Annotated in this window: 50 protein-coding genes (2 of these 50 cut by a window edge); 19 read left to right on the forward strand and 31 right to left on the reverse strand. The window is 32.4% G+C overall.

The window, feature by feature from the left end; translation table 11 throughout:
• The 4 genes from BFJ87_RS15830 to BFJ87_RS15845 all read right to left on the reverse strand — a co-directional run.
• A protein-coding gene (locus BFJ87_RS15830) for a hypothetical protein (RefSeq protein WP_077406875.1) crosses the window boundary here: on the reverse strand, positions 1–26 show its start. Its footprint begins 493 nt before the window's first position; 26 of the gene's 519 nt are visible here — the first part of the coding sequence; its start codon is at positions 24–26; its stop codon lies beyond the left edge, outside the window.
• Positions 27–41: 15 nt separating this feature from the next.
• Positions 42–563 carry a hypothetical protein gene (locus BFJ87_RS15835; protein ID WP_077406878.1) on the reverse strand — a complete coding sequence of 174 codons (522 nt, stop codon included), beginning with the start codon at positions 561–563 and terminating at the stop codon, positions 42–44.
• Positions 564–925: 362 nt separating this feature from the next.
• A complete protein-coding gene (locus tag BFJ87_RS15840; protein WP_077406881.1) occupies positions 926–1,342 on the reverse strand; it encodes a hypothetical protein in 417 nt (138 codons plus the stop codon).
• Positions 1,343–1,464: 122 nt separating this feature from the next.
• Positions 1,465–6,456, reverse strand: coding sequence for a DUF4132 domain-containing protein (locus BFJ87_RS15845; protein WP_077406884.1), 4,992 nt, complete (start codon positions 6,454–6,456; stop codon positions 1,465–1,467).
• A 225-nt stretch (positions 6,457–6,681) separates the two neighbouring features.
• On the opposite strand from BFJ87_RS15845, the gene BFJ87_RS15850 reads away from it, so the two are divergent.
• The 7 genes from BFJ87_RS15850 (at position 6,682) to BFJ87_RS15880 (ending at position 13,046) form a co-directional block, all read left to right on the forward strand.
• Positions 6,682–9,198, forward strand: coding sequence for a leucine-rich repeat domain-containing protein (locus tag BFJ87_RS15850; protein ID WP_077406887.1), 2,517 nt, complete (start codon positions 6,682–6,684; stop codon positions 9,196–9,198).
• A 175-nt stretch (positions 9,199–9,373) separates the two neighbouring features.
• Positions 9,374–9,877, forward strand: coding sequence for a GbsR/MarR family transcriptional regulator (locus tag BFJ87_RS15855; RefSeq protein ID WP_077406890.1), 504 nt, complete (start codon positions 9,374–9,376; stop codon positions 9,875–9,877).
• A 7-nt stretch (positions 9,878–9,884) separates the two neighbouring features.
• A complete protein-coding gene (locus BFJ87_RS15860; protein WP_077406893.1) occupies positions 9,885–10,262 on the forward strand; it encodes a DoxX-like family protein in 378 nt (125 codons plus the stop codon).
• Between the two features lies 1 nt (position 10,263).
• Complete coding sequence (locus BFJ87_RS15865; RefSeq protein ID WP_077406896.1) at positions 10,264–10,998, forward strand: DUF2071 domain-containing protein; 735 nt, start codon at positions 10,264–10,266, stop codon at positions 10,996–10,998.
• Entirely contained in the window at positions 10,992–11,744 is a 753-nt protein-coding gene (locus BFJ87_RS15870; RefSeq protein WP_077406899.1) for a methyltransferase domain-containing protein, read from the forward strand. The genes BFJ87_RS15865 and BFJ87_RS15870 overlap by 7 nt, the downstream gene beginning before the upstream one ends.
• 11 nt (positions 11,745–11,755) lie before the next feature.
• Entirely contained in the window at positions 11,756–12,154 is a 399-nt protein-coding gene (locus BFJ87_RS15875) for a hypothetical protein (RefSeq protein ID WP_077406902.1), read from the forward strand.
• A gap of 4 nt (positions 12,155–12,158) precedes the next feature.
• Entirely contained in the window at positions 12,159–13,046 is an 888-nt protein-coding gene (locus BFJ87_RS15880; protein WP_077406905.1) for a TIGR01777 family oxidoreductase, read from the forward strand.
• A 4-nt stretch (positions 13,047–13,050) separates the two neighbouring features.
• Here the strand turns inward: BFJ87_RS15880 and BFJ87_RS15885 are convergent, their stop codons facing one another.
• Positions 13,051–13,410 (reverse strand): rhodanese-like domain-containing protein, encoded by a 360-nt coding sequence (locus tag BFJ87_RS15885; RefSeq protein WP_077406908.1) that lies wholly within the window; start codon positions 13,408–13,410, stop codon positions 13,051–13,053.
• A 71-nt stretch (positions 13,411–13,481) separates the two neighbouring features.
• Between BFJ87_RS15885 and BFJ87_RS15890 the strand changes: the two genes are divergently transcribed.
• Both BFJ87_RS15890 and BFJ87_RS15895 read left to right on the forward strand, forming a co-directional pair.
• A complete protein-coding gene (locus BFJ87_RS15890; RefSeq protein ID WP_077407158.1) occupies positions 13,482–14,030 on the forward strand; it encodes a sigma-70 family RNA polymerase sigma factor in 549 nt (182 codons plus the stop codon).
• A 2-nt stretch (positions 14,031–14,032) separates the two neighbouring features.
• Positions 14,033–14,266: a hypothetical protein gene (locus BFJ87_RS15895; protein WP_077406911.1), complete on the forward strand. Its 234-nt coding sequence runs from the start codon at positions 14,033–14,035 to the stop codon at positions 14,264–14,266.
• Here BFJ87_RS15895 and BFJ87_RS15900 read toward each other — a convergent pair.
• On the reverse strand, positions 14,259–15,083 hold the full coding sequence (locus tag BFJ87_RS15900; RefSeq protein WP_077406914.1) for a UbiA prenyltransferase family protein: 825 nt from the start codon (positions 15,081–15,083) through the stop codon (positions 14,259–14,261). The two genes, BFJ87_RS15895 and BFJ87_RS15900, sit on opposite strands and share 8 nt — an antisense overlap.
• Before the next feature lie 135 nt (positions 15,084–15,218).
• Here BFJ87_RS15900 and gcvP point away from each other — a divergent pair, with 135 nt between their 5' ends.
• The 4 genes from gcvP (at position 15,219) to BFJ87_RS15920 (ending at position 20,685) form a co-directional block, all read left to right on the forward strand.
• On the forward strand, positions 15,219–18,071 hold the full coding sequence (gcvP, locus tag BFJ87_RS15905; protein WP_077406917.1) for an aminomethyl-transferring glycine dehydrogenase: 2,853 nt from the start codon (positions 15,219–15,221) through the stop codon (positions 18,069–18,071).
• Between the two features lie 157 nt (positions 18,072–18,228).
• Positions 18,229–19,287: a 3-oxoacyl-ACP synthase III family protein gene (locus tag BFJ87_RS15910; RefSeq protein ID WP_077406920.1), complete on the forward strand. Its 1,059-nt coding sequence runs from the start codon at positions 18,229–18,231 to the stop codon at positions 19,285–19,287.
• Position 19,288: 1 nt separating this feature from the next.
• Complete coding sequence (locus BFJ87_RS15915; protein WP_077406923.1) at positions 19,289–19,813, forward strand: class I SAM-dependent methyltransferase; 525 nt, start codon at positions 19,289–19,291, stop codon at positions 19,811–19,813.
• 20 nt (positions 19,814–19,833) lie between these two features.
• Complete coding sequence (locus BFJ87_RS15920; RefSeq protein ID WP_077406926.1) at positions 19,834–20,685, forward strand: glycosyltransferase family 2 protein; 852 nt, start codon at positions 19,834–19,836, stop codon at positions 20,683–20,685.
• Here the strand turns inward: BFJ87_RS15920 and pafA are convergent.
• Positions 20,682–22,376 (reverse strand): alkaline phosphatase PafA, encoded by a 1,695-nt coding sequence (gene pafA / locus BFJ87_RS15925; protein ID WP_077406929.1) that lies wholly within the window; start codon positions 22,374–22,376, stop codon positions 20,682–20,684. The genes BFJ87_RS15920 and pafA overlap by 4 nt on opposite strands.
• 113 nt (positions 22,377–22,489) lie before the next feature.
• On the opposite strand from pafA, the gene BFJ87_RS15930 reads away from it, so the two are divergent.
• Together BFJ87_RS15930 and BFJ87_RS15935 are read left to right on the forward strand one after the other, a co-directional pair.
• Positions 22,490–23,227 carry an MlaE family ABC transporter permease gene (locus tag BFJ87_RS15930; RefSeq protein WP_077406932.1) on the forward strand — a complete coding sequence of 246 codons (738 nt, stop codon included), beginning with the start codon at positions 22,490–22,492 and terminating at the stop codon, positions 23,225–23,227.
• Complete coding sequence (locus BFJ87_RS15935; RefSeq protein ID WP_077406935.1) at positions 23,227–23,994, forward strand: ABC transporter ATP-binding protein; 768 nt, start codon at positions 23,227–23,229, stop codon at positions 23,992–23,994. The genes BFJ87_RS15930 and BFJ87_RS15935 overlap by 1 nt, the downstream gene beginning before the upstream one ends.
• On the opposite strand, the gene BFJ87_RS15940 is transcribed toward BFJ87_RS15935, so the two are convergent.
• The 9 genes from BFJ87_RS15940 to porV form a co-directional block, all read right to left on the reverse strand.
• Positions 23,991–25,496, reverse strand: a complete 1,506-nt coding sequence (locus BFJ87_RS15940) for a DUF389 domain-containing protein (RefSeq protein ID WP_077406938.1) — start codon at positions 25,494–25,496, stop codon at positions 23,991–23,993. The two genes, BFJ87_RS15935 and BFJ87_RS15940, sit on opposite strands and share 4 nt — an antisense overlap.
• Before the next feature lie 11 nt (positions 25,497–25,507).
• Positions 25,508–26,578, reverse strand: coding sequence for a mannose-1-phosphate guanylyltransferase (locus BFJ87_RS15945; RefSeq protein WP_077406941.1), 1,071 nt, complete (start codon positions 26,576–26,578; stop codon positions 25,508–25,510).
• Between the two features lie 5 nt (positions 26,579–26,583).
• Positions 26,584–27,183: a SprT-like domain-containing protein gene (locus BFJ87_RS15950; RefSeq protein WP_077406944.1), complete on the reverse strand. Its 600-nt coding sequence runs from the start codon at positions 27,181–27,183 to the stop codon at positions 26,584–26,586.
• A 179-nt stretch (positions 27,184–27,362) separates the two neighbouring features.
• Positions 27,363–28,043: an SDR family NAD(P)-dependent oxidoreductase gene (locus tag BFJ87_RS15955; protein WP_077406946.1), complete on the reverse strand. Its 681-nt coding sequence runs from the start codon at positions 28,041–28,043 to the stop codon at positions 27,363–27,365.
• Complete coding sequence (locus BFJ87_RS15960) at positions 28,043–29,005, reverse strand: M28 family metallopeptidase (protein ID WP_077406949.1); 963 nt, start codon at positions 29,003–29,005, stop codon at positions 28,043–28,045. Before BFJ87_RS15960 ends, BFJ87_RS15955 begins: the two co-directional genes overlap by 1 nt.
• Positions 29,006–29,090: 85 nt before the next feature.
• A complete protein-coding gene (locus BFJ87_RS15965; RefSeq protein WP_077406951.1) occupies positions 29,091–30,716 on the reverse strand; it encodes a pyruvate dehydrogenase complex dihydrolipoamide acetyltransferase in 1,626 nt (541 codons plus the stop codon).
• A gap of 3 nt (positions 30,717–30,719) precedes the next feature.
• Positions 30,720–31,718 (reverse strand): pyruvate dehydrogenase (acetyl-transferring) E1 component subunit alpha, encoded by a 999-nt coding sequence (gene pdhA, locus BFJ87_RS15970; protein ID WP_077406954.1) that lies wholly within the window; start codon positions 31,716–31,718, stop codon positions 30,720–30,722.
• Positions 31,719–31,886: 168 nt separating this feature from the next.
• Positions 31,887–32,369: a cytidine deaminase gene (locus tag BFJ87_RS15975; protein ID WP_077406957.1), complete on the reverse strand. Its 483-nt coding sequence runs from the start codon at positions 32,367–32,369 to the stop codon at positions 31,887–31,889.
• Positions 32,370–33,521: a type IX secretion system outer membrane channel protein PorV gene (gene porV, locus BFJ87_RS15980; protein ID WP_077406961.1), complete on the reverse strand. Its 1,152-nt coding sequence runs from the start codon at positions 33,519–33,521 to the stop codon at positions 32,370–32,372. It abuts the gene before it with no gap.
• Positions 33,522–33,926: 405 nt separating this feature from the next.
• Here porV and gldJ point away from each other — a divergent pair, with 405 nt between their 5' ends.
• Positions 33,927–35,594 (forward strand): gliding motility lipoprotein GldJ, encoded by a 1,668-nt coding sequence (gene gldJ / locus BFJ87_RS15985; protein WP_077406964.1) that lies wholly within the window; start codon positions 33,927–33,929, stop codon positions 35,592–35,594.
• Between the two features lie 65 nt (positions 35,595–35,659).
• Positions 35,660–36,937, forward strand: coding sequence for a UDP-N-acetylmuramoyl-tripeptide--D-alanyl-D-alanine ligase (locus BFJ87_RS15990; RefSeq protein ID WP_077406967.1), 1,278 nt, complete (start codon positions 35,660–35,662; stop codon positions 36,935–36,937).
• Between the two features lie 35 nt (positions 36,938–36,972).
• On the opposite strand, the gene BFJ87_RS15995 is transcribed toward BFJ87_RS15990, so the two are convergent.
• From BFJ87_RS15995 to BFJ87_RS16015, 5 genes are read right to left on the reverse strand one after another with little or no spacing between them, the layout of a single operon-like run.
• A complete protein-coding gene (locus tag BFJ87_RS15995) occupies positions 36,973–37,749 on the reverse strand; it encodes an RMD1 family protein (RefSeq protein WP_077406970.1) in 777 nt (258 codons plus the stop codon).
• 2 nt (positions 37,750–37,751) lie between these two features.
• Positions 37,752–38,051, reverse strand: coding sequence for a hypothetical protein (locus BFJ87_RS16000; RefSeq protein ID WP_077406973.1), 300 nt, complete (start codon positions 38,049–38,051; stop codon positions 37,752–37,754).
• A 2-nt stretch (positions 38,052–38,053) separates the two neighbouring features.
• On the reverse strand, positions 38,054–39,028 hold the full coding sequence (locus BFJ87_RS16005; protein ID WP_077406976.1) for a deoxyhypusine synthase family protein: 975 nt from the start codon (positions 39,026–39,028) through the stop codon (positions 38,054–38,056).
• Positions 39,018–39,962, reverse strand: coding sequence for an agmatinase (gene speB / locus BFJ87_RS16010; protein ID WP_077406979.1), 945 nt, complete (start codon positions 39,960–39,962; stop codon positions 39,018–39,020). Before speB ends, BFJ87_RS16005 begins: the two co-directional genes overlap by 11 nt.
• Positions 39,946–41,349: an arginine decarboxylase gene (locus BFJ87_RS16015; protein WP_077406982.1), complete on the reverse strand. Its 1,404-nt coding sequence runs from the start codon at positions 41,347–41,349 to the stop codon at positions 39,946–39,948. Before BFJ87_RS16015 ends, speB begins: the two co-directional genes overlap by 17 nt.
• A gap of 589 nt (positions 41,350–41,938) precedes the next feature.
• On the opposite strand from BFJ87_RS16015, the gene BFJ87_RS16020 reads away from it, so the two are divergent.
• Both BFJ87_RS16020 and BFJ87_RS16025 read left to right on the forward strand, forming a co-directional pair.
• Entirely contained in the window at positions 41,939–43,861 is a 1,923-nt protein-coding gene (locus tag BFJ87_RS16020) for a DUF294 nucleotidyltransferase-like domain-containing protein (protein WP_077406985.1), read from the forward strand.
• On the forward strand, positions 43,858–44,523 hold the full coding sequence (locus tag BFJ87_RS16025) for a 3'-5' exonuclease (RefSeq protein WP_077406987.1): 666 nt from the start codon (positions 43,858–43,860) through the stop codon (positions 44,521–44,523). Before BFJ87_RS16020 ends, BFJ87_RS16025 begins: the two co-directional genes overlap by 4 nt.
• A 63-nt stretch (positions 44,524–44,586) precedes the next feature.
• On the opposite strand, the gene BFJ87_RS16030 is transcribed toward BFJ87_RS16025, so the two are convergent.
• The 10 genes from BFJ87_RS16030 to BFJ87_RS16075 all read right to left on the reverse strand — a co-directional run.
• Positions 44,587–45,000 carry a heavy-metal-associated domain-containing protein gene (locus BFJ87_RS16030; protein WP_077406990.1) on the reverse strand — a complete coding sequence of 138 codons (414 nt, stop codon included), beginning with the start codon at positions 44,998–45,000 and terminating at the stop codon, positions 44,587–44,589.
• Between the two features lie 39 nt (positions 45,001–45,039).
• The gene (locus tag BFJ87_RS16035; protein WP_077407161.1) at positions 45,040–46,803 is read right to left on the reverse strand and encodes an efflux RND transporter periplasmic adaptor subunit; all 1,764 of its coding nucleotides are present in this window, start codon (positions 46,801–46,803) and stop codon (positions 45,040–45,042) included.
• A 3-nt stretch (positions 46,804–46,806) separates the two neighbouring features.
• Positions 46,807–49,302 (reverse strand): heavy metal translocating P-type ATPase, encoded by a 2,496-nt coding sequence (locus tag BFJ87_RS16040; RefSeq protein WP_077406994.1) that lies wholly within the window; start codon positions 49,300–49,302, stop codon positions 46,807–46,809.
• A 70-nt stretch (positions 49,303–49,372) separates the two neighbouring features.
• The gene (locus BFJ87_RS16045; protein ID WP_077406997.1) at positions 49,373–49,927 is read right to left on the reverse strand and encodes a helix-turn-helix domain-containing protein; all 555 of its coding nucleotides are present in this window, start codon (positions 49,925–49,927) and stop codon (positions 49,373–49,375) included.
• Positions 49,928–49,930: 3 nt separating this feature from the next.
• The gene (locus tag BFJ87_RS16050; protein WP_077407000.1) at positions 49,931–51,172 is read right to left on the reverse strand and encodes a TolC family protein; all 1,242 of its coding nucleotides are present in this window, start codon (positions 51,170–51,172) and stop codon (positions 49,931–49,933) included.
• Between the two features lie 22 nt (positions 51,173–51,194).
• Entirely contained in the window at positions 51,195–54,977 is a 3,783-nt protein-coding gene (locus tag BFJ87_RS16055; protein WP_077407003.1) for an efflux RND transporter permease subunit, read from the reverse strand.
• A 125-nt stretch (positions 54,978–55,102) separates the two neighbouring features.
• On the reverse strand, positions 55,103–55,516 hold the full coding sequence (locus BFJ87_RS16060) for an HYC_CC_PP family protein (protein WP_077407006.1): 414 nt from the start codon (positions 55,514–55,516) through the stop codon (positions 55,103–55,105).
• Positions 55,517–55,592: 76 nt separating this feature from the next.
• A complete protein-coding gene (locus BFJ87_RS16065) occupies positions 55,593–56,861 on the reverse strand; it encodes an acetyl-CoA hydrolase/transferase family protein (RefSeq protein ID WP_077407009.1) in 1,269 nt (422 codons plus the stop codon).
• 19 nt (positions 56,862–56,880) lie between these two features.
• Entirely contained in the window at positions 56,881–57,582 is a 702-nt protein-coding gene (locus BFJ87_RS16070; RefSeq protein ID WP_077407012.1) for a sulfite exporter TauE/SafE family protein, read from the reverse strand.
• 2 nt (positions 57,583–57,584) lie between these two features.
• On the reverse strand, positions 57,585–57,671 hold the 3' end of the coding sequence (locus BFJ87_RS16075) for a FixH family protein (protein WP_077407014.1). It continues 360 nt past the right edge of the window; 87 of the gene's 447 nt are visible here — the last part of the coding sequence; its start codon lies beyond the right edge, outside the window; the stop codon is at positions 57,585–57,587.

Consider the following 57,671-nt stretch of genomic DNA (forward strand, 5'->3'; position numbering starts at 1 on the left):
ATCACTAAAGATTTTACTTCTACCATATTTTATTTCTATTTTTAAGGAATTGTACTTAGTTCATCTAAAACCCAAATTTTATTTTGTTTTACAAATCTAAATGTATGTTGGCCACCTTCATGAAACTTAGTTGGTTTTGTGGTAGTTACTAAAACCTCTATATAATTAACGCCATCTATTGCGTGGTTTACATATATAGTTTCGCTTTCTACTAAAAGTCCAATAAAGTTATGTGTAAAAATTAGGTTGTAATCTTCTGCTATAAAAGTATCTACAGGGATGTAAATTTTAGTAGTGTAAAGTGCACTGTACCAATCCTCCTCTGTATCTCTAAAAGTAGTTAGTTCTTTTTCTTCTTCTGGAGTATTCTCTAAACAGGCATAACATCTAATTTTTAAAGCAGACAACCGTTTAAATTTTACAGTGTCTTTTGTTTTTAAGGTTGATAAAAAAGTAGCCCACACTTGTTTCATTTCTTTTAAAGAAACGTCTTCTGTTTTTTGCTGTGCACAAACTATGCTAACAACAAACAAAAACATTAAAACAACTATATTTTTTACCATAACAATTGTACACCAATTAATTTACCGCAATTTACAGCAATACATTGTTAAATACCTCCCTTTTTATAGGGATATTTGTAATACATTAGTTTATATAACTACTTAATTATAAGCATACAAAATTCTTCTATTTTAAAAAGAACAATCATTATCCTTCATTTGTAAATACGATGCTACTTTGTTAGCGCAATTTGTATTATTAGGACTTATTTTTTCATCTAAAACCCTATATTTTACTGTAATTCTAGCAGATTTAGGTACCCTAGCTATGTTTTTAGCACACCCAAAGTTTAATATAAGAAGAAAAAGAAGAGTTTTTTATTCTACTTTTTATAATTAAATACATTAACTTTTATGGTAAACTACCAGTAAGTGCCTACTAAAAACGTCATACGTATAAAGGCTACAACACTGTCTTTAGTTAATTGTAAAGGAGTTTCTAAACTGGTAACCTCATCACCATCTACAAAAACTACAAATAAACCATCTTTAAAAGCTAGTAATACATTATCTATAGCTTCTTGTTCTACAGCTAAATCTTTATTTGCTAAATCTCCAAAATCTACTTTACCCCTTTGGGCTTGGTCTTGTATTTCTGCTGGACTTAAAAAGCCAACCACATTAACCTCTACCCTTTTTTTATTAAAAGCTTCTACTTGGTTTTTAACACAACCTACCAGTAACTGTTGCAAGTTATTAGGAGTTGCATCTAAGGTTAATGGTATTTGTTTTACCTTTTTTTTACCTAGTCTTTTAAGTTGTAGTGTTAGTTGTGGCATATGTGTATTTTGTTTTTTGGCGCGTTAGGGATTGGCGTGTAAAGCCCACAGTGCGTTAGCACGAGGACTTGCAACAAAAGCCCGCCCCACCTTAAGTGGGGAACGCCCTTATTATTTAAAAATTAGCTATTTATTTGAGCTAAAATGGTTGGATCTTGTATTTTGTTGTCTTCGGACAAAAGTTTCATTTTAGAGATAATTTCTGCCGATTTAGGATCATCATCTACAAAGGGTAAAAACATACGTCCTCTGTGCTGACTATGTACAGGAATTATAGATAATTGTATGCCATTTTTACTTACTTGTCCGCTTCCTAAATGTATGCTATATTCACCCAAAGTACCTGCAACCAGAATGTGGCGCTCTTTAACTGTAATGTTTTTAAGTTTAAACAGCTGTGCAGACTCTGTTGCTAATGCAGCACGCATTTGCATAGTGCTATGGCTAGCTTCTGGGTCTACACCACCAACGTGGGCAACACTTACCACAAGGTCTATGTCTCTCATAATTTCGCTAAAAACTACTGCCGGCACATCTTTTAAAGGAATTGGCTTGTAATTTTCTAAGGAATAAAATACAATGTGCTCTAAAGTTGGCGCCTCTATATCTGCTGGCGAAAACCAGTCTGCCATGGCATACATTGTTGCCATAAATCCTTTTTTATGATATACTTTTTGTAACCCGTCTTCATGACTAACCGTCCAACCACGACCACGTAATAATGCCACGGTTTTTTGTGGTTGAATTTGGTGCCCTTGGTAACGTTCTGATTTTGACCCTAGCTCCAGCTCGTCTTTAGTAACCAAATATAGCTCTCTAAATACTTGCTTAAACGGCTGCACCAAACGCTCTGCAAAAAGGTGTTTTTGGTACAAATCCCACTGTACGGCTTTGTATAGGTGAGATGGATGTGCAATTACCAAGACATCATCTTCATTTAAAATATGCCTTTTACCTTCTGTATCTGTTAGCACTCCGTCTGCATAAAAACCAGAGATTTGCTTATCTGGAGCAAACAATACCAATTTGCTAAGCATAACTTTAACTATTGGGTGTTGCATTATTTTGTGTATCTCTGCTGCGGTAAACTTGTCTTCATTTACCATTGCATTTTCTAGAGACAAACGAGTTCTACTATATTGTTTAGACAAGTAAGACTTGCCTTCTTTTAAGGCCAATACTTGCTTGTCTTTTTTATACTTAGCTGGTATAGACTTTTGTTTTTTATTGCCTTTAGTAACTATAATGTCTGTTTTACCATTGTCTGTAATTACTAGTTCTATAACGGCATCATCAAACTTTAAAACAGCATTTTCCATTATTGCTAAAGTTGCTTTACTCTCCATAGCCCAACTGAAACGTACACGATCTTGAAAACCTGCGTTTCTAGACAGGTTGTCTAATGCAATTTCTACAGCATTTTTCTCGCTCTCTTGACGCTGAGCACCAAATTGCTTACTTTCTTTTAAAAACTCTTGCAATAGGTTGTATCGTTTTAATAAATCTTTTTCTGGAATGGTTTTACTAAGCGGAATTAAACCTAATGCACGCACATAGTCCTTATCTCTTTTTTCTTTAATTTTCTTTAGTGTTTCAGTAATTTTAACCTCACCAAGCATTACACTAGAGTATAGTTTTACTTGTCTGTGCCCATTACCATCTGTAATATACTTGGCAGCATCATGCAGAATTTTCCAATTGGCTTTTCCTATACTTTTGTATACTTTATTAAACCAGTCTATATCTATGGCACCAATTGCAAAGTCGGACTTTGGAATGTTAGAATACCTAGAAATAATGGTTTCTTTTTCGCTACTCATATAATCTGATGCATGTGCTTGAAACCACCAGACAGCATCTTCTAGTTTTTCTAGTCCAAGATACTCACCAACAAAACCTGCCCATTGCGTTGCATAGCAAGCAAGCTCTACTAATCTTTTCTTAGGAATTTTAGCTTCATCTGCAAGTGCTACAAAGTCTGCATAACTTTCTGTTTCTTTTAAGGCACTCTTTTTTAATATAGAACTAAAAGTAGATTTTTTGGTGTCTCCATAATAGCTATAACCACGCTCAAAAGTATCTTTACCCATACGCTGTAGCACCTTAAAAACATAGTCTACACCTTCTATTTTTGAAAAACTAGAAATATAAGCTGTAGCATCTGTTGCTAAATCTCCACGCTCTAACTCTGTAGAAAGTATGTTTGTTTTTAAAGCATTTAAAACTCCGTACGGAACCAAGTCTACATCTAAATTACCATTACGTATTCTGTAGTTTTGTACGCCATCTAAAATAGACATTAACTCATTTGAGTTTAAAGCCTGAAAAAGTAAATCGTCTTTAGTAATTAGGCCTTTTTGATACAAAACCAATGAAACATCTAAAAGCGGTAACTGTAAACCTCTATCGGTTTTTCTTTTTTCTGTAATTGCAGCAATATTTGCAACTGAATTTGGATAACCAATATACTGAGCCATAATGTACATTTTTATATCCCAGTATTTTTTTAGTTGCTTTAAATCTCCAAATTTTATAAGTTCTTCTTCATTTATAACAACCACTAAACCATTTATAACATCTACCCAATTATAATTGTTATACCTATAACCTTCACCATAAGTGAATTTTTCTTTTTTTAGCCTCTCTGGAAAGTTTGCAATGGCGTCTTCCCACATACTTAATTTAAAGCTCAATACGGCAGGCCTATCTGCAAAAGCCCTAAACAAGCGTCTTAAAATTTTAGTATACCTAGCGTTTGTACTGTAATAACTACGGTCTGCAGGGTCTAATTTTATACCCTCTAAGTTAGGAGTGTATTGTTTTACATAGTCTTGAAGCTTTTTGTAATTGCTATAGGGAGCAGTAAATGTATTTATGTACTTAATAGCTGCATACATTTCAAAATCGTTTAACTTACTATCATTATACCATTTTATCCAAACATCTGCTAAGGGTATATTATGTAGATGTTCCTCTGCAGACATCTCTGCTCTAAACTTTTTAATTTCATGAATTGTGTTGGCTATTAAAGTTGTTGTTATACTACCATCATAAGCCTCTAATTTGTATTCGTAATTTCTATGTTCATAAACCAATGCTATTAAATTATTTATAGCACTTATTATTTTACGCTCATTTATAAAATTACTAAACTTAAATTTTGCTGTAGAAATACCAAGTTTACCAAGAAAACCTTTACTGTTATTAAACTGAGCTTGTGGTGTATATAATGGTGTTAGGTTATTATAATCTACAACACCAAACCCATTACTATAGGTGTATCCTATTTTAGTTTTAGAAAACTTATCTAAAAATACACTTTCGTTTTTAGTAAATTTAGGTCGCTCTTTATACAAGCTAATTTGTTCTTCTACAAATTCTGGATATTGCTCTTCTTCCTCTATTAAGGTTAGTATTTCTAAAGCAGCCAAACGTTTATCTACTGCTTTAGCTGTAATTAAATTTTGTGTGCTATTTTTAAAAACACCCTCTGGTTGTTTAATTAAAAGTTTTATTAAGCCAGAACGTAACGTTTTGTTTTTACGACCAAATAAATCTTCCACTACATCTAAATCTTTTTGGTATAAAGGCATATGATGAAAAACGGTTAAACCGGTAGACATTACAGACTCGTTTCTATCCTTAATTGCTTGGTGTGCCAATTGTCTACGCCACGCATCTTTAGATAAAATAAGTGTACCTGGCTTTTTACTTCCGTAATTATAACCAAAAGAATATGTATAGTGATTTGGAAATACTTTTCTAATGTAACTTTCTCTAATTTCTGATGGTAGCTTATCTAAATCATTAGATAATAATTGTAATTGCTCCTCTGATGCATTATTTACTATAAGCGTGTAAAAATAATTTGGTGTTACAGTAAAATTGTTCCAAGAGAATACCATACCTTGGTAACTTTTGCCATCTTTAGGTAAAGACTGCGCCACAGTTTGTATTCTTGCAAAAAGTTCGTTGTTTATTTCTATTGCTGGTAAATTTAAGCTTAACCAGTAATCTAAAGCTGGGTTATTACCCAACTCTTTTTTGTAATATTCTACTATAGATTTATTTGTACGTTCTGTTTGTTTTACAAAATATAGGGCTAGTAATTTTTTATCTAGTTTGTCTGAGGTATATACAATATCTAAAGCCTTTTTATTAGCAACATCTACATCTACTAAACCAATTACCCAAAGACCAACGTATACCTCTAAATTATCATTGCTTTTTAATAAGTTTTCTACATTTTTAAGATTTAAAATATGAGCCTCACTTAGTTCTAAAATTCTTTTTATAGTAGATTTTTTAGGTGCTTCCCAACCAAAACCAAACCAAGTATCTACTGCTCTTACTACACTACTAAAGCGCATTAAATCGTTATCTAAAATTACTTTAATCATATATTTTAGAGCCCCAACACTGGTTTCATCTAGAGATTCTAAAATAGTTTGTCTTAAACCTTCTTGGCGTTGTGCTGCCAATAGCAACTTAGAAACTAGCTCCCAATTTTCTTCCTTCTGGGTTAATAATAATCCCTTTATTATATCTCTACTAACTCCACCTATTTCATCTTCTGCCTGAAAAACATCTTTAACAACATTAATAACCAGCTCTGGCTTGTGCTGTAAAACTGTTGCAAAAAAGTAACTGTTCTTATAATCAAAATAAGTACTGTACTGGAACTGTTCTACCAAGGATAAATTACCAAAACCACGGCGACTTAATTTTAAAAAATTTCTAAAAAAATTAAGTTTATTGTACAAATGTTCTGTATTAGGCTTAACTCTAAAAGCCCTTCTATTATAACCCGTTTGGTACGGTAAATAATCAAATAAGCTCCACATAGCTGCTAAATATGGTGCTTGTACTTCTCCGTAAAGCAAAATACCCAAGCGCAAACCTTCTTTTGTTGTCCATGGATTTACAGTTGTAGGATCATCAAAAACATTAGAAAATATGGTTAATGTCTCATGTCTTTGTTTAGGGTTAAGCAAATCTGCAAGTAACAATCCTAATACCTCATACTTGTAACTAAATTGTTGAAAATCGTTCTCTGTTAAAGCCTCTTTTTTATGCTTTTTTACGTATTCTTCTGCTTTTTCAAATGGAATCATAATAGGTTTTATTCTTTTCTAAATTTAGGCTTTGTTTACAATGGTTTAAATATAAACTAAGTCTTTAAGTTCTTATTTTGTTTCATCTTAAAACTTTTGCAAATTATTAAGACTAAAAACATTTTTTATCCCTGAATTATGGGATATTTTAGCTCCACTGAATACCGTTAGAAAACCTATTTACTTATATTCTAAGTTTGTAAGTCTAAAAATTTAATTATTGCAATGCCAAAAACAACAAATACCCCTGTTTTTAATTTTTTTGAAATTGAAAAGTCTTATAAAACTATTAAAACCCACAACAACTATCCTGAGGATTTTTATTATGAAATTTTTGTAATTGCAAAGACTACAGCAGACAAGCAAATTAGAACCGAATGTGCCAATATCATAAAAAAACAGGCACCAGAAGCTTTACAACTCGCTTTTAAGAGTCGAAAAAAACTCACCCAAAAAGGAGGGATAAAATCTGTAAACGCAAGACTAATTAGCATTTTAGAATATGGATTGCTTTCAGAAGACTTAGACCTGTTTAAACTCTATAGCCTTATTAGTAGAGCGCCAGAATTGGGATTATACAGTTTCTCGAAAGAGTTTTTGGTTCAGTTGTTAGAACATCCTGAAATTTTAGGACGCTTTAATGGGATTGAAAGTCTAGAGATTCATTTAAAAGGCGAAGGCAATACCTATGATAATATCCTTAATGAAATACCAAAACTAACAGCTTTAAAAACATTGGATTTAGAAGGTGAGTTTGAACAATTACCTGAGGCTATTGGTAATTTACCCAATTTAAAAAAATTAAAGCTTGTAGTGCCTTGTTTAAAAAGGTTCCCCAGTACAATGTCGCAATTAACTTCTTTGAAAAAATTAGGTATTGAAGGGGCTTACTGGTCTAGAAACTCTACTGACAACCTGAATTTAAATGACTTTAATTGGCTTACAGCGCTAACTAAATTAAAAGCGTTGAAACTACAATATGTTGGTGTTCAAGATTTGTCTAAAGTCGTGTTTCCAGAATCCTTAAAACGTATGGATTTATTTAGCCTGGATGAATTAACAGCATTACCTAAAGATGTTAGTCATTTAAAGCAACTAGAATGGTTTATGTTGCTGTCCAAAAGCATAACAAGCCTACCAAATGGTTTTGAAGATTTACCCAAATTAGAACATTTTGAGCTGATAGCACCGAAGATAGATACCATATCAGCGGCCTTGTTTTTTGGAGATGCGTCCAAACCTAAATTGGTCACTAAAATAGGTAATAGCAATATTAACATTGCACCTATGACTAGGGAAACCCAACAAAAAACAATAGAATTAAACACGCCTAAATTGTTGAATTACGTTTTAGATAATGCCTCGTTTTTTACTAATTTAGAAACTATAATTGTAAACTGTGAAGCTCCTAAAATAGAAAACACAACAACATTAGCTGCATTTAAAAACCTAAAACACCTTACTTACAGGCTAGAGCATAAATTAGATTGGTTATTTAAAGGCATAGAGCAATGTTTAAAATTAGAATCTTTAGAAGTGTATCGTTCTAAAGAATGGCACCATAAAGATGAGGAAGCACCAGTAACAATCTTCCCCAAAGTATTTTTAACAATAAAACAGCTAGAGAAACTTGTTGTAAAAAATGCAAGTGCACTGGTTTTAAATACTGATTGCTTACCTAAGCATATTACCAATTTAACTATTTCTGAAATTAAAGGTATAGAAGCGGGATCACAACCGTTTAATGTGTTTAGTATGGAAGTTAAAGCAACTCAAATACTCAATTTACAGCAATTTCACACTATAATTAGTGCTGCTAAATTTAATCTTGGACATAGAAATAATGATGTAGAAAATGTTTTAAATTTTGAAACTTTTAGGCATCCAGAAAAAATTGAATCTTATGAATTTACAAGTGATGCAAGTAAGCTTGACAGCTTACTTAAAACTTTAGTAAATTTAAAAAGTCTTAGCATCACATTTAATAAAGATAACCCTGAACAAAACAATGCTTTAACTGCCTTTAAACACCCAAATCTAAAAGTATTAAGAATAGATGATTATAACGGAACTACCCATGCCTTAGAGCGTTTATTAATACACACACCAAACCTTGAGTTTTTAGGGATATTTGAAGCCAAAGGTTTTGATACTTTTCCTGCTGTAAATTTGCCTCAGCTTAAAAAGTTAAGAATGCAGAGTGTAGCTCTTAAAACCATAGACAACCTAAACGTTGATACTATAGAAGCTGTAAAACTGATACATTGTGATCATATTAACGATGAAAGTATTGAAGTGATATCGTGTTGGAATACTTTAAAACACCTTTGGTTAGAAGGTTTAGATGAAAATGGAGGTATATATCCTGAATCAATTTCTGAATTAAATTTAGAAACACTTTTTATTAGAGCACACAATAGAGAAGAAAAAATTCCAACCTGGATTTCGAATCTAAAAAATCTACGTGTTTTAGGAATAAATAACTTTAAACAAGTTGTTTTACCGGTAGAATTAGCCACATTAACACAGCTTGAAGTATTAAGTATTAGTGGTTGTGAATTTTCAGAAAAAGTATCTGACGATTTTAAAAATCTTAACCTACTAAAATTAGTGTATTGGACCTCTAAATTTAATGGAAGTAATATGAAATCTGAACTTTACGAGCCATTAGAACATAAATTAGTGTCTCAACGTAATTTTGATGAGGAAGATAGTGAAGTGCCTTTTAAAATAGAACTATAATCATATTGTTAATATTTTTAATCTTATTTAAAAGCACATAATAACCTAGTATTGTACCAAAAATAACAGTACTAGGTTAGTTATTTTACATTGTAAGATAATTAAAGTTTCAATAATTACTGAAACTTTAAAATATTTAATATATATTTGTGATGAATTTAAGTTTTTTTAAAAGATGAACTACACAGAAGCTAAATCTAAATTTATAAACACTTGGGGTAGTTTAGGTACGCTTTGGGGTATAAACAAAGCAATGGCACAAATACAGTCGCTCTTATTTATTTCTGCAGAACCACTTTCTATGGAAGAAATAATGGAGGAATTAAAAATCTCTAGAGGTAACACAAGTATGAACTTAAGACAACTTATAGACTGGGGAATTGTAAGTAAGGAGTTTAAAGCTGGCGAACGTAAAGAATATTTTACAACTGAAAAAGATGTGCAAGAATTAGCACGCATTATTGCTAAAGAACGTAGCCGAAGGGAGCTACAACCAACCATAAAAGTATTAAAAGAAGTTAGCAACATAACTCCTGATGGCACAAATGAAACAGATGAGTTTATTAAACAAACTAAAGCTATGTGCGAGTTAACAGAGACTGCAGATAGTCTTTTAAATAAAATGGCTAATCAACAGCAAAACTGGATTACAAAATCCATTTTAAAAATATTTAGCTAATCCAACAATGCAAAAAAACATCTTAAATAAAATAGTAACTATTGATATTGGGCTTATTTGGCTTGCTAATGGTTTGTTTTGTAAAGTATTAAACCTAGTACCTAGACACAAGGAAATTGTGGGTAGTATTTTAGGAAATACTTACGCTAGTGAACTTACAATTAGCATTGGAATTGCAGAAATAATTATGGCAGTTTGGATTTTTAGCGGATATAAATCTAGAATAAACGCAATGCTACAAATGCTAATAATAGTAGTAATGAATATTTTAGAATTTGCTCTAGTGCCAGAGTTATTGCTTTGGGGTAAAAACAATATAGTCTTTGCTTTACTTTTAATTTGTGTGATATTTTACAATGAATTTCATTTAAAAAAAACAAACTAGTATGGTAGCATCATTAAAAAATCATCCGTTTGCGGTTGAAGCGTTTTTTACAAACTCTACTGTACTTACTTTTGCATTACCTAAAGAAGAATTACAAGGCAAAATACCCAAACACTTACAGCTAGACACCTTTAAAGACAAATGGGCTTTTGTAGCTGTTGCAATGGTACAAACAAAAGATTTACGACCTAAAGGGTTGCCTAAATTTATGGGTAATAACTTTTTTTTAATAGGCTATAGAGTTTTTGTTACCTACACTAATAAAGCAGGCAAACGCTTAAGAGGATTGTACATTTTAAAGTCTGAAACCAATAAAAAGAAAATGGAGTTTATGGGTAACATTTTTACACATTACAACTACACCACAACAGACATTGCAATTAAAAAAGGAGATAAAAAAACAGAAATAACCTCTTTAAAATCTAACTTTAAAATTGATTATAATAATAATTTAACCAATGTTAATCTGCCTAAAAACTCACCTTTTAACACCTACAAAGAAGCACGTAGGTTTGCAGGTCCATTACCATTTACTTTTACATACAGTAAAGAAAAAAATAGCATTTTAATTATTGAAGGTGTACGACAAAATTGGAAACCCATTCCTATACACATAAATAAATATCACTTTAATTTTTTAAAAGAAGCCGGATTTAAAAATCCAGTTTTAGCCAATGCATTTAGTATAAAAAATATTCCGTATTACTGGAAAAAAGGAAAACTAGAATTATGGTAGCAAACAGAAAAAAGTTTCAAGGAGTTCTAAACATTTTAAGCTTTAACAGGCATTTTTATGTAATTGGGTTTTTAATATTAGTAACCTTAATTACTATTATTACTAATTTAAAACTACCAAACTTGTTTTTATGGTTTGTAATAGGGGTATTTGCGTATGGCTTAGTAACTCCTCTCCTAGTTTCTGCATATGTTTACGATTTTTCCGGCTACTACAGTTTTAAATGGTTGCAACCACATATAAATAACAATGCTAGCGTAAAAAAAATTGTAAATATTAATGCTGGTTTTGATGAGACAAGTTTTATTATAAAAAACAAATTTCCAACATCTGAAATAAAAGTATTCGATTTTTACGATAAAAAACAGCATACAGAACCTGCCATAGTACGCGCACGGAAGGTTACCACAACATACCCAAATACACAGCAAATTACAACAAATAAAATTCCGCTTAAAGACAAAAGCACAGACCTTGTATTTTTATTATCTGCCGCGCATGAAATAAGATGTAATAAAGAAAAACAAGTATTTTTAACAGAATGCAAAAGAATTTGTAAAGAAGATGGAAAAATAATAATGGTAGAGCATTTAAGAGATATACCCAACTTTTTAGCATTCTCCGTAGGATTTACCCATTTTTTTAGTAAAAAAACGTGGAAGAATACATTACTAAAATCTGGGTTTACTAAAATTGAAGAAGTAAAATTTACACCATTTATGTCGGTTTTTACCTGTAATAATTAAACACACAAGCTATGCAAACACATTTACATATTATTGGCTCATTATTAATGTTATTAGCTTTTATTCATATAATTTTTCCAAAATACTTTAACTGGAAAATAGAACTGCAACCCCTTAGCTTAATTAATCGCCAAATGATGTCTACCCATACCTTTTTTATAGCGTTAACCGTTTTTTTAATGGGCTTATTATGTGTAACATCTGCAACACAATTAATACAAACCGGTTTAGGAAATAAAATTACACTAGGCTTAGCTATATTTTGGACATTTAGGTTATTTTTTCAATTTTTTGTGTATTCTAAAAAACTATGGAAAGGCAAAAAATTTGAGACAATAATTCATATTATATTCAGTGTATTTTGGGTATATTTAACAACAGTATTTTTCACCATTTATTTTAACAATTAAATTTATGAATAAACTAGTAATTGCAGGTGGCACAGGTTTTTTAGGTAATGAATTACTAGATTTCTATACTAGTAAATTTACTGAAATTATAGTGCTAACACGTAGCAAACCTTACCAAGCAAAAAATATTAATTATGTACAATGGGATGCTAAAACTATTGGTACATGGCACTCTTGTTTAAATAATGCAGATGTGCTAATAAATTTAACAGGCAAATCTGTAGACTGTAGATTTACAAAAAAAAATAAAGCTCTTATTTTAAATTCCAGAATAGACTCTACTCTGGCACTTGGCAAAGCCATAAACTTAGTAGATAACCCTCCAAAGGTTTGGCTAAATGCTTCGTCTGCTGCTATATCTCACCCAAATAAAGAAGAAAATGGAGAAGATTTTATGTTAGATGTTGGTATAGCTTGGGAAAAGGCTTTTGAAAGTATAAAAAATGTAAATACAAGAAAAATAGCCCTACGCATATCATTGGTTTTTGGAAAAAACGGAGGTGCATTAGTTCCTTTAAAAAAAATATCACAATTAGGCTTAGGAGGCAAACAAGGTTCTGGAAAACAAATGGTAAGCTGGGTACACATTAAAGATTTTGTAGCAATAACAAACTTTGCTATCGAGAATACTAAAATAACAGGACCAATTGTAGTTGCTGCTCCAGATGCAAAGTCTAATAAAAAATTAATGGCTACCATTAGAAAAGCACTTAAAGTACCTTTTGGATTACCTGCTTATAGTTGGATGTTAAAAATAGGCGGTTTTATAATTGGTACAGAGCCAAGTTTAATTTTAAATAGTATGGATGTTTACCCAGAAAAATTAATTAAAAACGGATTTAAATTTAAATACGCAACGTTAGAAATGGCATTAAAAAACTTGCTAAAATAAATTTTTATTTTGTAGCATTTTCCTTTTTTACAGCGTCATAACCTCCTTCTAAATTTATAGCGTTGTACCCCATCTCTGTTAATTTTGCTGCAGCTTTGGCACTTCTGCCTCCGCTTTTGCAGTATACATATATTGTTTTGGTTTTTGGTATACTATCAAAATAACTTGCAAATGTATTTTGCAACACATCTACATTTTTAGCATTGCTTAAATGACCCAAACCGTATTCATCAGAAGTTCGTACATCTATTAAAAGAGCGTTTTTTATATCATTTTGTGAAAATTCTGTGATATGTTTTGATTTACTTTGTGAACAAGCAGTTAAAAACAGGAGTATAAACAGTGAATTAAAAAAAGGTTTCATAGAATTTTGTTTTATTCAAAACTAAACAAATTAATTAAAATCCCCTACATTTGAAAAATCAACAAGAACTAATGCACCACCTTAATCCAGATACTTGGGTAGATAATTACGCAGATTATTTATTTAATTATGCCGTAGCTAGAGTAAGCGATTCTGAAATTGCTAAAGATCTAGTACAAGAAACTTTTTTTGCAGGATTAAAATCTGCTAAAAATTACAAAGGAGATGCCGCTGAACGTACGTGGCTTATTGCTATTTTAAAAAGAAAAGTAATAGACCATTACCGTAAAATAAATTCTAACAAGGGCAAAGCAGAGGTTAGAATGTCTTACAACTCTAATATAGACTCAGAAGGTGACTGGTTAGAGGAGCAAGTAGCAGATCCATACAGTAAATTAGATAATAGTGATTTAGAAAATGCAGAATTAGGCCTTGCAATTCAAGATTGTATTGCTAAATTGCCTAAGAAACAAGCATTGGTTTTTAAAATGAAAACAATACAAGGTATAAGTACAGAAGATATTTGTAATGAACTTGGCATTAACTCGTCTAACCTATGGGTAATAATCCATAGAGCCAGAACAACATTAATGGGATGCTTAAATACTAATTGGTTTTAATTATGATTTCTTGCGAAAAAGCAGCTAAAATCTGCAACAAACTACAATACAATGAAGCTTCTTTCTTTGAAAAGATTAATCTTAAGTTTCACTTATTAATATGTAAAACTTGTCCTCAGTTTTCTAAAAGAAATTCTGAATTTACGTCCCTTTGCCAAAAAGCTCATTTACAATCTTTAACCGAACAAGAAAAGATTAAAATGAAAGAAAAGCTACAAAAAGAAGTTACTAAATAAACAAACTAGTTATATAAACAATAACAAACCAAAATATAGGAAAAGCTTCTACCCAAAAAGAAGCAAAATATTTTCCTTGTTTACCTTGTGTATAAAGAACCAAAAAACCAAAACTTATAAATAAAACACCCTTTACTACTAGGTCTAAAAGTGTTATTTTGTTCTTTAAATAGGTTACAAAAAAGAAAGCTAAAACTACAATACCAGTCGCTATTTTAGTGTGTATTACTCCAAACCTTTGTGGTATCGTTTTAAGAGCAGGAGAATCGTACTTCAAATCCCTAATTTCAAAAGGCATTAATAGCACTAGAACTATTAAAAAACGCTGAAAAGTTTCTATCCAAACATCTTTAGTTATACCCATATTAGCAGACAAAACAGGTAACAACACAGTAACACCTGCCCAAACTAAGGCTACCATAAAAACCTTTAACGCACCAAAACTTCTTAAATTTTTAGCTTTGGGCAAAACAGGTAGCGCATACAAACCAGTAAACACAGCTAAAGCACCCATACAGTACCATACATGTTTATGTAAGTAAAACGAAAAATAGACGGCAAACCCTAGTGCAATTAAACTAAATACCTGTATATTTTTATGATACTTATTAGCTACCAAAATATATTTTTTGGCTTCTACCCCGTATTTTATAAAATTATAACAAGCAATGGTGCTAAAAAAACAGAAATAAGCTAGATTTTGGTTTATGGTTATGTTTAAAATTATGGCTGTAATTTCTAGCAAACAAAATACAGAAGCAGCTACATGAATGCTGGCATCTAAATAAAAATTAAAAAATCGTTTAACTAGTTTCATTACACAAATGTAAGTAAAGTGTTCATAACATTAATTAATCGTTAAAAACTTTAGATGATGTAGCTTCTAATTTAGCAATTTTGAAAAAAATTATCATTAATTTTGCGCATCTTTTTATAAAAAACACTCTAGAATATGAGAACAGATTTGTTTGCCCTAAGACACATTGGTATAAATGAAAATAATTACCAGCAGATGTTTAAAACTGTTGGAGTTAAAAATTTAGATCAGCTTATATATGAAACTATCCCAGACGATATTAAGCTTAAAAACAATTTAAATTTACCTGAAGCTTTAAGTGAAAATGAATATTTAGAGCACTTACAAGAACTTGCAGACAAAAATAAAGTTTTTAAATCTTACATAGGTTTAGGATATAATGAAGGGCTATTACCTTCTCCTATTAAAAGAAATATTCTAGAAAACCCAGGTTGGTATACTGCATATACTCCTTATCAAGCAGAAATTGCTCAAGGTCGTTTAGAAGCTTTATTAAACTTTCAGACTATGGTTTGCGATTTAACAGGTATGGAGTTAGCTAACGCATCTTTACTAGATGAAAGTACTGCTGCTGCAGAAGCTATGGCAATGCTTTTTGATGTACGTAGCAGGCCACAAAAAAAAGAAAACGTAATTAAGTTTTTTGTTTCTGAAGAAATACTACCACAAACTTTATCTTTATTACAAACGCGTGCTACACCAATAGGTATAGAACTTGTAATTGGTAATCATGAAGACTTTAGGTTTGGAGCAGATTATTTTGGTGCGTTATTGCAATACCCTGGTAAATACGGACAAGTAAATGATTATGCTAGTTTTGTAGATAATTGCAACCAAAACAACATAAAAGTTGCCGTTGCTGCAGATATACTAAGCTTAGTAAAGCTTAAAGCTCCTGCAGAATTTGGAGTAGATGTTGTTGTTGGCACCACACAACGTTTTGGTATTCCATTAGGTTATGGCGGCCCACACGCTGCTTTTTTTGCTACAAAAGAAGCCTACAAAAGAAATATTCCTGGCAGAATTATTGGTGTTACTAAAGATACAGATGGTAAACCTGCTTTACGTATGGCTTTACAAACCAGAGAGCAACATATTAAAAGAGACAAGGCTACATCTAATATTTGCACAGCACAAGTTTTACTAGCTGTTATGGCTGGTATGTATGCAGTATATCACGGTCCAAAAGGATTAGAGTATATTGCTAACAAAGTACACAACACTGCAATAAATACTGCAACAGCAATTGAAAAGTTAGGTTTTAAACAACTTAATACTGTTTATTTTGATACTATTAAGGTAGAAGTTAAGGATGCTAATGCTCTAAAAACAATTGCCGAAAGCAAAAAAATAAACTTTAACTATATTAATGATACTACTGTATCTATCTCTATAAACGAAGCAACATCTAAAAAAGATTTTGCTACAATAGTTGCTTGTTTTGCTGAACTTAATAAAGTTGAAAATTCAGCTTCATTTACAAAAGATGTACAAACTGTTATTCCTGCTACTTTACAACGTAACACTCCATTTTTAGAAAACGTAGTTTTTAATTCTTATCACTCAGAAACAGAATTAATGCGTTACATAAAAAAATTAGAACGTAAAGATTTAGCACTAAACCATTCTATGATTTCTTTAGGATCATGTACTATGAAACTAAATGCGGCATCAGAAATGCTTCCTCTAAGTTCTGCACAATGGGGTAATATTCATCCATTTGCTCCTGTAGACCAAGCAGAAGGATATCAAATTTTATTAAAAAGATTAGAAGATCATTTAAGTGAAATTACAGGTTTTGCAGCAACATCTTTACAACCAAATTCTGGTGCACAAGGAGAGTATGCTGGTCTAATGGTTATTAGAGCTTACCACGAGTCTAGAAACGAAGCGCACAGAAACATTTGTTTAATTCCTGCATCTGCACACGGTACAAACCCTGCATCTGCTGTTATGGCTGGTATGAAAGTGGTTGTTACCAAAACAGATGAGCACGGAAATATTGATGTAAATGATTTAAGAGAAAAAGCAGAATTACATAAAGATAATTTAGCGGCCTTAATGGTAACCTACCCATCTACACACGGGGTTTTTGAGTCTTCTATTAAAGAAGTTACACAACTTATACATGATAACGGCGGACAAGTTTATATGGATGGTGCTAACATGAACGCACAAGTTGGTTTAACAAACCCTGGTAATATTGGAGCAGATGTTTGTCACCTTAACTTACACAAAACCTTTGCTATACCACATGGTGGTGGTGGTCCTGGTGTTGGCCCTATTTGTGTAGCTCCTCAATTGGTACCGTTTTTACCGGGCAACCCAGTTATTAAAACCGGAGGAGAAAAAGCTATTACAGCAATATCTTCTGCTCCATGGGGCAGCTCATTAGTTTGTCTTATATCTTACGGTTATATTGTAATGCTAGGAGAAGAAGGCTTAAGACAGTCTACATCAATAGCAATTTTAAATGCTAACTACATTAAAGAAAGATTAAGTGGTAAGTTTGATGTCTTATATACAGGAGAAAAAGGAAGAGCAGCTCATGAAATGATTATTGACTGTAGACCATTTAAACAAAACGGAATAGAAGTTACAGATATTGCTAAGCGTTTAATGGATTACGGCTTTCACGCACCAACAGTATCTTTCCCTGTAGCTGGCACATTAATGATAGAGCCTACAGAAAGTGAAAGTTTAGCTGAGTTAGATCGTTTTTGTGACACTATGCTGTCTATTAGAGCAGAAATTGATGAAGCTACAATAGACAATCCAAATAATGTATTAAAAAACTCTCCACATACATTAGATATGGTTACTAATGATGTTTGGGATTTTCCTTATAGCAGACAAAAAGCAGCATTTCCGTTAGAGCACATTGCAGATAATAAATTTTGGCCTGTAGTTAGACGTGTAGACGAAGCGTATGGAGACCGTAATTTAATTTGTACTTGCGCCCCTATTGAAGCTTATATGGAAGCGTAAAAACACTGCAAATACAATACTTAACAACCGCCTAGAGATTTTTAGGCGGTTTTTTTATTTTCTATTATTACGCTTGAACATCATACAATTTATTATGCATGCATAGTTTTTTAAAAGTGTTTTTTGTAACTTCAACCTGTTAAATTAAAATCTAAATATGCATATCGGAATTACAGGAACAGGTAGCTACATACCTACCATAACTACCTTAAATACAGACTTTATTAACCATACTTTTTTAAATACAGATGGGTCTCCTATTCCTAATTCTAATGAGGTTATTATTCAAAAATTTAAAAAAATAACAGGAATAGCAGAAAGAAGGTATGCAAAAAAAGAATTAAACACTTCTGATATTGCCTATTTAGCTGCAGAAAGAGCTATTAACGATGCCAAAATAGACAAAGAAACTATAGACTATATTATAGTTGCTCATAACTTTGGTGATGTGAACTATGGGCAAACACAAACAGACACTTTACCTAGTTTAGCCTCTAGAGTAAAACATTTATTACAAATTAAAAATCCTAAATGCATAGCGTATGATATATTATTTGGTTGTCCTGGATGGATACAAGGAATGATACAAGCATATGCATTTATAAAAGCAGGACTTGCCAACAGATGTTTAATTATTGGAGCAGAAACATTGTCTAGAGTAATAGACCCATATGACAGAGATTCTATGATTTATTCTGATGGTGCCGGAGCAACAATTATAGAAAACACTAAAAATACTGGTAATATTTTAGCTCATAACGCAGCAACGTATGCACTTACCGAAGCTAACTATTTATTTTTTGGAGAATCTTACAACAAGGAAGAAAACAACAATACTAGGTACATAAAAATGCATGGGCGCAAAATATATGAGTTTGCCGTTACCCACGTACCAAAAGCTATGAAGGATTGTTTGGACCAAAGTGGTGTAGATATAAATGATGTAAAAAAAATATTTATACACCAAGCCAATGAAAAAATGGATGAAGCAATTGTGCAACGGTTTTATAAACTTTACAACAAACCAATGCCTGAAGATATTATGCCTATGAATATCTACAAGCTTGGTAACAGCTCTGTTGCTACCGTGCCTACCTTGTTTGATTTGGTTAAGAGAGGAAAATTAGAAAATCACGCTGTAAAAAAAGGAGATGTTGTTATATTTGCGAGTGTTGGCGCTGGTATGAACATCAATGCCATAGTTTACAGATATTAAAATGTACGAAAAAACATATCCTAGCAAACGTTTTAAGCATACGCTAGAGTTTCTTAATAAACACATTAATACCACAGAGAGTATATTAGATTTAGGAGTTACAAACCCTTTATCTAAACTAATGACCTCGCAGGGTTTTAACGTAACAAATACTAACGGAGAAGATTTAGACGTAGATTTTTCTTCTGTAACTACTTCTAAAACAGAAGTTGTAACTGCATTTGAAATTTTTGAGCATTTATTAGCTCCACTTAATATTTTAAAAGAAATAAAGAGTGATAAACTTGTTGCTAGCATTCCGCTTAACTTATGGTTTGCTCCTGCCTATAGAAGTAAAACTGATAAATGGGATAGACACTACCACGAGTTTGAAGATTGGCAGTTTGACTGGTTATTGGAAAAAGCTGGCTGGGAGATAAAAGATTCTGCCAAATGGACTAATCCTATAAATAAAATTGGCATTAGACCAATTCTACGTAGTTTTACACCTAGATATTATATTGTATATGCAGAAAGAAAAAAATAATATCTTTTATCTTTTTAAATATGATGTACTACATTATAATTCCCGCTCATAATGAAGAGGCCTTTATTGCAAAAACACTAAATTCTATTCTTCATCAGACCAAAAAACCAAAACAGGTAATTATTGTAAATGACAACTCTACAGATACTACAGAAGTTATCATAGACCAGTATGTAAAAAAACATTCAATTTTTAAAAAGATAAACACTACTTCGTCTACAAAGCATATGCCTGGTAGTAAGGTTGTAAATGCTTTTAATAAGGGCTTGGCTGCAACAGATAACGACTATGATTTTATTGTAAAATTAGATGCAGACATAATTTTACCTGAAAATTATTTTGAGAAAATTATTTCTATTTTTAAGTCTGATGAAAAAATTGGTATAGCTGGCGGTTTTGCTTACGAAGAAGACAAGGATGGCAAATGGAAACTAAACCACCCAATGAACAAGGACCACGTACGTGGTGCATTTAAAGCTTACCGTAAATCTTGTTTTATACAAATTAATGGTTTACGTAGTGCTATGGGTTGGGACACCGTAGATGAGCTATTAGCACTATACCATAATTTTACAATTTTTACAGACAATAATTTACGAGTTAAACATCTTAGACCTACAGGAAATGCATACAACAAGCAAGCTAAACTATTACAAGGCCAAGCAATGTACCGTATGCGTTATGGTTTTACAATTAGCTGTATTGCATCTTTAAAAATGGCTTTAAAACAGAAAAAGGCAGCTGTTTTTTTTGATAATTTAACAGGCTATACAAATGCTAAAAAAGAAAAATTGCCCTTTTTGGTAACACCAAAAGAAGGCAATTTTATTCGTGATCTTCGTTGGAAGAATATAAAGCATAAGTTATTTTAGTTTTCTAAAACAGCCTCAATAGGTTTGCCAGTAGTACCGTTTGGCGCAGCAATACCCAGCAATGCAGAAATTGTTGGTGCAATATCAGGTATTTCTGTAAGTTTAACTGTGCTTCCTTTTTTAATTCCTTTTCCAAAAAATAATAAAGGCGCATGAGTATCATAAACCCTAGGAGAGCCGTGTGTAGAACCTGTTCTAGAATAGCTTATAATTCCTGGTTTTAAAACCACGATTACATCTCCAGAGCGTTTTTGATTGTATCCGTTTTGTAAAATGTATGGTAGGCCTTTAGTATATTCATTTTGCCACATTTGGTATGCTGTATATGCTTTATCTACATCATTAAAAGTTAGTAATTCTTGCGCAAAAGCTTCTTGCACTGTTTGCAGGTCTAAATCAAGATTAGCAATAACCTTATGGTCTAAAAATACCTGATCATTAGAAACGTTTTTAATTAAATCCTCAGATCCAAATTTAAATTTAGCCCATTCATTTAATTTAGTAGTTATTTCTTTATAGTTAACATAACCAGCCGGTATTTTACTGTCTTTTAAATAAGTAGGCACATGCACTGCTGCATGGTCTGCACTTAAAAAAACAGTATATTCTCCTTTACCTACTTCTGTATCTAACTGGTTAAATAATCTTTCTAAATCTTGATCTAAACGTATATAAGTATCTTCAATTTCTTTAGAGTTTACACCAAATTGGTGTCCTACATAATCTGTAGAAGAAAAACTAACGGCTAAAAAGTCTGTTATATTATCTTTTCCTAAATTTTCACCTTTTAGGGCAGCTATAGCAAAATCTGCTGTTAAACTGTTACCGTAAGGAGTTGCTTTTATAATATCAAAACCTCTGTTTTGATCCCAAATTGCTGGTAAGTTATGAGGAAAAGAAGTTGTTGTTTCTCCTTTAAACTTACCTTCATAGTTATTTTCATCTGTACCACTCTCCTGGTAAGTAGAAATATCTCTTAATGCATTCCATGTTTTTTTATATTTCTCCGCAGCATCAGAAGCATTAAAATTATTAACCCAAGCAGGTAAACTATTCATATAATAAGAGCTAGTTATAAAGTTAGCCTCATCTTTACCAACAAACCAATACGCAGCATTTGCCGCGTGGCCACCTGGTAATACAGCTCCTCTATCTTTAATTGCTACAGCTATTACTTTACCTTTTTTTTGAGTATGTAAACGTAATTGATCTGTAACAGTTGTAGTTAACATTCTGTGTGGACTCATCTTCCCTTCTGCGCCACTTGTACCTACAGAGCTATAGTTACTATCCCCAGCACAATATACATTTACACCCAAATCTTTATCATACCAATTATTACCTATTACACCGTGCATAGATGGTGTAGTACCAGTATAAACAGAGGTATGACCAGGACCTGTACTTGTTGGAGCATAATTAAAATGATGATTTTTAGCATTAAAACCTTCATTAATCATACGTTTAAATCCTCCTTCTCCGTATTGATTGTAAAAACGCGTAAGATAATCGTACCTCATTTGATCTACAATAATACCCACCACTAACTTAGGAGTGGTTTTTATTGGGTTAGAAGTTTGCACCTCTACTTCGTTTTTATTTCTTTTTTTAGATTTTTTTTGTGCATTAATAACGCCCGTGTTTGCTATAAAACAAACACCTAATAATGCAACAAATAGCCTTCTCTTCATTGTAAATAATTTTATTGATAGCGTAAAAGTAAATAAATAAACTTTTAATTTTTTTATTTGAATGTCAAATGAGAGTTAATATTATTATTTTTACAAACAGAAGTCTATTTTATATGAATTACATAGCATCTATTGGCAGTTATTTTATAATGATTAAAGAGGTTTTTAGAAAACCTACAAAATGGTCTATTATGAAAAAACTTATTTTAAAAGAAATAGACGAATTGGTTTTTGGTTCCTTAGGTATCATTATATTTATTTCGTTTTTTATTGGTGGTGTGGTAACCATACAAACTGCTTTAAACCTTACAAACCCTTTAATACCAGAAAGTTTAATTGGTTTTGCCGCAAGACAATCTGTTATACTAGAATTTGCTCCTACTTTTACCTCTATAATTATGGCTGGTAAGGTTGGCTCATACATAACATCTAGTATAGGTACAATGCGTGTAACAGAACAAATTGATGCCTTAGAGGTTATGGGTGTTAACTCTTTAAACTATTTGGTATTCCCCAAAATTATAGCGTTAATGCTTTACCCTTTTGCTATTGCAATTGCAATGTACGTTGGTATTTTTGGCGGGTGGATAGCTGGTGTTTTTGGCGGGTTTACCACAAGTGCAAGTTTTATAGAGGGAATACAGTTAGATTTTATTCCGTACCATGTTACATATGCCTTTATAAAATCTATAATATTTGCTTTTGTAATTGCTACAATACCTTCTTTTCATGGGTACTTTATGAAAGGCGGAGCATTAGAAGTGGGTAAAGCAAGTACCACTGCCTTTGTTTGGACCAGTGTTGCTATTATTATTTTAAATTACATACTAACCCAATTATTATTAGGATAATGATAGAAGTAAACAACCTACACAAATCTTTTGGTGAAGCGCATATATTAAAAGGAGTAACTACAGACTTTGAAAAAGGAAAAACAAACTTAATTATTGGCCAGAGTGGCTCTGGAAAAACAGTTTTTTTAAAGTGTTTACTAGGATTATTTACGCCAGACGAAGGTTATATAAGTTATAATGGAAATATTTATAACGATTTAAGCCCAGATGAAAAAAGGAATTTAAGACAAGAAATGGGAATGGTTTTTCAGGGAAGTGCCTTGTTTGACTCTTTAACGGTAGAGGGCAACGTAATGTTTCCTTTAGAAATGTTTACAAAGCAGTCTAAATCTGAAATGCAAGATAGGGTAAACACCGTTTTAAAACGTGTTAACCTAATAGATGCTCACCACAAATATCCTTCAGAAATATCTGGAGGTATGCAAAAAAGGGTTGCAATTGCAAGAGCAATAGTTATGAACCCTAAATATTTGTTTTGCGATGAGCCAAACTCTGGCTTAGATCCTAAAACGGCAATTTTAATAGACAATCTTATTTTAGAAATTACACAGGAATACGATATTACTACTATAATAAACACGCACGATATGAACTCTGTTATGGAAATTGGAGAAAAAATACTTTTTCTAAAAAACGGACATAAAGAATGGGAAGGAACAAATAAAGAAATTTTTAAAACAGACAATAAGGCTGTTACAGATTTTGTTTATTCTTCTGAGCTGTTTAAAAAAGTAAGACAAATGTATATTGAAGAACGCAATTAATTAGCTAATTCTCTAACCTGAATATTTTTATCTTTCAATCTTAATTTTAACCAATCTGATATTTTTTTAGTATCAGTTACTTTGTCTTTAGATTTTGTTTTAGGCTTCCAATTAATTTCAAAAACAGGAATAGTATCTATTTTTTTAAAATCTGTACGTATAGTGTAAGAATACCCAATAGATGCTAAGTTTTCATAATTAGCTTTAGCCTCTGCACTAACATCATTAAAAGGTATTTGTTTAGATACAATTTTTTGTAGTTGAGTTAGTTCCTTCTCTAACAAGGCAATTTTTTCTTCTTTACCCATTAGCTCAGCCTTTTTAGCTTGGTATAACTCGTCTACATATTTTATTTGGTCTACTTCCTTATTTTTAGAACCTTGTATTATTTTTAACTCGGTATTTTGTAACTCTTCAAAATCCTCATTTTTAATTTCGTTCCAACTAGCAATAATATTATCTGGCACCAACTCTTCACCCATAAACATTACTTCTATCACAGATTTTTGCTCGTTCTTATTTTTACGAAATATTTTATCAAACAAAGACGTGTCTCCTCCGTGATATTCTATATTAGTTAAATTATTTAAATACAACCCATTACCCGAGAATTTATATTTAGCAACATTTTCTGATATAAATTGTTGCGCTTGACTCTTAAATTTAGACTCTTCCCAAGCCTTAAAAAATGTCCAACTAGCTGGAACCATAACCAATATAGCAACTATAGAAGCAAGCCTACTTATTAATCTACGACGCTCAGAGTTGGCATAACGAACCATAGGAAAGCGTAATATTTTTATGACCAAAAATGTAGCTAAGGCTATAAAAATAGTATTAATAATAAACAAATACATAGCACCACTAGCATAGTCCCAATTACCAATTGCCAAACCAAAACCTACAGTACATAAAGGAGGCATTAAAGCTGTTGCAATTGCTACTCCAAATATAACACTAGCTATAGTACCTTTTTTTGCACGTGCAATAACCAAGGCTAAACCACCAAAAAAAGCAATAAGTACATCTCTAATATCTGGTGCTGTACGCGCTAACAGCTCAGAGGATTCATCACGTAAAGGAAAAAATTTAAAGAACAAAAAGGCAGTAAGTATACTTAATACCACCATTACTCCAAAGTTTTTTAACGAACGACGAAGTGTATCAATATCGTTAATGGCTAAGGACAAACCCATACCTAAAATAGGTCCCATTAGTGGTGAAATTAACATGGCTCCAATAACCACAGCAGTAGAATTGGCATTTAAACCAATAGAGGCTATAAAAATAGAGCAAATTAAAATCCAAGATGTATGCCCTTTAAAAGGAATATCTGCCACTATAGATTCCCTAGTAGCTTCTTGGTCGGTGTTATTTCGAATATCCAAAAGTTCTTTTAAAAACTTTTTAGTAGACCCAAGTAAACCTTGAAAATCTTTTTTTACGTTGTCTGATGAATCGTTGCCAGATACGCTATTATTTTGCTCTGTATTATTACTCATACATAATGGTATTACTTACCAAACTTATCTTTTACTTCGTTTAAAATAACTTTAATATCTTGTTCTTTTTCTTTTGGGCAAATTAACAAAACATCTTCCTTATCTACTACAATAAAATTATCTAAGCTATCTAAAACTACAACTTTATCATTTTTAGTGCGCACAATGTTGCCACTTGCATTACGGTCTAATAATTGCGCACCAACTACCGCATTACTATTATCATTTTTATCTAACTTATCATACAAAGAGCCCCAAGTACCTAAATCATTCCAATCAAAAGTAGCTGGTAATACATAAATACTTTTAGAATGTTCTAGTATAGCATAATCTATAGATATATTTTCTGCTAACGCATAATTATTTGCTATAAAACTTTTTTCTTCTGCAGTGTTATAACTATCCATACCAGAATAAAATAATTGATATTGTTCTGGCTGAAAAGCCTTAAAAGCATCAACTATTGTTTTTACACTCCACATAAAAATACCTGCATTCCATAAAAAGTTACCCTTACTAATAAACTCTTTAGCAGTTTTATAGTCTGGTTTTTCTCTAAACTGATTTACTTTTTTAATTTCCAAGTCTGGATTTTTATCAAACTCTATATAACCAAAACCTGTATTAGGAAATGTAGGCTTTATACCTAATGTACAAAGAACCTCCTCATTCTCGCATTTTGCAAAACATTGTTTAACATCATTTTCAAAAGCGTTTTCATCTTCTATCCAGTGGTCACTAGGAGCAACTATCATTACTGCATTAGGATTCTGTTTTTTAATTTTTAATGCTGCATATAAAATACAAGGAGCGGTATTACGCATAGCTGGTTCCAAAACAACTTGTTCTTGTTTAAGCATTGGTAGTTGCTCCAAAACTAGGTCATTATAACTCTCGTTGGTTAAGACTAATATATTCTCTTTAGGAATAAATTTATTTAATCTATTAAATGTTTTCTGAATTAATGAAAATCCAGAACCTAACATATCATGAAACTGCTTTGGATATTCTGCAGTACTTACTGGCCAAAACCTTGACCCAATACCTCCTGCCATTATAACTGCGTAATAGTTTTTATTCATTTTGATTAGTCTTTTATGAGTTCTACTTCTGCATTCGGCTGAAAAACATAAGTTTTTCCACTAGAAAGTTCTATGCATTCGTATCGCTTTATTTTTTTTTGTCCTTTTTTAAATAGCTTACCATTATATATTCTAAATATACTACCAATAGGTAACTCAAAAATATATGTTTTATTTGACACAGGATCAAATTGCTTTAATGCTAACGATAATTTAGCATCAGTATCACTACTTGCTTTTGGGTTTTTAAAATGATTAGCAACAACTGGCAATACTTTTGTTGGAAAAATTTCTGGTCTAATAAAAGGCAACATCAATGCCTGAAAAGTTTTTTTCCATTCTAACCCATGAGGCTTAATCCTTCTGCCATATTTTTCAAAAGCTACTAAATGCGCTATTTCATGTACTAAAGTGATTAAAAACCTATATTTATTTAATGATGCATTTACTGTTATTTGATGCTTTCCGTTTGGCAATCTTCTATAATCTCCGTGTCGGGTAATTCTATCTCCAACAATTTTAAGATGCACTGCATTAACTTTTATTAATGAGGCGCAAGGTGTTACAGCCCTTTCAGGTAAGTATTTAAGAAGGATTTTCTCCATATATACAAAAATAACAGATTCTGCCTTTTACAAGTGTACACTACAGTATATTTTGTAGTAAAATACAACTTTTCTTCTTATTATTTATTTGATAATCTAATTTTTTAAACAATGTACAACAAAATAAAAACCGCCTATTAGCACTAACAGGCAGTTTTTTAATTAAATTATTTATTAAGTTACGGTGTACTATTGCTTACTTGCAACAATTTACCATTGTACATTTTATGTCCAGTAAGGGCAAAATTTTGAATATATTCTGCCATTTCTAAAGCAGTGATTGGTGCCTTGTAGCCAGGAAAAGCTTCTTCTAGCATTTCTGTTTGCACGGCTCCTAACGCAAGCACATTAAAAGACGGACCCGTTTCTTTAAACTCCTCTGCCCAAAGCTCTGTTAACGTAATTACGGCTCCTTTACTAGAACTGTATGCAGATAAGCCAGCAAATTTTAAACTACCTTGCACACCACCCATAGAACTGATAGTTACTACGTGTCCGTTTTTTGGCATTTTAGGTATTACCAATTTAGTTATACTTGCTACGCCAAAAACATTCACTTTATAAACAGCTTCAAAATCTGCTGTTGTAGTTTCTAAAAAAGGCTTATTAGCTAATTTTCCTGCATTATTAATTAATACATCTACCTGTTTCCAGTTTGCAGAAATAAAATCTTCAACTTTTTGTAAATCTTCCTCCGCAGAAATGTCAAAAGGAAAAGAAAAAATATTAGGGTTTTTAAGAGAAGCTATAGGGGCACTATTCCTGGACAAAGCCAAAACTTGGTGTCCATTGTTTGCAAATAGCTGTGCCATTTGGTAACCTATACCTCTGCTACTACCTGTTATTATAATATTTGCCATTAATTGTATTGTATTTCTTTTGTGTCTGAATTCGCAATGCTTTTTATTACCGGAGTAAATTTATTTATTAAACTGGCCATGTGATTAAAGTCCATTACACTTGGCTCATCACCTACTTTGTGGTAATGATCAAAATTTGTAAAATCAAAAGTAGAATAGGTTTGTGATGGCACCTTAAATTCGTTGTGAAACGGATAATTATCAGATCTCATAAATAATCTAAAGTCACCTGCTTTTGGTAAAAAACCAGCAATTTTTTCACCTGCATAAGTATTTGTTACAGATGCCAAGTTAGACTTATTAAACCCTGTTAAATATGCTAAATAATCTTTATTTTGCATAGGAATACCTATCATCTCAAAATTAAGCATAGTGTACAAGTTAAGGTTATCTTCCTTTAATTTTTTTGCCAAATGTTTAGAGCCCAACAAGCCCATTTCCTCAGCAGAAAATAATGCAAAAATTATGCTTCTTTTGTTAGATTTTGTTTGCCCAAAATAACGAGCAAACTCCATAACTGCAGCAGTACCAGAAGCATTATCATTAGCTCCATTTGCTATTACATCATCACCGTCTGCCTTTGCAGTACCAATATGGTCATAATGAGCTCCTATAATTATAAATTCTTTTTTTAATTTAGGATCATTACCTTCTACAAAACCCACTACATTATAGGCAACACCTTTGCTAGAGTCAAAATTTGATAATGTATCTTTGTACGTTTTAAAAAATGGCTTTACTCCGTTAGCCTTAAAGTTATTTTCTATAAAAGTAGCTGCTTCTGCTATACCATCTGATCCAGACATACGACCTTGTAAATCATCAGAAGCTAAAAAGCTAACAATTTTTTTTATATCTGCTTCTTTTGCCTCTGTTGCAGACTCTTTTACTGCTGTATTTTGAGCAACACTAGAACAAGAAATTACAGCTAATAACCCTAAAAAATAAAACGTCTTTTTCATATTTAATTTATTTAAGGTCTAAAGATAAAAAAAGCATCTCATTAATTAATGAGATGCTTTTTAATATAATTTAATACTGTAATACTTATGCAAGCATAGTAACAGGATTTTCAATATAACTTCTTAATGTTTGTAAAAACTGAGCACCAACAGCACCATCTACAGTTCTGTGATCACAAGCCAATGTTAACTTCATTGTATTACCTACTACAATTTCTCCGTTCTTAACAACTGGTTTTTCTACAATTGCACCAACAGATAATATTGCTGAGTTAGGCTGATTAATTATTGACGTAAACTCTTGTATTCCAAACATACCTAAGTTAGATACTGTAAATGTACTACCTTCCATTTCTGAAGGAGCAATTTTTTTAGATCTTGCCTTACCTGCTAAGTCTTTTACAGAAGCACCAATAGTTGTTAAGCTCATTTGATCTGCAAACTTAAGCACAGGAACAACCAAACCTTCATCTACTGCTACAGCAACACCCATGTGAATGTGTTTGTTATAACGTGTTACATCATCTTTCCAAGTTGTATTTACTTGCGGATGTTTTCTTAATGCCATTGCACAGGCTTTTAAAACCATATCATTAAATGATACTTTAGTATCTGGCAAACTATTAATTTGTGCTCTGGATGCTTTTGCATTATCCATATCTACCTCTATAGTAAGGTAAAAATGTGGAGCTGTAAATTTAGACTGACCAAGAACTTTTGCAATAACCTTACGCATTGAAGAGTTTTTAACATCTTCAAAACCTTCTTCTCCTGCAGGTGTATAAACCGCTGGTTGAGGCGTAGCTGACGCTACTGAACTAGAAGAAGCAGTTGTAGAACTAGCAGCCGCAGATGGCTTATAGTTTTCTACATCTTTTTTAATAATTCTTCCGTTATCACCAGAACCAGTTACGTCTGATAAATTTATTCCTTTATCTGCTGCAATTTTCTTAGCTAATGGAGATGCAAAAATACGTTTACCGTCTGTAGCTACATTTTCTACTGGAGCCGACTTTTCTTCTTTTTTAGTTTCTTTCTTAGGCGCTTCAGTAGGTGTACTAGAAGAAGCAGAACCACTACCTGCATTAAGTACAGCATCTACATCTGTACCTTCTGGGCCAATAATTGCTAAAACTTCATCAACTGGAGAAGATTCTCCTTCTTTTATACCTACATATAATAGAGTACCTGAGTAAAAAGACTCAAACTCCATTGTTGCTTTATCTGTTTCTATTTCGGCAAGAATATCTCCTTCTTCAACTTTGTCACCAACTTGTTTCAACCAAGCAGCAACAGTACCTTCTTCCATAGTATCACTAAGGCGCGGCATTTTAACAACCTCTACTCCTTCAGGAATAACAGCTGTAGAACTTTCTGTTGTAGTTGCTGCTGTTTCTTTGGTTTCTTCTTGTTTTTGCTCTGTAGCAGTATTGGCTGAAGCATCACCAGATAATAATCCAGAAATATCTTCACCTTCTTCACCTATAATAGCTAAAAGAGAATCAACAGGGGCTGTATCTCCTTCTTGAATTCCTATATGCAAAAGAACACCTTCATTAAAAGACTCAAACTCCATTGTAGCCTTATCAGTTTCTATTTCTGCAAGAATATCTCCTTCTTCTACTTTATCTCCAACATTTTTAAGCCAAGCAGCAACAGTACCTTCTTCCATGGTATCGCTTAATCTTGGCATATTTACTATAACTGCCATCTTTTATAATTTATGTTGTACAAATGGAAAATCTTCTTGTTCGTAAACCATATCATATAATTGATTTACTGGTGGGTAGTCAGAGTTTTCTGCAAATTCCTCACACTCTTTAACCATACGCTTTACTTCTTTGTCTATAGCTGAAATTTCTTCATCTGTAGCGTATTTCTTGTCTTTTATTACATCTAAAACCTGAGTAATAGGATCTATTTTCTTGTATTCTTCTACCTCTGCTTTAGTTCTATAGTGCTGAGCATCAGACATAGAGTGACCTCTGTATCGGTATGTTTTTATCTCTAAAAATGTAGGTCCGCCTCCAGATCTTGCTCTTTCTACAGCTTTACTAACCTCTTCAGCAACAGTTACAGGGTTCATACCTTCTACTGCTTTACAAGGCATTTCATATCCTAAACCTAGTTTCCAAATTTCTGTAGAATGAGATGTTCTGGCAACAGACGTTCCCATTGCATAACCATTGTTTTCACATATAAAAACAACTGGCAATTGCCAAAGCATAGCTAAGTTAAAAGTTTCATGTAAAGATCCTTGCCTTACAGCACCATCTCCCATATAACATAATGTAACCGCATCATTACCAGCATACTTGTCTCCAAATGCAAGTCCAGCTCCCAAAGGAATTTGGCCACCAACAATACCGTGACCACCGTAAAAACGGTGTTCTTTAGAAAATATGTGCATAGAACCACCCATCCCTTTAGATGTACCAGTTACTTTACCATAAAGTTCTGCCATTACTTTTTTAGGGTCTACACCCATACCTATGGGTTGTACGTGGTTACGGTAAGCCGTAATCATTTTATCCTTAGTAAGATCCATTGCATGTAACGAACCAGCTAAAACAGCTTCTTGTCCGTTATACAAGTGTAGAAAACCTCTAACTTTTTGTTGAATATATACTGCAGCAAGTTTATCCTCGAACTTTCTCCAGAATAACATATCCTTGTACCAATTAAGGTAAACTTCTTTGGTTATTTTTTTCATTGAAAACTATTTTAAAAAGTCTGTTTTACAGAATAGCAAAAATACACATTAAATCCACTATCAAAAAAAAATTACAGAAAAAGCACAGACTAGTTGATGAATGTTTTTTTTAATTAAATTTTTATCAAAAAATTAGGAATAAAAAAATAATTCATCAATAAAAATAGCTTATAAGAAAGAATTACTAAATGCTAAAGGTAAAATATCTGATATAGAATTACATTTTACCACACTACCTTCTTCGCCCATTAGCAATAAAGTAATAGGTTCTTTTTGTTTTTGCTCATACTCTATCATAGATTGTCTGCAATTACCACAAGGTGCTGCAGGTTCTAAAACTTTATAATTTTTAGATGTAGCTGAAATTGCTACTGAGCATATTTTAACATTAGGGTATATTGCTGCTGCTTGGTATATAGCAACACGTTCTGCACACAAACCAGATGGGTAAGCCGCATTTTCTTGATTATTACCTAAAACAATTTTTCCGTTTTCTAATAATACTGCTGCACCTACAAAAAAACTAGAGTAAGGTGCGTATGCATTATTACGTGCTTCTACGGCTTTAAGCATTATTTTTTTGTCTGTTTCAGGCAACTCATTTATAGAGTCGTAAACAGACATATCAAAAGATAAGGTATGTTTCTTCATTTAGTCGTTTAATAATTCTTCACCTAGGTTAAAGGTAAGAGAAAAACGCAAAGTATTTTCTAAAGGATTCTTTATTTTTGATGTAGAGAACAAATAAGATAAGTCTACTTGTGCTGCTTTAAATTTAAATCCTGCTCCTAACGAGAAGAATTTACGAGCCCCTTTTAGTTCATTTTCATTAAAGTAACCTGTTCTAAGCATAAATGCATCTTGGTAGGTGTACTCTGCTCCTAAAGCCCAAGTTACCTCTTTAATTTCTTCACTAAAGCCGTCTGGCGCATCTGTAAAAGAATCAAAAGCACCTTCTAAAAAGCTAATTTGCTGGTAACGCTCATTATCTTCACTATCTATTTGTCCGTCCTCATTAAAATCTTGTGGCGTTGGTACCAATAACTTATTAAATTCTGTTGATAATGATAAAACATTGTCTTGATCTAAAATAAAATCAAACCCAGCTCCAAATTTTAAGTTTCCTGGTAAAAAGTTTTCTTGCCCGTTGTTATCGTAAGCTATTTTACTTCCTAAGTTAGAGATGTTAAAACCTGCTCTCCATCTACCGTCAAACTTTTCATAAGCAATTTCTGGAGACCTGTAAAAACCAGATATATCTACTGCAAACGCCGTAGCTGCACTAGTATCTTCACTAGCATCATCAGACGGGAATTTTAAATTTGATGTTATAAACCTACCTCCAACACCCATAGAAAAAGTGTTAGATAATTTTAATGCATACGCACCTTCTAAAACAAATTCGTTAGGTTTTGCAATTCTTGCTGGTTCGTCTATCGTCTGTCTTAATTCTACTTCTCCTAAACCAAAATAACGTAAACCAAATGCAAAAGCACTTCTATCATTTATTTTGTTGTGAAAAGTGGCATTAAGCAAAGCTACATCTGTAACTATGTTTTCTAGGTAAGGAGTATAACTTATACCTACTCCCATTTTTTGCTCTGCAAAAGCAAATTTAGAAGCGTTCCATTGTAAAGAATACGCATCTGCAGAAGTAGCTACACCCATATCTCCCATACCTGCGGCTCTTGCATCTGCAGCTATGTTTAAAAAAGGTACTGCTGTTGTAATTGCTCTGTTCTGCTCTTGAGCATTACCAAAATATACGGACACCAAAAGTGCTAAGGCTAGTATTTTTTTCATCATCATTTTTATAATATCGGTTCTTTATCCTAATATCACTACAATAAATAGTGCAACATTTTAATTAACGCTCTTTTTTAAAATATCTTATAAATTAAGAACTTTATTTTCAAAATTACATTACAATGCCCAATATACTATAAAAAATAAAACTCCTTATTTACTTATTATTAAGCAACTATAAATTTCTATTAAAAAGAATTCACAAAATAATACTAATATAATATTTACACCGTTATAGATGTGTTGAACAATGTTTTATTGCTTGTTTTAGTTTTTTTTAGGATTTATAAAATATTCTAAGAAAATTTGCGTTTAATAAGCCGATAGTAAGCAAAGTTTAAACAGAAAATAAGTATAGTATAACTGCAATTAGCAGTAAAGTATAGAACTCAAGTCTTAATTATGAAAAAACAATTCATTAAAGTTGTACTCTCGTGTGCTGTTGTAGCAGGTAGCATAACAAGTTGTAAAAAATCATCTTCATCTAAAGATGTATCTCGTGCCACAGGTTGGAAGATAAATGCCAAAGAGGGTGGTTTTCAGCACAACTCTGATTTTAAAGAGCAAGTTACCGCACCGGGACTTGTATTTATAGAAGGTGGTACATTTACAAAAGGTAAAGTACAGGATGATGTTATGCATGATTGGAATAATACTCCAACGCAACAACACGTACAGTCCTTTTATATGGATGAAACTGAAGTAACTAATAAAATGTACCTACAATTTTTAGATTACTTAAAATCTGTTTACCCACCAGAAGACCCTAAATATGCAAATATTTACAAAGGGGCTTTGCCTGATACTTTGGTATGGAGAAACAGACTTGGTTTTAACGAAACTATGACTAACAACTATTTAAGACACCCTGGCTATGCAGAGTATCCTGTAGTTGGTGTTAACTGGGTACAAGCTACGCAATTTGCAGAATGGCGTACAGACCGTGTTAACGAATTAATGTTGGAAAAAGAAGGCTACCTTAATAAAGAAGCTAAATACAAAGCATTAAATGGTGAAGCTGCTGGTACTTTTAGTACTGAAGCTTACCTAAACAGACCAGAGTCTGTTTATGGCGGACAAATAGATTCTTTACAAGGTAAAGCTAAAAAGAACGACTCTGTACCTTCTTTTGCTAAAAGAAGTAGTGGTGTAATTTTACCAGAATATAGATTACCTACAGAAACAGAATGGGAATATGCCGCACAAGCTAACCAAGGTTCTAGAGAGTACAATAACTACAGAGGTAGAAAAAAATATCCTTGGGAAGGAGATTACACTCGTAACGGACAACGTGTTGGTAGAGGTGATCAACTAGCTAACTTTAAACAAGGAAAAGGTGATTATGGTGGAATTGCTGGTTGGTCTGACGATGGTGCAGATATAACTAACGCAGTAATGTCATACAAGCCAAATGACTTAGGTCTTTACGATATGGCAGGTAACGTATCTGAATGGGTTGCAGATGTATACAGACCAATAGTAGATGATGAAATTAGTGATTTCAACTACTATAGAGGTAACATTTATATGAAGACAGCAATTGGTGAAGATGGTAAAGTAAACGTGCTTAGAGACTCAGTAGTTTATGATACATTACCAAACGGAAAAATAGTAGCTGTTAATTTACCTGGTGAAATTAAAATGGTTGCCGTAGATGAAGAAGAAACTTACTTAAGAACAAACTTCTCTTCTAGTGATAACAGAGGATATAGAGACGGAGAACCTGGATCTACTAGATTTTATGACAGATTTAATGAGGCTGATGGCGATGAGGAAAACAAAGTGTCTATGTACAATTCTCCTACTAATAAAATAGAAAGAGACAGCGCCGGAAACTTTGTTAGAAACTACGACAAGTCTAACTACAGAACATCTTTAATTAATGACGAAGTTAGAGTATACAAAGGTGGATCATGGAGAGACCGTGCATTTTGGTTAGACCCAGCACAACGTAGATATTTACCACAGTATATGGCTACAGATGATATTGGATTTAGATGTGCAATGTCTAGAGTTGGTTCTAAGTCTAAAACTAAGAACAAAACTGCAAGAGGTAAAAAAGTAAAATAAGTTACTACAACATATTTTTAAAAAAGACTGCTCATTAGAGCAGTCTTTTTTTTTATATTCGCTTTATGACAATAGCACAAATACACCAACTATTTTTAACATATTCTACTGTTTGCACAGACACTAGAAAAATAACTAAAGACTGTATATTTTTTGCTCTAAAAGGCGATAATTTTAATGGTAATAAATATGCCGCTGAAGCTCTAGAAAAAGGTGCTGCATATGCCATTATAGATGAAAAAAAATATGCAACAACCCACAAGTTTATTTTAGTTGAAGATGTACTCCAAACATTACAAAAATTAGGCAATTACCACAGAAAGCATTGTACTGCCAAGGTAATTGGACTAACAGGTAGTAATGGAAAAACAACTACCAAAGAGCTTATAAAGGCAGTTATTCAAAAAAAGTACAAAACTGTTGCTACCGTAGGTAACTTAAACAACCACATTGGTGTTCCTTTAACGTTGCTTACCATTAAAGAAGATACTGAAATTGCTATTGTAGAAATGGGTGCTAACCATCTTAAAGAAATAGAATTTTTAAGTAGCTTAGCAGAACCAGATTATGGATACATAACAAATTTTGGTAAAGCGCATTTAGAAGGCTTTGGCAGTACAGAAGGTGTTATACAAGGTAAAAGCGAATTGTATAGTTACTTAACCACAAACCAAAAGCATATTTTTTTAAATACTGATGACCCAATACAAGAAAATAAACTTGGCAGCTATGTAAAAAAGATTGGGTTTAGTGCTACTAAAGAAAATTATTATAACATTGTCTTACTAGGAGCGGATCCGTTTGTGAAAATTAAAGTTGAAGATACCACCATAACCTCTAACCTTGTTGGCGCCTACAATTTTACAAACTGTTGCGCTGCTATAATTATGGGTAAATATTTTAATATAGAACTTCCATTAATTAAAGAAGCTATTGAAGGTTATACACCTGCAAACAACAGGTCTCAAATATTAGAAAAAAACGGGTATAAAATAATTTTAGATGCTTATAACGCCAACCCAACAAGTATGGCTGCAGCCTTAGATAATTTTAATGGTATACAAGCTACGCATAAAATTGTTTTTTTGGGAGATATGTTTGAGCTTGGTACAACTGCAGCAACAGAACACCAATACATTGCTGATAAAGCTTGTAAAATGAATTTTACTTCTACTTTTTTAATAGGAGAAAACTTTGCAAAAGTAAAAACTAAAGCAGAACAACTAGCTAGTTTTGATCACTTAAAAGAGTATTTAAAAAAACATCCATTACAGCCAAATAGTAATCTTTTAATAAAAGGCTCTAGAGGAATGGCTTTGGAACGTATTTTAGATCTATTATAAAAAAACCTCTCTGTAAAAAGAGAGGTTTTTAGTTTTTAAAATAATTTTAAAATTAGCATATCTAATACTTCTATTACAATAAGTATTATAATTATCCACTCTAGCCTACTGCTTTCCTTGTGGTCCATAATATCTTTAAACAATTCTAAATTTTCTTTAATAATCTCTAGTCGCTCATGAATATACCTGTACCTATCTTTTAAGTCAAACGTTTTTTTTAACTCTAAATTTAAATGACTTAAAGCCTCATTATCCCAAGTTATGTCTGGAGAATCAAAAATATATAAGTTTTCAGAGATTTCATTTTTAATATTTAAAACCCTACCTATAAATCGTTTTAACTTATTACCAGAGATATCTAATTTCCCTTTTTGTTCTAGATATTTAGTATGCTCGTTTGTTTCTCCTAATAACTGTTCAGTAATATCAAAATAGTTATCTAAAGCTACAGACTGTGATGCATTTAGTACTATTAAACGTATGGCCTCATAATCAAAAGTAGGTATTACTACTTTGTAAAATGATACCTCTTGCTTTCCTGGCTCTATTACTACATTAACTTCTTCAGAAAAGCGTTCGTCTTTTAAGCCCTTACAAAAGGGCTTAATACTATCTAATATTGTTCTTTTTTCTTCTAAAGTATGATTAAAAAAGCCAACCATACCGTACTGAAAAATATAAACAAATTTTTCATCACCCATTTTGTAAAATAACTCATCCCCGTCTGAAAAAAGAAGATCCCAAGTTAAGTTACGTTTGCATTCTCTAATACTTATAGAGGCTGCAATTTGGTATGCATCTACGCTATACATGGCTAATCTTCATCATCATCTAAAGGTATATCTGGTATAGCATTAGGATCATCATCATCAAAATCTTCATAATCGTCCTCATCATAATTAGCCATAGTTACCTCTAACTTTTCACTAATTTTTACCAAATATTTAGTGTCTTCTGTTAAAACCTCAACAGCTTCTATACGCTCTCCTTTTGCGTTATAAAAACTTATAACGTTAAGGTCATCATAACCATCTGGGTACTTTTCTACCAAAAGTTTTAAAACCTCTGGTGTAAGCTTTTTAAAATCTACAATAACTCTTTTTAAATTATCCATAGTTACATATCTAACAAATAAGCAAATATTAATGGTGCAACAATAGTAGCATCACTCTCTATTATAAATTTAGGTGTATCTATGTCTAGCTTGCCCCAAGTAATTTTTTCGTTTGGCACTGCCCCAGAGTAAGACCCGTAACTAGTTGTAGAGTCGCTAATTTGACAAAAATAACTCCAGAATGGTGTATCTGTACGTTCCATATCTTGGTATAACATTGGCACTACACAAATAGGAAAATCACCTGCAATACCACCACCTATTTGAAAAAATCCAATTCCGTTTTTAGAGTTATCTGTGTACCAATCTGCTAAAAAAGTCATATACTCTATACCAGATTTCATTGTACTAGCTTTTAATTCTCCTTTTAACACATAAGAAGCAAAAATGTTACCCATAGTACTATCTTCCCAACCTGGACAAACAATAGGCAAGTTTTTTTCTGCAGCTGCATACATCCAAGAGTCTTTTAAATCTATTTCATAATACTCTTCTAACACACCAGACAATAGCATTTTATACATATACTCATGAGGTAAATAACGCTCACCAGCAGCTTCTGCATCTTTCCATATTTTAAAAATATGCTCTTGTAAGCGTCTAAAAGCTTCTTCTTCTGGTATACAAGTATCTGTAACTCTATTTAAACCTTTCTCTAGTAAATCCCACTCTTCTTGCGGAGTTAAATCTCTATAGTTAGGCACACGCTTGTAATGTGAGTGCGCTACTAGGTTCATAATATCTTCTTCTAAGTTAGCACCTGTACAAGAAATAATTTGCACTTTGTCTTGACGAATCATTTCTGCAAATATTTTTCCTAACTCTGCAGTACTCATAGCCCCAGCCAAAGAAACTAACATTTTAGATCCTTTGTTTAATTGATCTTCATACCCCTTTGCAGCATCTACTAAAGCAGCAGCGTTAAAATGCAAATAGTATTTTTCTATAAAATTAGAGATAGCTCCTTTAGTCTTCATCTTCTTCAAATTTTGATATATTAGAGTTGCCAGCTTTTAGATCTATAGCATATGTATTATCATAAGCATCATCTACACCTTCACCCATAAATTTATAACTTAACATTTTGTAGTATAATTTTGCTGCTAAAAAATCTGAAGATTTATCTGCCTTATTAGGGCAAAGCTCAACAATATCAAAACCTACAACATTTTTTTCTGTAAATACTTGTTTTAAGAACTCTAGCGTTTCATACCAAAACAAACCTCCAGGCTCTGGTGTTCCTGTAGATGGCAGTATAGATGGATCAAAAGCATCTAAATCTAACGTAATAAATACGTTTTCTGTCATTTGGTCTACTACCTTATCCATCCAATATTCATCATTAACCATATCATGGGCAAAAAATGTTTTTTCTTCATCCATATATGTTTTTTCTATAGCATCCATACTGCGTATACCTACTTGCAACAAATTAGTTTGTTGGCTAGCTTCATGTACAGCACAAGCGTGGTTGCAAGTAGTACCCTCATAAGACTGTCTTAAATCTGCATGCGCATCAATATGCAAAACTGTTAAGTTATTAAAACACTCATTAAAAGCCCTAATAGTACCTATAGATATAGAGTGTTCACCACCAAACAACGTAACAAACTTGTTACGTTTAATGTACTTTTTAGTTATTTTATGCACCTCATCTACCATAGCTTCTGGCGAGCTATTTTCTGTAATTGCATCAGCAAGGTATATTCCCTGTTGGTATGGCTCTGTACCGGTTTCAATATCGTACAATTCCATATTTTCTGATGCTTTTAAAAAAGCCTCTGGCCCTTTATCTGCTCCTTTTCCCCAAGTACTAGTTCCGTCATAAGGAACTGGGATTAAAACTACTTTTGCGGTCTCCAATTGCGCAAACTCATCTGGAATGCCTGCGTAATTATTTGTTGTGCTCATATCCTAAAATTTTTAGCAGATCTTCTGCCTTTTGTTGTTCATTAAATAATTTGGTTGTTATTTTTCCTTCTTCATCTTTGTTTATTAATATATGCTTTGGTTGCGGTATTAAGCAGTGTTGTAAACCACCGTAACCACCAATACTTTCTTGGTAAGCGCCTGTATTAAAAAACCCAATGTATAAAGGCTTATTTTTTTTATATTTTGGTAAATAAATAGCATTTGTGTGTTGCTCACTGTTGTAATAATCATCACTATCACAAGTTAAACCACCAAGCAAAACACGCTCGTACTCATCATCCCATCTATTAATTGGCAACATAATAAACCTTTTATTAATTGCCCAAGTATCTGGCAATGTTGTAATAAAAGAAGAATCTATCATGTTCCACTTTTCTCTATCGTTTTGTTGCTTTTGATATAAAATTTCATAAATAGCACCACCTGTTTCACCTACAGTAAAACTACCAAATTCTGTAAAAATATTTGGCACATCTACACCAGCTTCGTCACAAGTTAGTTTTATCTGATTAATAATTTCATCAATCATATATTGGTAATCATAATCAAAAACTAAAGAGTTTTTTATAGGAAAACCACCACCAATATTTAAGCTATCTAAAGACGGACAAATCTTTTTTAATTTTACATAAACCTTTAAACACTTTAAAAGCTCGTTCCAGTAATATGCATTGTCTTTTATTCCTGTATTTATAAAAAAGTGCAACATTTTTAACTGCACCTTATCATTATCTCTAATTTGATTTTCATAAAAAGGAACAATGTTTTTGTATCCAATTCCTAAACGAGAGGTATAAAACTCAAATTTAGGCTCCTCTTCAGATGCAATACGAATTCCTACTTTAAAATCGTCATTAATTTCATTAGACAACAAGTCTATTTCTTCGTAATTATCTATAATTGGTATACAATTGCGGTGTCCTTCGTTTATTAACCTTGCTATGTTTGTTATGTATTGATCTCTTTTAAAACCATTACAAATTACATACGTATCATCTTTAATTTTTCCTTCTAATTTAAGGTGCTCAACAATATTAATATCAAACGCAGAAGACGTTTCTATGTGTATATTATTGTTTAAAGCTTCATGCAATACTGGTTTAAAGTGAGAACTTTTAGTACAATAGCAATAATGGTATTTGCCTTTGTATTGGTGTTTTTCCATTGCTATAGCAAACCAATTTTTAGCTCTAGAAATATTATCAGAGATTTTTGGTAAATAGGTAAACTTTAATGGGCTACCATATTGCTCTACTAGTTGTTTTAAGGGTATGTCATGAAACATTAGGTTTTCACCATCTAACTTAAATTCTTCTTGTGGAAAATGATAAGTCTGGTCAATTAAATCGATATATTTAGTATTCATTGAATTGTTATTTGATAAATTAAAATTTTAAAACACAGAGAAACCTTTGTGTTTTTTATGCAATATTTTTGCTGTTAAAATTTTAAAATACTAAACAATGATTTGACGCTCCGTGGTTGGCACGAAGAAGTAGTCATGCTGACTGCTGACTATAGAGGTGTTACCGGAAGTTAGCTTTAAAATTCGGTTTCCTATCTTATAGGTTGTTTTTGGGTATGACTTCCTAATTCCCAAAAACCCGAACATAGAAACATTATACATTTATGCTCAGCTATATGCTAAATTATCAAAAACAAATACTTTGTTTTGACGGGACAAATGAAAACAAAAAAAATGAAAAAACTAATGTTCCATCAAAAAAAATAATAAAAATAATTTTTTGCTAACATTAAGCTAACCAAAACACCTCAAAACCCTTTAAAAACAATACCTTAAAGATAATCACTTAATTCTATAAAAATTAAAAAAAAGATGATATCTTCATAAAAAAAGACTTTTTTATGAGTAAAATACCGTTCATTTTTAGACGTATTAATACCGTTTTTAACTTATTCTCACTTAAATTTACAAAACAATAGTAATAAAACGTATGAAAAATACCATATCTCATAGAGTAGCAGATTTTTTAAAAAACTACCCTCCTTTTAATCAATTATTGTTAGAGGAATTACAAGAATTATCTACTCAAATTTCTATAGTTTACAAGGAGAAAGATGCTATTATTTTTAATGAGAATGATGCTCCACACGACCACTTTTATATTATACACAAAGGAGCTGTATCTTTAAGTAAAACACAAAATAATACTATTGTAGACATTTGTGATGAAGGTGATATTTTTGGATTACGCCCATTAATAGCAAATGAAAACTATAAAATGGAGGCAAAAGCACATGAAGAAAGTATCCTTTATGCCATACCTATTAATACTTTTAAACCTTATGCTACTAGTAACAGAGAAGTTGGTAATTTTTTAATAGATAGTTTTGCTTCTAACACCAGAAACCCTTACTCTAAGAGTCACAGGGGCGCACTTTATGGCGAGCCAGAAAGCAATGAGTTGTACAACCCTAGTGCAGAGTTGTTTGACTTGCAGCCTGTAAAATATTCTAAAAAACTAGTTAGTTGCTCACCTAAAACCCAAGCAAAAGTTTTAGCTGCAAAAATGACAAGCAAAAATGTTGGTGCAATTTTAGTTTTAGAAGACAAATTACCCATTGGTATTATTACAGACAAAGATTTGCGTAACAAAATTGTTACTGGCAAACTACCTATTTCCGCTCCTGCAAGAGAAATAATGACATCGCCAGTAATTACGTATTCTAAAAAATTAACCATTACGCAGGCACAAATGGCAATGATTAAAAGCAATATTAGTCATTTATGTTTAACAAAAGATGGTACAGTAAACTCTAAGGCAGTAGGTATTTTATCTAAACATGATGTTATGCTAGCAGTTGGTAACAACCCAACGGTTTTAATAAAAGCTATAAAAAGGGCTACCAGAACTAAAGAAATAAAACAGGTTAGAAAAGGTATTATGATGCTATTAAAGGGCTATTTAAACCAAAATATACCAATGACATTAATTTCTAAAATTATATCTGAGCTTAATGATGCCTGCATAAAACAAATTATAACCAACTCTATAGCAAAATTAGAAACGCCCTTACCAGTATCTTTTAGCTGGTTAGCATTGGGTAGCCAAGGCAGAAGCGAACAATTATTGCACACAGACCAAGACAATGCTCTGGTTTTTGAAGATGTACCAGCAGAAAAACTAGAAGAAACCAAAGCTATATTTATAAATTTTGCCAAGCAAGTAACCCAAAGACTAAATGTAATTGGGTATGAATACTGCCCTGCAGAAATGATGGCTTCTAACCCAAAATGGTGCTTAAGCCTTAGTGAATGGAAAACAAATGTTACCTCTTGGATTACAAATCCTGGTAAAGATGAAGTATTGTTATCATCTATATTTTTTGATTATAACAATGTATATGGCAACCAAGAGTTGGTTACAGAACTATCAAACCATATATTTGAAACAGCTAAAAATTACCCAAATTTCTTTTTACATTTAGCTAGCGGATCTTTACAAAACCCATCTCCTACCGGTTTCTTTAGACAATTTTTAGTAGAACAAGATGGTGCAAATAAAGACTTTTTTGATATTAAAAGACGTGCGCTTATGCCATTAACAGACGCTGCCAGAGTTTTAATATTATCGCATTCTATAAAATCTATTAACTATACTGCAGAACGTTTTGAAAAATTAGCAGAATTAGAACCTAACAATGCAGAATTATTTATGGCTGCCTCCTATGCAACAAAAGCATTGTTAAAATTTAGAACCAAACAAGGATTATTACATAACGATTCTGGCAGGTACATATCATTAAGCAAACTAACTAAAGCAGAGAAAATAAAACTTAAACGTACATTTAGAACCATTAAAGAAATTCAGGAATTAGTGTATATTAGATTTAAAGTATCAAACCTATTAAGATGATAAATTTCTTTAAAAAAAGTAAATTAGATTTACCAGATTATTGGCTTAAATATGAAAATCTTTTTAAAACCAAACAACCAGAAAACATACAAGATATTACGTTTGTTGTTTTAGACACAGAAACTACTGGCTTTAGTTACCAAGAAGATCGTATGCTTTGTATTGGTGCTTTAAAACTTAAAAATAATGATATTAACATAGGTGATAGTTTTGAGGTTTTTATACACCAAGATCATTACAACCAAGAAACGGCAGAAATACACGGAATATTAAAAGAAGGTAAAACTACTAGACTTGAAGAGTTAGAAACCCTAAAGCTTTTTTTAGATTATTTAGAAAACGCAGTTATTGTTGCGCATCACGCGGGTTTTGATATTACCTTTATAAACATAGCATTAGAACGCCACGGTTTACCAAAACTAAAAAACAAAATTTTAGATACATCTACCTTATATAAAAAAACACTTATACGCTCTAACTTATTAGTAAAAAAAGAGCACTATAGTCTAGATGAACTAGCAGAAAAGTTTAATATTTCTGTAAAAGACAGACATACAGCTCTTGGTGATGCTTATATTACCGCTATTGCTTTTTTAAAGATTTTGGTAAAATTAAAAGAGAAAAAAATTACCACCCTAAAACAGTTACTCCGTATTTATTAAAACAACATAAAAAAAGCGACAAACTATGTCTACCAGATTGCCGCTTTTTAAGTTATTTGCGTATTATTCTTCTACACTCATAGCCATTTCATGATCATACTTGCAACAAGCAGGTAATTCTTTATAAGCTTCTTCACTTCCGGAAGACTTTTCTGTATCGTAACCAGATTCTGCTATAGCTTTATGAAATGCTGCTTCATTAGTTTTATCACCATTAAAAGCAATTGTAATTTGTTTCTTTTTAACATCCCAATTTGCACTAGCTACACCATCTACAGATTTTGCTGCTTTTTCTATAGTACTTTTACACATACCGCAGTTACCACGCACACCAAAAGTAGTTTTAGCCGTAGCCAACTCATCTTCTGCATTTACACTTGTGTTGTTACCACCATCTGTAGTCTGCTTTGCATCATTTTTGCAACTTGTAAAGGCCAAAATGGCCAACACAGCAGTGCTTAAAATCACTTTTTTCATAGTTTTATTTATTAGTAGTTATTAATATAATTATTGTTTTTATTTTATAATTTGACTTATCTCTCCACAGTTAAGCATTGTCTCCCCAAAATACGGATTAACAACTCTATCTTCTTTACTTAACCAAAAAGCACCTTTATTACCATTTGCCATTGGACAAAAATGACTATAAACCTTAAAATTCACTCCAAAAATTTCAATTATACTTAATAATTTTTCTGATATAATTTTAAAATGTTTACGTTGCACTGTAATATCTTTTGATGCTACAAAAAGTTTAATTTCCTTTTTAATAGGATTGATAAACATTTCTCCTTTTTCACGAACATCTTTAGTTTTTAAAAGTTTCATATTTACTTCTTCTATTTGTTGAAGCATATCTTTTGCGTTTTTAGCTGATGCTGTTGCATTCCCATTAACTAAATCATCTTTTACTAAAATATAAGATTCTAAAACGGCTGCTAGATCATTTTGAAAATCTGTAGACACTTTAATCCTTGTATTTTTAGTCATTTTATTGGATTCCATTTTTATATGACCTTCGTGCCCCGTAGTTGTTTTTTTACCAGATTTATTCATCATAGATTTTTTCCCTTGTAACTGTGCGGCAGCATCTACAGTAAAAGCTCCATTGGTTACAACCTCATCGCCATTGTTTAATCCGCTTACAACTTCATAATTAGAACCAATTTTAGAGCCAAGTTCTATTTCTTTCATTTCAAAAATAGGTTCATTAGACGCAACCTTGGTGTATACTACAGAACGCTTACCTGTCCATAAAACCGCTGAAGCAGGTACAACTACAACTTGTTTTGTTATCTCTGTAGCTGTGTTTATTTTACCTTCTACAAACATTCCAGGTTTAAACACATTGTCTTTATTACTTAAAACAGCTCTAAGTATTACTGTTCTAGTTTGCGAATTTAAAATAGGATCTATATAAGAGACTTTTGCATTAAAAACTTTATTAGGATAGGCCTTGGTTATTACTTTAATATCTTGACCTTTTTTAAATAGTGAGATTTGATTTTCATATACATCAAAATTTGCCCACACCTTATTTAAATTAGACACTTTAAAAATAGGTTTACCATCCATAATATGCGCACCATCACTAACAGCAATTTCTGTTACCACACCAGACACGTGAGAATATATTGTAAAACTTGTTTTTACTTTGCCTGTTTTTACAACTTCTTCTAATTGTGTCCCGTGTATTTTCCAGTTTTTAAATTTTGTTTGTACAGCTTTATATAATTGTGGCTGGGACGCTTTTAATTTGTATGCCGTAATTAACTCTTGTTGGGCAGCAACTAACTGGGGAGAATATATTTTAGCAACAGCTTGTCCTCTACTTACTTTTTCGCCTAGTGAGGTAACATACAATTTTTCTATTCTACCATTAAAATGAGCAGGTTGTATAGCCGTCTCATCATCATTAATTGCAATCTTACCAGATAATGTTATACCATTATTGCCATCTGCATTACTTTGCCCAACAACTGTGGTTTCTATATTAGCCAAAGCCATTGCGTTTTTTGTTAGTTTAAATTGATCTGCCAACAAACCATCTGCATTAGTCTCTGCAGGAATTAAATCCATACCACAAATAGGGCAATCACCAGGTTCTGACTGCATAATTTGAGGGTGCATAGAGCACGTCCACATTTTATTAACCTCAGAAACTTCATTATGGTTATGACTACCTTTAGTTTCTTGTACTTCTGTTGTTCCGCCAAAAAAAAGTTTCCCCAACAAAAGGCCTGCAACTAAAATTACTGCATAAACAAGATATTTTTTCATCATTTATATTTTTATATTTTTTAATCGTAATGCATTAGCAATTACAGATACCGAACTAAAACTCATAGCCAAAGCAGCTATCATTGGAGAGAGTAACAACCCAAATACTGGATACAAAACACCTGCTGCAATTGGCACACCAATAGTATTATAGACTAGTGCAAAAAATAAGTTTTGTTTTATGTTTTTAAGTACCTTATTACTTAAATTATGTGCTTTAACTATACCGTGTAAATCACCTTTTACAAGTGTAATCATTGCGCTTTCTATTGCTACATCTGTACCTGTACCCATTGCAATGCCAACATCACTTTTGGCAAGCGCAGGAGCATCATTAATTCCGTCTCCGGCCATTGCCACCACTTTGCCTTGTTTTTGCAATTCTTCAACTTCTTTTAATTTATCTTTTGGCAACATACCCGCTTTAAAACTACTTAAATTAAGTGTTGTTGCTACTGCTTTTGCAGTATTATAATTATCACCTGTTAGCATAATTACATCTACATCTCTATTTTGTAATTCTTTTATTGCTTTTGCGCTAGTTTCCTTAATTTTATCGGCTATAACAACAAAGCCAATTACATCAGAATCTAATGCCACATAAGAAACCGTTTTACCTTGTTTCTGAAAAACTTTCACCTCTTCTTCCATTGCTGAAGAAATAGCAGCATTGGTAAACTCCATCATTTTAGCATTACCCAAGCTTACTTTTTTACCAGCTACAATACCATCTACACCTTTACCTGTTACAGCATTAAATTCATCAACCTTTAAAACCTCAACATTATTGTTTTTACCATAATTTACAGTAGCTTCTGCTAAAGGATGTTCACTAGAACTATTTAATGAAGCTATATACTGTGTAATTTTGTCTGTATTAAAATTAGTAGAAAAACTACCCACTTTTTCTACTGTGGGTTTGCCTTGTGTAATGGTTCCTGTTTTATCTACAATTAACACATTTACATTATTCATTAATTCTAAAGCTTGTGCATTTTTAATTAAAACACCATTTTGTGCTCCTTTACCAACACCAACCATTACAGACATAGGAGTTGCCAAACCTAATGCACAAGGGCACGCAATAATTAAAACCGCAATAGCATTTACTAAGGCAAAAACGTAAGCTGGCTCTGGACCCCAAATTGCCCAAGCTACAAATGTTAAAACAGAAACAATAACCACTACAGGCACAAAATAGCTAGATATTTTATCTGCTAATTTCTGAATTGGAGCTCTACTACGACTAGCATCATTCACCATTTTCACTATCTGAGAAAGTAATGTATCTGCACCAACTTTTTCTGCTTGCATTAAAAAAGATTGATTGCCATTAATTGTACCACTACTAACCTCATCTTTTACAGTTTTACTTACTGCAATAGGTTCTCCAGAAATCATAGATTCGTCTACCGTTGTATTACCCTCTGTAATAAAACCATCTACTGGTATTTTTTCTCCTGGTTTTACTTTTAAAATATCACCTTTTACAACATTGTTTATAGAAACCTCTTCTTCTACTCCGTTAACAACTTTAATAGCTTTGTTTGGAGCAAGTTTAAGCAACTCTTTAACAGCTGCATTTGTTTTACTGTGCGCACGTGCCTCTAACACTTGCCCCATTAAAACTAGCGTTAATATTACAGTAGCAGCCTCAAAATAAACGTGTACTGCACCGCTATCTGTTTTAAACTCAGCAGGAAAAAAATCTGGCATTAACAAGCCAAAAACACTAAATAACCAGGCAACACCTGCACCAATACCAACCAGTGTAAACATATTTAAATTCCACGTTTTTACACTTTTGTAAGCGCGCTCAAAAAATAGCCAAGTTGCATAAAACACCACAGGAACAGATAATACTAATTGCACCCAATTCCAATATTTTTGATCTAGAATAGCGTATAATGGATTGTTAGGTAACATATCGCTCATTGCTATTAAAAAAATAGGCAATGTAAACCCTAATGCTAACCAAAACTTACCAATTAGTTTTTTGTATGTTTTTTCTTCTGCAGAATTACTAGGTTCCATTGGTACTAAATCCATACCACAAATAGGGCAATCTCCGGGCTCATCTTTTACAACATCTGGGTGCATAGGACACGTATATTGTTGTTCTGCAACAGCATTTAAGTTCTGTTCCTCTACCAAGTCCATACCACAAACTGGACAGTCGCCAGCTTGGTCATAAGTTTTATCATCCTCACAATGCATTGGACAATAAAAAGTACCTGTTCCTTGCCCTTTAGTTTGTGCTTCTTTTTTAGGTGTATGCACCTGCTCCCCTACATTATGTATGCTATACCTGTCTCCATCGTTTTTTAATGCTTCTTGAAAAGTTTCTAATGCTATATGAGACTCCATCTCTATAACAGCTTCAGATTTTTCTAAATTAACACTAGCATTAGTAACACCTTCTACATTAGCCAGTGTTTTTTCTACGTGTCCACGACAACCATTACAAGTCATTCCGTGTATGTGATAGGTATGTTTCATTTTTGCCTCTTTTTACACTATAAAATTAAATAGATACTTCTTCTTCGGTTTTCATAATTCCGATTCTTATTTACACAATTTTGTCTAGTGTTTTTCTGTCCCAATTGCCTCCGTTTTTATAATTACTCATAGACATACCTGTAACAGCCTTAAATTGGCGTGCTAAATGACTACTTGTTTTGTAATTTAAACTATAGGCTATTTCAGAAAAATTTAGTTGTCCTAACTGTATGTGCTCCTTTACTTTTTCAATTTTTAGGTTGATGGTGTATTTCTCCAATGTTACACCTTCAGACTTACTAAAAAGTTTACTTAATGCAGTTTCTGTTTTACCAAATTCTTTTGCTAATACCTGAAACAAATTCGCGGTTTCTCCTATTTCAATTTTATGAATTATAGCAACTTTTAACTGTTCTATTAAAGCATCGTTTCTGTTTTCTATAATTTCAAAACCTGCTTTTTCTAGAGCTATATTTAAATTGCTAAACTTACTTTTTAAACCTTTAACTGCTACAACTTCTCCTAATTTTAAAGATTCTACAGTATAACCTTCTGCCTTAAAAATGTTTAAAACTGATACAATACAGCGCTTACAGACCATATTTTTTATATAGATTGTTTCCATTGCTTACTGCGTTAAATAGTTAATTATTGTAAATTGTAAATAATAATTATACACAGCATCTATTTTACTCATTTGAAACTTTAATTGTAATTCTTGTACATCTAATACGTCATTAAAATCTATTGTTCCTGTCTCGTAACTTTTAATTAAAATTTCTTCTGCGTCTTTGGCTTGCTGTATATTTTTAAGTTGTGTGTTATAATTAATTTTAGCAGCATTTAAATTTGTTATTGCCTTGCTCAATTGTGTTTCTAAAACATTTAAGCGTTCTTGTTTTTGTTGTACAATTTCTTGTTGCAAAAGCTGATTTTGTTTTGTCTTAGATTTATAACTTTTATTAAAAATAGGAATAGATAGTGCCACCATTGGCATTAATACATCTTTACCGTTGTCTGTAAAATTCTGATTAGGCAATTCTGTAACCGCAATATAATCTACTCCAAAACCTATTAAAGGTTTACGCTCTTTTTGGTTTAATAATTCTGATTTTTCTATAGATTGATACAACTTATCATACTTAATTAATTCTGGATGCAACGTAAAATTTTCATCTACAATTTGCATATCATTAGTTGGAAGAAGTAATGTTTCTACTACATTCACCACTTCTTTTTTATCTCTATTTAATAATTTATTAAACACAGTTTGTTCTCCTACATATTGATGTTCTAAAACTTGTCTTAGTTGTTCTATCTCGTTTTGCCTCATTTGTAAACGCAACACATCTACTGCAGATGCAGCACCTGTTTCTACAGAAGATAAAGCTAGAGTTTCATACGTTTTTAGCAATTCAAAATTCTCTTTTAAAACTGCCTGTTTTGCTTTTAAGGTATAAAGGTTATAGTACGACTGTGTTACTGAAACCACCAATTTACGCTTTGCTATAACCACATCTTCAAAGGTTGTATTTGCTAATGAAGTTGCATAATTTTCTCTAGCAGTAATAGTACCAAACCAAGGCAACATTTGCTTTGCAGATAATTTAAAACGTTGCGGACCTGTTCTTGTTTCAGGTTCACTCACAAAATAACCTGCAGAGAAATCTGTATTTGGCAATGTATTAGATTCGTTTACCTTTTCTGATGCAATACCATAACGCAACTTATACTTTTGAATCTCTGGACTGTTCTCCAATGCTTCATTTATGTATGTTTCTAGTTTTTGACCATTACTTAAGTGAAAAGTTAAAAGAGAAAAGCTAAAAAAAATGACTTTTCTTGTGATATTATGATTGTTATTTTTCATTTCTATTGTAATATTTTCTCTTTTAACTTTTCACTTTCAACTTTGCCTCTTCCCTCCAACTATATAAAACCGGAACAATAAAATAGGATGTTATATCTATAATCATTCCACCAAAAATTGGAATCGCCATAGGAATCATAATATCACTGCCTCTACCAGTAGACGTAAGTACTGGCAACAATGCTAAAACAGTTGTAACGGTTGTCATTAAGCAAGGTCTAATACGTTTTCCTGCTGCTTCTAAAGTTGCTAATCTAATTTCGTTTTTAGTTGTTGGGGTTTCTTTATTAAAAGTCTGTGTAAGATATGTTGCCATTACAACACCATCATCTGTAGCTATACCAAATAATGCAATAAAACCAACCCAAACTGCTACACTTAAATTAATAGTTTTCATGTTAAATAAGTCTCTTAAATTTTCTCCAAATAGGCTAAAATTTAAAAACCAATCTTGACCATATAGCCACATCATTATAAAACCACCTGCAAAAGCAACTGTAATTCCTGTAAAAATCATTAATGTAGTTGTCACCGATTTAAACTGAAAATACAGAATTAGAAAAATAATTACCAACGCCAATGGCACAACAACAGACAACGTTTTTTCTGCACGTAACTGATTTTCATACGTTCCCGTAAATTGGTAATTTATTCCTTTTGGCACAACCAATTCTCCCGTACTAATTTTACTTTCTATTAACTCTTGTGCATTTTCTACAACATTTACCTCTGCAAAACCGTCTAGTTTATCAAACAAAACATAACCAACCAAAAAAGTGTCCTCACTCTTTATTACTTGTGGCCCTTGCTCATAGGTAATACTTGCCAATTCGCTTAACGGAACTGGACTCCCTTTTTCTACTGGAATATAAATATTTTTTAAATCGTCCGGATTGCTACGCAGCTCTCTTGGGTAACGCACACGAACACCATAACGCTCGCGACCTTCTACTGTTTTGGTTAATACCATACCACCAACGGCAACTTGTAAAACGCTTTGCACATTTTCTATAGAAATTCCGTATCGCGCTATTTTTTCTCTATCAATATCTATTAATAAATAAGGCTTACCTACTATACGATCTGCAAAAACTGCTTCTACTTTTACACCTTCTGTTTGCTTTAAAATATCCTCTAACTGAATACCAAAAGCCTCTATTTCCTTTAAATCTTGACCTTTTACTTTTATGCCCATTGGTGCACGCATACCTGTTTGCAGCATTACTAGACGAGTTTCTATAGGTTGTAGTTTTGGCGCAGAGGTTACTCCTGGTAATTTGGTAACTTTTACAATTTCGTTCCAAATATCATCTGGATTTTTAATTTTTGGTCGCCAATTACGAAAAAATTCGCCCTTATTATCTGGGATTAATTGTTGTTTTAAGTTGATGGATTCCCAAGTTTCACGTTCTTCTACACGTAATAACATTCCGTTTTTTAGAACAAAATCACCATCATCATTTACTTTGTAACGTTGCCGTTCTCCTTTTTTATTCAGCATATATTCTGGTTTATACTGAATCATATTCTCGTACATAGATAATGGTGCAGGGTCTAAAGCAGATTCTGTTCTACCAGCTTTACCAACTACAGTTTTAATCTCTGGAATACCAGCCACAGCCATATCTAACTGCTGCAAAACGCGTTTATTTTCTTCTACGCCAGAATGCGGCATAGATGTAGGCATTAATAAAAACGAACCTTCATTTAAAGACGGCATAAACTCTTTACCTGTATTTTTAAGAATGAAAAATCCAAAAACAACTAGCGCTAAAGGAATTGATAAAAACAACAATTTGTTTTGTAACGCCCACCCTAAAATTTGCTTGTAGTATTTTTGAAAAACACTAAATACACCTAACAAGCCAAAACAAATAATAGAAACAAATAGAAGGTTTAAAAATATACTATTACCAACACCTAATGGTCTCCAATGTTCTGCTAGTAAAAACACAATAGCAACACAAGACAATATTATATTTACCGTATTCTTATTAATTCTAAAATTGAAATTGAAAAACGATATTCTATATTCTTTTTGATGCGAGAAAGCAAACCAAAAAGCAGCAAGACCAAAGCCTATAAGTAAAGCACCTATCCAATACCCATATATTAATATTGCACTACCAACAACAATTAATAATGCATTTAAAACATTAGATACTGTTTTTTTAAGGTTGACTTTTTTAAATATTGATGCAGCAAATGGTGGAATTAAGAATAACGCTATAACCAATGCAGCAATAAGCGCAAATGTTTTGGTAAAAGCCAATGGTCTAAATAATTTACCCTCTGCGCCTAGCATAGTAAAAACAGGTAAAAAACTAATTATTGTGGTTAATACAGCGGTTACAATTGCTCCGGAAACTTCTGCAGTAGCATTGTATACAATTTGATTGATTGATAATTTTTCTTCATCAATATTTATAGAGGTAACTTTTAACTTTTCATTTTTAACTCTAAGATCTTCCTCATCTATATGCCTTATAATATTTTCTGATAAAATAACACCTACATCTACCATTGTACCAATGGCAATTGCAATACCAGAAAGTGCTACAATATTGGCATCTACATTAAAAAGTTTCATAGCTACAAAGACCATTAAAACCGCAACTGGTAACAAACCTGAAATAAGAACAGATGCTCTAAGGTTAAACACCATTACAATAATTACTAAAATAGTAATTAGTATTTCTAGTGTTAAAGCTTCATTTAATGTATTTAGTGTTTCTTGTATAAGCTCACTTCTATCATAAAAAGGAACTATAGTTAATTGTGATGTTCTGCCATCTTTTAGGACCTTAGATGGCAAACCTGCACTAAGTTCATTTATTTTTTCTTTTACATTGGTAATAACCTCCATTGGGTTAGCACCATAACGCGCAACTACAACTCCACCCGCAACCTCTGCTCCTTCTTTGTCTAAAATACCTCTACGGGTTGCCGGTCCTAAAACTACTTTAGCAATGTCTTTTATTTTAATAGCGGTATAATTAACAGAACTAACTACAGCATTTTCTATATCTTTTACAGATTTCACATACCCTAAACCACGAACTAAATATTCTGCTTTATTAATTTCTAAAGTTTGCGCACCAATGTCTTTATTACTGTCTTTTACCGCTTTTACAACCTTATCTAAACCAATATTATATTGACGCATTAATTCAGGATCAACATCTATCTGGTATTCCTGTACGTAACCGCCAATAGAGGCTACCTCAGACACACCACTTGCAGAAGACAGTGCAAACTTTACGTAATAATCCTGTATACTTCTAAGCTCATTTAAATCCCAACCACCAGTAACATTACCATCTTTATCTCTACCTTCTAGTGTATACCAATATACTTGCCCCAAACCTGTTGCATCTGGTCCCAAAGCAGGGTTAACGTCTTCTGGTAGTAAATTACTTGGTAAAGAGTTTAGTTTTTCTAAAATTCTACTACGACTCCAGTAAAAATCTACATCCTCCTCAAAAATGATATAAATATTAGAAAACCCAAACATAGATGAACTACGAATGGTTTTTACTCCAGGAATACCTAACAAAGAAGCTGTTAACGGGTATGTAATTTGGTCTTCTATATCTTGTGGAGACCTACCATCCCATTTGGTATACACAATTTGCTGGTTCTCGCCAATATCTGGTATAGCATCTACAGCTACCGGATTACTTGGTAAAAAACCTGTATCCCAATTAAATGGTGCATTTACTGTTCCCCAACCTATAAAAAGAACAAGTAGTAAAACAGCTACAAGCTTATTTTCTATCAGAAATTTGATACTTTTATTTAGCATTAATTTTAAAATTTAGTAGTGAATACAAGGTATTAGATACCAAGAAGTACTTTATAAAAAAGTTAACTTCTAAACATAAAGGCCTAACACAAAAAGCTTTGCATTATAACCAACTACTAAAAAAATTAAATTAAATAAGTCTCGTCTAACTTAAAAATATCTTTGATGACGAGTGGAGGATTGTATTTTGTGTATAATATTACATTCTCTTGTAAATCTTCAAATAAAGAAATGTAAGAGTAAATAAATGATGTAACAAATATGTGCTGATCAAAAGAGACCTTATCTAAAGACATTCGCAAATTGCTTTGCCCATCTATTAGTAGTTGCTCATCCTTACAACAACTTTTTTTTGTAATAGAACACCCTTTAGATTGCGGATTTTGCATTTCCATACCACAACCTTCTGCCTTATGAAAAACAGCTGTTTCTACCAAAGTATCACCACAAAAATGCATATCTAAAGAAAATGACATTGTAGAAAATAAAACTACAATAGCCAACAAGCTAGACATTATTTTTTGAAATACTTTTTTCATACTTAATGCAAAAATACAAAAAAAAAGAATTGATAGTGTTATAACCCTCTTAAAACAATGTATATAACATTTATAATTAGCTTTTAAAACGATTATAAGCTTCTTTACTTAACTCCTCTCTAAAATTAGGGTGAGAAATAGATATTAGTGCCTTTGCTCTTTCTTGCAAGTTTTTGCCATATAAATTAACTACACCGTATTCTGTGGCTACATAATGTACGTGAGCACGTGTTGTAGTAACGCCCGCTCCTTGTTTTAAAAACGATGTTATTTTAGAAATACCTTTAGCAGTAATAGATGGCATTGCAAAAATAGGTTTACCACCTTTAGATAAAGAGGCTCCGCGTATAAAGTCCATTTGTCCGCCTACACCAGAATATTGCTTACTACCAATAGTGTCTGCACAAATTTGGCCCGTAAGATCTATTTCTATGGCACTATTAATTGCTGTAACCTTAGGATTTCTGCGTATAATAGAAGTATCATTAGTATAAGCAGCTTCTTTAAAATGCACCAATGGGTTATCATCTACAAAGTCGTATAATTTTTGAGAACCTACAGCAAAACAAGTTACAATTTTTCCGTGTTTTACAGCTTTGTCCTCACCTGTAACTACTCCGCTTTCTATTAAAGGTAACACACCATCAGAAAACATTTCTGTATGTATTCCTAAACGCTTATGGTTGCCCAAATTGCTTAATACAGCGTTTGGTATGTTACCAATACCCATTTGCAAAGTTGCGCCATCATCTATTAAACCTGCAACATGTTTACCTATCTCTTGCTCTATATTAGATATTGATGATATGCTATGGGAATGTATAGGAGTATTGACCTCAACAGCACAGTCTATATCATTAATGTGTATAATTCCGTCACCGTGAGTTCTGGGCACGCAAGGGTTTATTTGTGCTATAACATTTTTTGCTGTTTGTATGGCTGGTAATGTTATGTCTACAGAAACACCTAAAGAACAATACCCGTGTTTATCTGGTGGAGACACTTGCACTACAGCAACATCTAACGGAAGAATACCGTTTCTGAACAACAGGTTAATTTCGCTTAAAAAAATTGGAATATAATCTCCCTGTGTGGTGTTTATTAATTGCCTGACATTGCTACCAACAAAGCAACTATTCATTTTAAAACTTTTACTGTAAGGCTCTTGTGCGTATTTTGCTTGCCCCTCTGTATGTATAGATACAATTTCTACGTTTTGTAACTCGTTATACCTGGCACACATAGCTTCTATTAACACATTAGGTGTCATTGCTGCACCCTGTAAAAATACTCTATTACCAGATTTTATAGATTGTGCTGCTTGCGCTGCAGAAACAATATTCATAACATTAAAAATTTAGTGATTAGTGACATTCCATATTGGTAGAAACCATTTCTACCACAGGTTTTGGAGAAACATAAGGAATACCGAGGCCCAAGCCTCTAAGAATAAACAAGACTCCAATTACAATTACAAAAACAGGAATTAATTGCTGTACTTTTTTACGCGCAACACCTTTTAGCATTCCACCAAAATAAACAGCAATTGTCATAAGTGGTATAGTACCAGCGCCAAAGATTATCATATACAAAGAGCCTTGCACTGCATTACCCATAGCAATAGCACCAAACAATGCCATATATACCAAGCCGCAAGGTAAAAATCCGTTTAAAAAACCAATGGTTAAAAACGTATCTGGAGTTCTTTTTTTAAGCTCTATTCCCAGTCTAGATTTTACTTTAGAAATAAGCCTATAAATAGGTTTAGACACATTGTATTTTTGTAATTTTTTAGATGGAATTAAAACAATAATAATCATTAAAACTCCAATTGTAATTGATAATTTCTGCTGTAAGCCAAAAACATACAAGCCTTTGCCTAACAACCCAAAAACAAGACCTATTACTCCATAAGCAAGCAACCTACCAAAATGATAAATAAATATCTGAATTGTTTTTTTAAACTTGCTATGCCTATCTACCGGTAACATAAAGGCTATTGGTCCGCACATACCAACGCAGTGCAAACTCCCCATTAACCCTAATATAAAAGCAGAAAATAGCATACTTAATACGTTATACTTTGTTTGTGTAAATACTCTTCTTTGTTGTATTGCCAAGCAATTTTAATGTCCCAACGACCATCTAACAAACG

It is taken from the genome of Cellulophaga omnivescoria, assembly GCF_001999725.1.
In the GTDB taxonomy this organism is placed as follows: Bacteria; Bacteroidota; Bacteroidia; order Flavobacteriales; family Flavobacteriaceae; genus Cellulophaga; species Cellulophaga omnivescoria.

Excerpts from the sequence above, each read along its gene's own strand:
- BFJ87_RS15835 (WP_077406878.1), bottom strand. The coding sequence starts at position 563 with ATGGTAAAAAATATAGTTGTTTTAATGTTTTTGTTTGTTGTTAGCATA.
- BFJ87_RS15840 (WP_077406881.1), bottom strand. The coding sequence starts at position 1,342 with ATGCCACAACTAACACTACAACTTAAAAGACTAGGTAAAAAAAAGGTA.
- BFJ87_RS15845 (WP_077406884.1), bottom strand. The coding sequence starts at position 6,456 with ATGATTCCATTTGAAAAAGCAGAAGAATACGTAAAAAAGCATAAAAAA.
- BFJ87_RS15850 (WP_077406887.1), top strand. The coding sequence starts at position 6,682 with ATGCCAAAAACAACAAATACCCCTGTTTTTAATTTTTTTGAAATTGAA.
- BFJ87_RS15855 (WP_077406890.1), top strand. The coding sequence starts at position 9,374 with ATGAACTACACAGAAGCTAAATCTAAATTTATAAACACTTGGGGTAGT.
- BFJ87_RS15860 (WP_077406893.1), top strand. The coding sequence starts at position 9,885 with ATGCAAAAAAACATCTTAAATAAAATAGTAACTATTGATATTGGGCTT.
- BFJ87_RS15865 (WP_077406896.1), top strand. The coding sequence starts at position 10,264 with ATGGTAGCATCATTAAAAAATCATCCGTTTGCGGTTGAAGCGTTTTTT.
- BFJ87_RS15870 (WP_077406899.1), top strand. The coding sequence starts at position 10,992 with ATGGTAGCAAACAGAAAAAAGTTTCAAGGAGTTCTAAACATTTTAAGC.
- BFJ87_RS15875 (WP_077406902.1), top strand. The coding sequence starts at position 11,756 with ATGCAAACACATTTACATATTATTGGCTCATTATTAATGTTATTAGCT.
- BFJ87_RS15880 (WP_077406905.1), top strand. The coding sequence starts at position 12,159 with ATGAATAAACTAGTAATTGCAGGTGGCACAGGTTTTTTAGGTAATGAA.
- BFJ87_RS15885 (WP_077406908.1), bottom strand. The coding sequence starts at position 13,410 with ATGAAACCTTTTTTTAATTCACTGTTTATACTCCTGTTTTTAACTGCT.
- BFJ87_RS15890 (WP_077407158.1), top strand. The coding sequence starts at position 13,482 with ATGCACCACCTTAATCCAGATACTTGGGTAGATAATTACGCAGATTAT.
- BFJ87_RS15895 (WP_077406911.1), top strand. The coding sequence starts at position 14,033 with ATGATTTCTTGCGAAAAAGCAGCTAAAATCTGCAACAAACTACAATAC.
- BFJ87_RS15900 (WP_077406914.1), bottom strand. The coding sequence starts at position 15,083 with ATGAAACTAGTTAAACGATTTTTTAATTTTTATTTAGATGCCAGCATT.
- gcvP (WP_077406917.1), top strand. The coding sequence starts at position 15,219 with ATGAGAACAGATTTGTTTGCCCTAAGACACATTGGTATAAATGAAAAT.
- BFJ87_RS15910 (WP_077406920.1), top strand. The coding sequence starts at position 18,229 with ATGCATATCGGAATTACAGGAACAGGTAGCTACATACCTACCATAACT.
- BFJ87_RS15915 (WP_077406923.1), top strand. The coding sequence starts at position 19,289 with ATGTACGAAAAAACATATCCTAGCAAACGTTTTAAGCATACGCTAGAG.
- BFJ87_RS15920 (WP_077406926.1), top strand. The coding sequence starts at position 19,834 with ATGATGTACTACATTATAATTCCCGCTCATAATGAAGAGGCCTTTATT.
- pafA (WP_077406929.1), bottom strand. The coding sequence starts at position 22,376 with ATGAAGAGAAGGCTATTTGTTGCATTATTAGGTGTTTGTTTTATAGCA.
- BFJ87_RS15930 (WP_077406932.1), top strand. The coding sequence starts at position 22,490 with ATGAATTACATAGCATCTATTGGCAGTTATTTTATAATGATTAAAGAG.
- BFJ87_RS15935 (WP_077406935.1), top strand. The coding sequence starts at position 23,227 with ATGATAGAAGTAAACAACCTACACAAATCTTTTGGTGAAGCGCATATA.
- BFJ87_RS15940 (WP_077406938.1), bottom strand. The coding sequence starts at position 25,496 with ATGAGTAATAATACAGAGCAAAATAATAGCGTATCTGGCAACGATTCA.
- BFJ87_RS15945 (WP_077406941.1), bottom strand. The coding sequence starts at position 26,578 with ATGAATAAAAACTATTACGCAGTTATAATGGCAGGAGGTATTGGGTCA.
- BFJ87_RS15950 (WP_077406944.1), bottom strand. The coding sequence starts at position 27,183 with ATGGAGAAAATCCTTCTTAAATACTTACCTGAAAGGGCTGTAACACCT.
- BFJ87_RS15955 (WP_077406946.1), bottom strand. The coding sequence starts at position 28,043 with ATGGCAAATATTATAATAACAGGTAGTAGCAGAGGTATAGGTTACCAA.
- BFJ87_RS15960 (WP_077406949.1), bottom strand. The coding sequence starts at position 29,005 with ATGAAAAAGACGTTTTATTTTTTAGGGTTATTAGCTGTAATTTCTTGT.
- BFJ87_RS15965 (WP_077406951.1), bottom strand. The coding sequence starts at position 30,716 with ATGGCAGTTATAGTAAATATGCCAAGATTAAGCGATACCATGGAAGAA.
- pdhA (WP_077406954.1), bottom strand. The coding sequence starts at position 31,718 with ATGAAAAAAATAACCAAAGAAGTTTACCTTAATTGGTACAAGGATATG.
- BFJ87_RS15975 (WP_077406957.1), bottom strand. The coding sequence starts at position 32,369 with ATGAAGAAACATACCTTATCTTTTGATATGTCTGTTTACGACTCTATA.
- porV (WP_077406961.1), bottom strand. The coding sequence starts at position 33,521 with ATGAAAAAAATACTAGCCTTAGCACTTTTGGTGTCCGTATATTTTGGT.
- gldJ (WP_077406964.1), top strand. The coding sequence starts at position 33,927 with ATGAAAAAACAATTCATTAAAGTTGTACTCTCGTGTGCTGTTGTAGCA.
- BFJ87_RS15990 (WP_077406967.1), top strand. The coding sequence starts at position 35,660 with ATGACAATAGCACAAATACACCAACTATTTTTAACATATTCTACTGTT.
- BFJ87_RS15995 (WP_077406970.1), bottom strand. The coding sequence starts at position 37,749 with ATGTATAGCGTAGATGCATACCAAATTGCAGCCTCTATAAGTATTAGA.
- BFJ87_RS16000 (WP_077406973.1), bottom strand. The coding sequence starts at position 38,051 with ATGGATAATTTAAAAAGAGTTATTGTAGATTTTAAAAAGCTTACACCA.
- BFJ87_RS16005 (WP_077406976.1), bottom strand. The coding sequence starts at position 39,028 with ATGAAGACTAAAGGAGCTATCTCTAATTTTATAGAAAAATACTATTTG.
- speB (WP_077406979.1), bottom strand. The coding sequence starts at position 39,962 with ATGAGCACAACAAATAATTACGCAGGCATTCCAGATGAGTTTGCGCAA.
- BFJ87_RS16015 (WP_077406982.1), bottom strand. The coding sequence starts at position 41,349 with ATGAATACTAAATATATCGATTTAATTGACCAGACTTATCATTTTCCA.
- BFJ87_RS16020 (WP_077406985.1), top strand. The coding sequence starts at position 41,939 with ATGAAAAATACCATATCTCATAGAGTAGCAGATTTTTTAAAAAACTAC.
- BFJ87_RS16025 (WP_077406987.1), top strand. The coding sequence starts at position 43,858 with ATGATAAATTTCTTTAAAAAAAGTAAATTAGATTTACCAGATTATTGG.
- BFJ87_RS16030 (WP_077406990.1), bottom strand. The coding sequence starts at position 45,000 with ATGAAAAAAGTGATTTTAAGCACTGCTGTGTTGGCCATTTTGGCCTTT.
- BFJ87_RS16035 (WP_077407161.1), bottom strand. The coding sequence starts at position 46,803 with ATGAAAAAATATCTTGTTTATGCAGTAATTTTAGTTGCAGGCCTTTTG.
- BFJ87_RS16040 (WP_077406994.1), bottom strand. The coding sequence starts at position 49,302 with ATGAAACATACCTATCACATACACGGAATGACTTGTAATGGTTGTCGT.
- BFJ87_RS16045 (WP_077406997.1), bottom strand. The coding sequence starts at position 49,927 with ATGGAAACAATCTATATAAAAAATATGGTCTGTAAGCGCTGTATTGTA.
- BFJ87_RS16050 (WP_077407000.1), bottom strand. The coding sequence starts at position 51,172 with ATGAAAAATAACAATCATAATATCACAAGAAAAGTCATTTTTTTTAGC.
- BFJ87_RS16055 (WP_077407003.1), bottom strand. The coding sequence starts at position 54,977 with ATGCTAAATAAAAGTATCAAATTTCTGATAGAAAATAAGCTTGTAGCT.
- BFJ87_RS16060 (WP_077407006.1), bottom strand. The coding sequence starts at position 55,516 with ATGAAAAAAGTATTTCAAAAAATAATGTCTAGCTTGTTGGCTATTGTA.
- BFJ87_RS16065 (WP_077407009.1), bottom strand. The coding sequence starts at position 56,861 with ATGAATATTGTTTCTGCAGCGCAAGCAGCACAATCTATAAAATCTGGT.
- BFJ87_RS16070 (WP_077407012.1), bottom strand. The coding sequence starts at position 57,582 with ATGCTATTTTCTGCTTTTATATTAGGGTTAATGGGGAGTTTGCACTGC.